The sequence below is a fragment of the Hymenobacter sp. BRD67 genome (assembly GCF_013256425.1).
Lineage (GTDB): Bacteria > Bacteroidota > Bacteroidia > Cytophagales > Hymenobacteraceae > Hymenobacter.
This window is the reverse complement of record NZ_CP053904.1, coordinates 975,198-1,032,868: the sequence shown is the minus strand read 5'-3', so window position 1 is coordinate 1,032,868 and position 57,671 is coordinate 975,198. Positions and strand designations below refer to the sequence as shown.

General features: G+C 58.8%; 49 protein-coding genes and 6 pseudogenes (2 of these 55 cut by a window edge). 30 read left to right on the top strand and 25 right to left on the bottom strand.

Annotated elements, in window-relative coordinates:
- The 5 genes from GKZ67_RS04675 to GKZ67_RS04655 all read right to left on the bottom strand — a co-directional run.
- Positions 1-689, bottom strand: partial view of an asparaginase gene (locus GKZ67_RS04675; protein WP_173241351.1) — the 5' portion only. 394 nt of this gene lie to the left of the window's left edge; only the first 689 of its 1,083 coding nucleotides appear in the window; its start codon is at positions 687-689; its stop codon lies off the left edge, out of view.
- An 88-nt stretch (positions 690-777) separates the two neighbouring features.
- Positions 778-1,557, bottom strand: coding sequence for a TatD family hydrolase (locus GKZ67_RS04670; protein ID WP_173241350.1), 780 nt, complete (start codon positions 1,555-1,557; stop codon positions 778-780).
- 17 nt (positions 1,558-1,574) lie between these two features.
- A complete protein-coding gene (locus GKZ67_RS04665; protein WP_173241349.1) occupies positions 1,575-2,015 on the bottom strand; it encodes a GNAT family N-acetyltransferase in 441 nt (146 codons plus the stop codon).
- Positions 2,016-2,039: 24 nt separating this feature from the next.
- On the bottom strand, positions 2,040-3,134 hold the full coding sequence (locus GKZ67_RS04660) for a glycosyltransferase (RefSeq protein ID WP_173241348.1): 1,095 nt from the start codon (positions 3,132-3,134) through the stop codon (positions 2,040-2,042).
- Between the two features lie 88 nt (positions 3,135-3,222).
- Complete coding sequence (locus tag GKZ67_RS04655; RefSeq protein ID WP_254245062.1) at positions 3,223-3,921, bottom strand: polysaccharide deacetylase family protein; 699 nt, start codon at positions 3,919-3,921, stop codon at positions 3,223-3,225.
- A gap of 133 nt (positions 3,922-4,054) precedes the next feature.
- Here GKZ67_RS04655 and trxA point away from each other — a divergent pair, with 133 nt between their 5' ends.
- The 3 genes from trxA (at position 4,055) to GKZ67_RS04640 (ending at position 7,730) form a co-directional block, all read left to right on the top strand.
- Positions 4,055-4,360: a thioredoxin gene (trxA, locus tag GKZ67_RS04650; protein ID WP_151088032.1), complete on the top strand. Its 306-nt coding sequence runs from the start codon at positions 4,055-4,057 to the stop codon at positions 4,358-4,360.
- A gap of 77 nt (positions 4,361-4,437) precedes the next feature.
- Positions 4,438-6,786 carry a TonB-dependent receptor gene (locus GKZ67_RS04645; protein WP_173241347.1) on the top strand — a complete coding sequence of 783 codons (2,349 nt, stop codon included), beginning with the start codon at positions 4,438-4,440 and terminating at the stop codon, positions 6,784-6,786.
- 98 nt (positions 6,787-6,884) lie between these two features.
- Positions 6,885-7,730 carry a DUF4249 domain-containing protein gene (locus tag GKZ67_RS04640; RefSeq protein ID WP_173241346.1) on the top strand — a complete coding sequence of 282 codons (846 nt, stop codon included), beginning with the start codon at positions 6,885-6,887 and terminating at the stop codon, positions 7,728-7,730.
- 191 nt (positions 7,731-7,921) lie between these two features.
- On the opposite strand, the gene GKZ67_RS04635 is transcribed toward GKZ67_RS04640, so the two are convergent.
- The 4 genes from GKZ67_RS04635 to GKZ67_RS04620 form a co-directional block, all read right to left on the bottom strand.
- The gene (locus tag GKZ67_RS04635) at positions 7,922-8,740 is read right to left on the bottom strand and encodes a purine-nucleoside phosphorylase (protein WP_173241345.1); all 819 of its coding nucleotides are present in this window, start codon (positions 8,738-8,740) and stop codon (positions 7,922-7,924) included.
- Between the two features lie 66 nt (positions 8,741-8,806).
- Complete coding sequence (locus tag GKZ67_RS04630; protein ID WP_173241344.1) at positions 8,807-10,693, bottom strand: M1 family metallopeptidase; 1,887 nt, start codon at positions 10,691-10,693, stop codon at positions 8,807-8,809.
- 140 nt (positions 10,694-10,833) lie between these two features.
- The gene (sppA, locus tag GKZ67_RS04625; RefSeq protein WP_173241343.1) at positions 10,834-12,612 is read right to left on the bottom strand and encodes a signal peptide peptidase SppA; all 1,779 of its coding nucleotides are present in this window, start codon (positions 12,610-12,612) and stop codon (positions 10,834-10,836) included.
- Positions 12,613-12,816: 204 nt separating this feature from the next.
- Positions 12,817-14,109, bottom strand: a complete 1,293-nt coding sequence (locus GKZ67_RS04620; protein WP_173241342.1) for a replication-associated recombination protein A — start codon at positions 14,107-14,109, stop codon at positions 12,817-12,819.
- 108 nt (positions 14,110-14,217) lie between these two features.
- On the opposite strand from GKZ67_RS04620, the gene GKZ67_RS23030 reads away from it, so the two are divergent.
- The 7 genes from GKZ67_RS23030 (at position 14,218) to GKZ67_RS04595 (ending at position 18,899) form a co-directional block, all read left to right on the top strand.
- Entirely contained in the window at positions 14,218-14,643 is a 426-nt protein-coding gene (locus GKZ67_RS23030; protein WP_254245061.1) for a DMT family transporter, read from the top strand.
- Positions 14,598-15,143 carry a DMT family transporter gene (locus GKZ67_RS23025; RefSeq protein ID WP_254245060.1) on the top strand — a complete coding sequence of 182 codons (546 nt, stop codon included), beginning with the start codon at positions 14,598-14,600 and terminating at the stop codon, positions 15,141-15,143. Before GKZ67_RS23030 ends, GKZ67_RS23025 begins: the two co-directional genes overlap by 46 nt.
- 76 nt (positions 15,144-15,219) lie before the next feature.
- Entirely contained in the window at positions 15,220-15,627 is a 408-nt protein-coding gene (locus GKZ67_RS24385) for an SDR family oxidoreductase (RefSeq protein WP_317172239.1), read from the top strand.
- Positions 15,588-15,935: an SDR family NAD(P)-dependent oxidoreductase gene (locus GKZ67_RS24380; RefSeq protein WP_317172238.1), complete on the top strand. Its 348-nt coding sequence runs from the start codon at positions 15,588-15,590 to the stop codon at positions 15,933-15,935. The genes GKZ67_RS24385 and GKZ67_RS24380 overlap by 40 nt, the downstream gene beginning before the upstream one ends.
- Positions 15,936-15,993: 58 nt before the next feature.
- The gene (locus GKZ67_RS04605) at positions 15,994-16,626 is read left to right on the top strand and encodes a TetR family transcriptional regulator C-terminal domain-containing protein (RefSeq protein WP_173241341.1); all 633 of its coding nucleotides are present in this window, start codon (positions 15,994-15,996) and stop codon (positions 16,624-16,626) included.
- Positions 16,627-16,630: 4 nt separating this feature from the next.
- Complete coding sequence (locus tag GKZ67_RS04600) at positions 16,631-17,941, top strand: ABC1 kinase family protein (protein WP_173241340.1); 1,311 nt, start codon at positions 16,631-16,633, stop codon at positions 17,939-17,941.
- A gap of 91 nt (positions 17,942-18,032) precedes the next feature.
- Complete coding sequence (locus GKZ67_RS04595; protein WP_173241339.1) at positions 18,033-18,899, top strand: dienelactone hydrolase family protein; 867 nt, start codon at positions 18,033-18,035, stop codon at positions 18,897-18,899.
- Positions 18,900-19,298: 399 nt separating this feature from the next.
- On the opposite strand, the gene GKZ67_RS04590 is transcribed toward GKZ67_RS04595, so the two are convergent.
- The 5 genes and pseudogenes from GKZ67_RS04590 to GKZ67_RS04570 form a co-directional block, all read right to left on the bottom strand.
- Positions 19,299-20,105, bottom strand: coding sequence for a hypothetical protein (locus GKZ67_RS04590; protein ID WP_173241338.1), 807 nt, complete (start codon positions 20,103-20,105; stop codon positions 19,299-19,301).
- A gap of 285 nt (positions 20,106-20,390) precedes the next feature.
- Complete coding sequence (locus GKZ67_RS23020; RefSeq protein WP_254245059.1) at positions 20,391-20,573, bottom strand: hypothetical protein; 183 nt, start codon at positions 20,571-20,573, stop codon at positions 20,391-20,393.
- 126 nt (positions 20,574-20,699) lie between these two features.
- Positions 20,700-21,559 (bottom strand): annotated as a pseudogene (locus GKZ67_RS04580) (alpha/beta hydrolase); the annotation flags it as partial.
- Between the two features lie 222 nt (positions 21,560-21,781).
- Complete coding sequence (locus GKZ67_RS04575; protein WP_173241336.1) at positions 21,782-22,213, bottom strand: hypothetical protein; 432 nt, start codon at positions 22,211-22,213, stop codon at positions 21,782-21,784.
- Positions 22,198-22,482, bottom strand: a complete 285-nt coding sequence (locus tag GKZ67_RS04570) for a hypothetical protein (protein WP_173241335.1) — start codon at positions 22,480-22,482, stop codon at positions 22,198-22,200. The genes GKZ67_RS04575 and GKZ67_RS04570 overlap by 16 nt, the downstream gene beginning before the upstream one ends.
- A gap of 751 nt (positions 22,483-23,233) precedes the next feature.
- On the opposite strand from GKZ67_RS04570, the gene GKZ67_RS22435 reads away from it, so the two are divergent.
- The 8 genes and pseudogenes from GKZ67_RS22435 to GKZ67_RS04550 all read left to right on the top strand — a co-directional run bounded on the left by GKZ67_RS22435 (position 23,234) and on the right by GKZ67_RS04550 (position 29,424).
- Positions 23,234-23,515, top strand: a complete 282-nt coding sequence (locus GKZ67_RS22435) for a carboxypeptidase-like regulatory domain-containing protein (protein ID WP_217278681.1) — start codon at positions 23,234-23,236, stop codon at positions 23,513-23,515.
- Complete coding sequence (locus tag GKZ67_RS22430) at positions 23,440-23,877, top strand: TonB-dependent receptor plug domain-containing protein (protein ID WP_217278733.1); 438 nt, start codon at positions 23,440-23,442, stop codon at positions 23,875-23,877. Before GKZ67_RS22435 ends, GKZ67_RS22430 begins: the two co-directional genes overlap by 76 nt.
- Positions 23,865-25,397: a TonB-dependent receptor plug domain-containing protein gene (locus GKZ67_RS22425; protein ID WP_217278734.1), complete on the top strand. Its 1,533-nt coding sequence runs from the start codon at positions 23,865-23,867 to the stop codon at positions 25,395-25,397. The genes GKZ67_RS22430 and GKZ67_RS22425 overlap by 13 nt, the downstream gene beginning before the upstream one ends.
- Positions 25,388-26,320, top strand: a pseudogene (locus tag GKZ67_RS22420) (SusC/RagA family protein); the annotation flags it as partial. The gene GKZ67_RS22425 and the pseudogene GKZ67_RS22420, both read left to right, overlap by 10 nt.
- Positions 26,321-26,334: 14 nt before the next feature.
- Complete coding sequence (locus GKZ67_RS24370) at positions 26,335-26,988, top strand: hypothetical protein (protein WP_317172237.1); 654 nt, start codon at positions 26,335-26,337, stop codon at positions 26,986-26,988.
- A complete protein-coding gene (locus tag GKZ67_RS24365; protein WP_317172236.1) occupies positions 26,961-27,938 on the top strand; it encodes a RagB/SusD family nutrient uptake outer membrane protein in 978 nt (325 codons plus the stop codon). Before GKZ67_RS24370 ends, GKZ67_RS24365 begins: the two co-directional genes overlap by 28 nt.
- Before the next feature lie 76 nt (positions 27,939-28,014).
- Positions 28,015-28,809, top strand: coding sequence for a SusE domain-containing protein (locus GKZ67_RS04555; protein WP_173241334.1), 795 nt, complete (start codon positions 28,015-28,017; stop codon positions 28,807-28,809).
- Between the two features lie 159 nt (positions 28,810-28,968).
- The gene (locus tag GKZ67_RS04550; protein WP_173241333.1) at positions 28,969-29,424 is read left to right on the top strand and encodes a hypothetical protein; all 456 of its coding nucleotides are present in this window, start codon (positions 28,969-28,971) and stop codon (positions 29,422-29,424) included.
- Between the two features lie 153 nt (positions 29,425-29,577).
- Here the strand turns inward: GKZ67_RS04550 and GKZ67_RS04545 are convergent, their stop codons facing one another.
- From GKZ67_RS04545 to GKZ67_RS04535, 3 genes and pseudogenes are all read right to left on the bottom strand, one after another.
- Positions 29,578-30,855: a zinc dependent phospholipase C family protein gene (locus GKZ67_RS04545; protein ID WP_173241332.1), complete on the bottom strand. Its 1,278-nt coding sequence runs from the start codon at positions 30,853-30,855 to the stop codon at positions 29,578-29,580.
- A gap of 55 nt (positions 30,856-30,910) precedes the next feature.
- Positions 30,911-32,040: pseudogene (locus GKZ67_RS04540) on the bottom strand (CaiB/BaiF CoA transferase family protein).
- Positions 32,041-32,108: 68 nt separating this feature from the next.
- Positions 32,109-32,849 carry a class I SAM-dependent methyltransferase gene (locus tag GKZ67_RS04535; protein ID WP_173241331.1) on the bottom strand — a complete coding sequence of 247 codons (741 nt, stop codon included), beginning with the start codon at positions 32,847-32,849 and terminating at the stop codon, positions 32,109-32,111.
- A gap of 173 nt (positions 32,850-33,022) precedes the next feature.
- On the opposite strand from GKZ67_RS04535, the gene GKZ67_RS04530 reads away from it, so the two are divergent.
- Positions 33,023-34,627 (top strand): DEAD/DEAH box helicase, encoded by a 1,605-nt coding sequence (locus tag GKZ67_RS04530; RefSeq protein WP_173246446.1) that lies wholly within the window; start codon positions 33,023-33,025, stop codon positions 34,625-34,627.
- Positions 34,628-34,712: 85 nt separating this feature from the next.
- Here GKZ67_RS04530 and GKZ67_RS04525 read toward each other — a convergent pair whose 3' ends face one another.
- Positions 34,713-35,531, bottom strand: a complete 819-nt coding sequence (locus GKZ67_RS04525; RefSeq protein WP_173241330.1) for an SDR family oxidoreductase — start codon at positions 35,529-35,531, stop codon at positions 34,713-34,715.
- Between the two features lie 170 nt (positions 35,532-35,701).
- On the opposite strand from GKZ67_RS04525, the gene GKZ67_RS04520 reads away from it, so the two are divergent.
- The 3 genes from GKZ67_RS04520 to GKZ67_RS04510 all read left to right on the top strand — a co-directional run bounded on the left by GKZ67_RS04520 (position 35,702) and on the right by GKZ67_RS04510 (position 40,694).
- A complete protein-coding gene (locus tag GKZ67_RS04520) occupies positions 35,702-38,812 on the top strand; it encodes a M16 family metallopeptidase (protein WP_254245056.1) in 3,111 nt (1,036 codons plus the stop codon).
- A 193-nt stretch (positions 38,813-39,005) separates the two neighbouring features.
- Positions 39,006-40,271 carry an NADP-dependent isocitrate dehydrogenase gene (gene icd, locus GKZ67_RS04515; protein WP_173241329.1) on the top strand — a complete coding sequence of 422 codons (1,266 nt, stop codon included), beginning with the start codon at positions 39,006-39,008 and terminating at the stop codon, positions 40,269-40,271.
- Positions 40,272-40,346: 75 nt separating this feature from the next.
- Positions 40,347-40,694, top strand: a complete 348-nt coding sequence (locus GKZ67_RS04510; RefSeq protein WP_173241328.1) for a hypothetical protein — start codon at positions 40,347-40,349, stop codon at positions 40,692-40,694.
- Positions 40,695-41,006: 312 nt separating this feature from the next.
- On the opposite strand, the pseudogene GKZ67_RS04505 reads toward GKZ67_RS04510, so the two are convergent.
- The 3 genes and pseudogenes from GKZ67_RS04505 to GKZ67_RS04495 all read right to left on the bottom strand — a co-directional run bounded on the left by GKZ67_RS04505 (position 41,007) and on the right by GKZ67_RS04495 (position 46,733).
- Positions 41,007-42,442 (bottom strand): annotated as a pseudogene (locus tag GKZ67_RS04505) (TolC family protein).
- Positions 42,435-45,622: pseudogene (locus GKZ67_RS04500) on the bottom strand (efflux RND transporter permease subunit). Before GKZ67_RS04500 ends, GKZ67_RS04505 begins: the two co-directional pseudogenes overlap by 8 nt.
- A 28-nt stretch (positions 45,623-45,650) precedes the next feature.
- Positions 45,651-46,733, bottom strand: a complete 1,083-nt coding sequence (locus GKZ67_RS04495; RefSeq protein WP_173241327.1) for an efflux RND transporter periplasmic adaptor subunit — start codon at positions 46,731-46,733, stop codon at positions 45,651-45,653.
- A 464-nt stretch (positions 46,734-47,197) separates the two neighbouring features.
- Between GKZ67_RS04495 and GKZ67_RS04490 the strand changes: the two genes are divergently transcribed.
- The gene (locus tag GKZ67_RS04490) at positions 47,198-47,734 is read left to right on the top strand and encodes a YfiT family bacillithiol transferase (protein WP_173241326.1); all 537 of its coding nucleotides are present in this window, start codon (positions 47,198-47,200) and stop codon (positions 47,732-47,734) included.
- A gap of 147 nt (positions 47,735-47,881) precedes the next feature.
- Positions 47,882-49,249 carry a vWA domain-containing protein gene (locus GKZ67_RS04485; RefSeq protein ID WP_254245055.1) on the top strand — a complete coding sequence of 456 codons (1,368 nt, stop codon included), beginning with the start codon at positions 47,882-47,884 and terminating at the stop codon, positions 49,247-49,249.
- Positions 49,250-49,261: 12 nt separating this feature from the next.
- On the opposite strand, the gene GKZ67_RS04480 is transcribed toward GKZ67_RS04485, so the two are convergent.
- Positions 49,262-49,639 (bottom strand): hypothetical protein, encoded by a 378-nt coding sequence (locus tag GKZ67_RS04480; protein WP_173241325.1) that lies wholly within the window; start codon positions 49,637-49,639, stop codon positions 49,262-49,264.
- 284 nt (positions 49,640-49,923) lie between these two features.
- Between GKZ67_RS04480 and GKZ67_RS04475 the strand changes: the two genes are divergently transcribed.
- The 4 genes and pseudogenes from GKZ67_RS04475 to GKZ67_RS04460 all read left to right on the top strand — a co-directional run bounded on the left by GKZ67_RS04475 (position 49,924) and on the right by GKZ67_RS04460 (position 52,697).
- Positions 49,924-50,496 carry an RNA polymerase sigma factor gene (locus tag GKZ67_RS04475; protein WP_173241324.1) on the top strand — a complete coding sequence of 191 codons (573 nt, stop codon included), beginning with the start codon at positions 49,924-49,926 and terminating at the stop codon, positions 50,494-50,496.
- Between the two features lie 30 nt (positions 50,497-50,526).
- Positions 50,527-50,979 (top strand): hypothetical protein, encoded by a 453-nt coding sequence (locus tag GKZ67_RS04470; RefSeq protein WP_173241323.1) that lies wholly within the window; start codon positions 50,527-50,529, stop codon positions 50,977-50,979.
- 38 nt (positions 50,980-51,017) lie between these two features.
- A complete protein-coding gene (locus tag GKZ67_RS04465) occupies positions 51,018-51,482 on the top strand; it encodes a hypothetical protein (RefSeq protein WP_173241322.1) in 465 nt (154 codons plus the stop codon).
- Positions 51,483-51,516: 34 nt separating this feature from the next.
- Positions 51,517-52,697 (top strand): annotated as a pseudogene (locus GKZ67_RS04460) (aspartate aminotransferase family protein).
- A gap of 106 nt (positions 52,698-52,803) precedes the next feature.
- On the opposite strand, the gene GKZ67_RS04455 reads toward GKZ67_RS04460, so the two are convergent.
- Entirely contained in the window at positions 52,804-53,250 is a 447-nt protein-coding gene (locus tag GKZ67_RS04455) for a TerB family tellurite resistance protein (RefSeq protein WP_173241321.1), read from the bottom strand.
- Between the two features lie 223 nt (positions 53,251-53,473).
- On the opposite strand from GKZ67_RS04455, the gene pfkA reads away from it, so the two are divergent.
- Positions 53,474-54,445, top strand: coding sequence for a 6-phosphofructokinase (gene pfkA / locus GKZ67_RS04450; protein WP_151087999.1), 972 nt, complete (start codon positions 53,474-53,476; stop codon positions 54,443-54,445).
- A 41-nt stretch (positions 54,446-54,486) separates the two neighbouring features.
- Here the strand turns inward: pfkA and miaA are convergent, their stop codons facing one another.
- Positions 54,487-55,431 carry a tRNA (adenosine(37)-N6)-dimethylallyltransferase MiaA gene (gene miaA, locus GKZ67_RS04445; protein WP_173241320.1) on the bottom strand — a complete coding sequence of 315 codons (945 nt, stop codon included), beginning with the start codon at positions 55,429-55,431 and terminating at the stop codon, positions 54,487-54,489.
- A 51-nt stretch (positions 55,432-55,482) separates the two neighbouring features.
- Positions 55,483-56,664: a glycosyltransferase gene (locus GKZ67_RS04440; protein ID WP_173241319.1), complete on the bottom strand. Its 1,182-nt coding sequence runs from the start codon at positions 56,662-56,664 to the stop codon at positions 55,483-55,485.
- A gap of 103 nt (positions 56,665-56,767) precedes the next feature.
- Here GKZ67_RS04440 and GKZ67_RS04435 point away from each other — a divergent pair, with 103 nt between their 5' ends.
- Positions 56,768-57,671, top strand: partial view of a PAS domain S-box protein gene (locus GKZ67_RS04435; protein ID WP_173241318.1) — the start only. It continues 2,687 nt past the right edge of the window; 904 of the gene's 3,591 nt are visible here — the first part of the coding sequence; the start codon lies at positions 56,768-56,770; the stop codon falls past the right edge of the window.

Sequence of the window (57,671 nt, the reverse complement as noted above, 5' to 3'; positions counted from 1 at the left end):
CGGTCGTGAATCCTGAGGTGGGCAGCAGGCAGCAGGCGAATGCTTTTGTCGTTAAAGTCCAGATTGATACCGGCCCGGGCCAGCGGCGGGTAGTTCTCGCTTTTGAAAGCGGCAAACTGCTGGCTTTCTACTTTTTTAGCCCGCGTGCCCCGGATAAGGATATCGTTAAAAAAAACGCCTACCTCGGGCATGCGCACGGTGCGCGCGCGCGGGTGCCGGGCGGCGGCTATCTCCAGGGCCGTGAGCAGATTGCGGGTAGCATCGGAGCGAGTGCGGCCAACGGGCACCTGCGCCCCGGTAAATACTACGGGCTTCCCCAAATGTTCGAGCAGAAAGCTAAGCGCTGCCGCCGAATAGGCCATGGTGTCGGTGCCATGCAGTATCACAAACCCATCAAAATCAGCATAGTGTTGGCCGATAAGCCGGACCAGCCGCAACCAGTCGGCCGGGGTAACATTGCTGCTGTCAATAAGCTGAGGCAAGGCCAGCAGCTCGAGGCGGTAAGGCAGCTGCCGCAGCTCGGGCATCTTGCGGTCGAGCTTGTCGAAGTGCATGGGCACCAGCTCCTGGTGGCGGTTTACGGCCATGCCTACCGTCCCGCCCGTGTACAGGATAAGCAGCCGGGGCGCGGTGCGGTCGGTAGCATCGGTAGCGGTGGGCAGGGTAAGCAGGGGCAGGTCGGAGAGCATAGGGAAAGCCAACAAAATGAGTAAGGCGCAGCAACAAAAATGAAGACGGGCAGCAAGCCAGGTTTTAAGCAGCTTCTCTACTAGTCACTTACCCCTGATTCGCCAGCCGGAATAGCTCCTGCGCGTTGCGGGTGGTTGCCTCCGCCACTGCCTCGGGCGACTGGCCCAGCAGCGCGGCCACCCGGTGCAGCACCAGCGGCAGGTAGGCTGGCTCGTTGCGCTTGCCCCGATACGGTACGGGTGCCAGATAAGGGCAGTCGGTTTCGAGCACCAGATGCGCTACCTCAACGTGCGGCAGCACTTTATCGAGGCCACCATTCTTAAAGGTGGCTACTCCGCCAATACCCATTTTAAAGCCCAGTCCAATAACGCGCTCGGCCTCCTCCAGGCTACCCGAAAAGCAGTGAAAAACGCCGCGCAGAGAGCCGTCCTGGGCTTCGGCCACGAGCGCAAACGCCTCCTCAAAGGCGTCGCGGGTGTGCAGCACAATGGGCAGGTCGTACTGTTTGGCCAGCGCTAGCTGCACGCGCAGGGCCTCCTGTTGCTGAGGCAGGTAGGTTTTATCCCAATACAAGTCGATACCGCACTCGCCTACCGCCACGAAGGGGCGCTTGCTGAGCCAGTCTTCGACCAGGTGCAGCTCCTTCTCAAACGTTGGCCCCACCGAGCACGGGTGCAGGCCCATCATAGCGTGGCAGGTTTGGGGCGCGGCGGCTTCCAGCTCCAGCATGGCGTCGATGGTAGAGTGGTCTACATTCGGCAGCAGGATGGTGCCGACGCCGGCGGCCACGGCCCGGTGCAGTACCTCGGCCTGGTCGGGCCGAAACTGCTCGGAATAGAGGTGAGCGTGGGTTTCTATTAAATTCATAGCAAAAACTATATGTTTCACAGCAAGCAACTCAGTTTCACATAGGCCAGGTCGCCTTTGTAAAACACGTCTCCTGCCGGAGCCAGCCCAAAGCGCCGGTAAAAAGGCAGGGTACTCATCCGGGCGTCGCACCCGAGCGTGCGGGCTCCCTGCGCTCGCGCCACGGCCGTAATGTGGCGCAGCAGCGCCGTGCCAAGTCCTCTACCCTGCCAGGCCGGGTCGGTGGCAAACTTGCGAAAGCGGGCCTCCGCTCCGGCGACGAACAGCGAAATTACCGCCCGCAACTCACCGCCCACCAACGCCCCGAAGTGCTGGCCGGCCGCATCGTCGGGCAATTGCACGTAGGTCAGGGGTTTATCGGGCCACAGCACCGCCTGGCGCAGGGCGTAGGTCTGGGTCGGCTCAAGGGAGATGATACTATAGCTACTGGCTTCTAAGTGCTTGGATTGGGTTGTCATTTTTATATAATTCGTTACTAAATATTAGCGGTAAGTCCTACCCTTCCATTCGATACCGCGCCGGCCCAGGAGCCGCACCAGCGACAGGTGGGTAGTTAAGGCCAGCGAATATGCTTCGAAGGCCGGCACCAGCCACCAGGCGGGCCGGGCAATGCCGGCGCGCTGGCTGGCCGCCACCGTGAGGGCATAGCTACTCAGTATTTTCAGGGCCAGCGCTGCCAGCGCCAGCCCTGGCCGGCCGGCCAGCGCCAGCCCCAGCGCCACCAGCCAGTAGCCGCTAAAAAACACCAGGCCGGCCTGCACGTGCCAGGGCAGCGCGGCTACTCCGCGCAGCCAGCGCAGGCGCTGCTGCACCAAGCTCCCCCACGAAGCAGCCGGCAGGGAGGTGGCGCGCACAGCCGGCTCAAACAGCTGCCGGAAGCCGAAGCCGTGCGCATTCACGGCCTTGAATAAGGCAAAATCTTCGGTTACGGAGAAGGGTAAGGCCTCGTAACCGCCGGTGGCCTGGTAAGCAGGCCGGATGACTAGCATATTGTTGCCCATGGCCGTGAGGGGCTGACCAGCCTCAGTGCCCACCTGAATGAGGGCCAGCGACAGCAGCCAGTCGAGGCGCTGCAGGCGGGCCAACAGGCCAGGGCCAGCTATCACCGTGAGGCCCGTTACGGTGCCCACGCCCGGCGCGGCATGTGCCAGCATGGCCGCCACCCATGTGGGCGGCACGGCAATATCGGCATCGGTAATGAGCAGGTAATCAGCAGTAGCGGCGCGGGCCAGGTGCGCCAGCACGTTGGCCTTACCACGCGCCCGGCCCAGGTTGTCAGTTATTGCAAGTACCCGGTAATTGCCTTCATACCCGGCCAGGGAAGCTTCGGCTACGGCGCGGGTTCGGTCGGTGCTGGCATCGTCGCCCACCAAAATCTCCAGCAGGCTGGCCGGGTACTCCAGCGAGCGCAGGCTGCCCAGGCAGCGCGGCAGGTTGCCTTCCTCATTGCGGGCCGCCACCAGAATGCTGACGCGCGGCCACGGCGTAGGCCGGGCCACCGGCGTGGCCGCCCCGCGGCGCGTGGCCAGCCGCCAGGTAGCCCAGGCCATGAGCACCAGCCAGAGCAGGCAATACAAAAGCAAAGAAGGCAGCAAGAGATACACGAGAAGGTGCCCGCAAAAGTACCTGCCAGGCGCGGCTGCCAGTCAGCACCCCGGCAGTCCGCTAGTAGAGTGCCGCAAACTCGTAGCCCTGCTCGCGGTACTGCGCCAGCAGCCGGGGCAGCAGAAAGCGCAGCGAGCGGCTGGCCTTGCGCGAGTCGTGCAGCACGATGATGTCGCCGGGCCGGGTGTGGGCCAGGGCCAGGCGCAGGGCCCGCTCGGGCGCAAGGCCGGGGTCGTAGTCGCGGGTGAGCAGCGACCACATCACCACGCGGTAATGCGGCCGCAGCAGCTGCAGCAGCGGCCAGGTGAGGCGGCCGTAGGGCGGCCGAAACAAGGGAAGCCGGGAAGCTGACAGTGAGGGCGCAGCAGCACCGGGAATCAACTCCTCCTTACTTCTTACTAATTCCAGATTTCGCTCGCATTCGGCAATGCCGGCAATATATTCAGTATTTTCACTATTCCAGGCGCTGCGGTGATGCTGGGTGTGGTTGCCGAGCTGGTGGCCGGCGGCCAGCGCAGCGCGGGCAATGTCGGGGTGGCGGGCCAGGTTGTCGCCTACGCAGAAAAACGTGGCGGGGGCCTGGTAAGCCGCCAGCTGCTCCAGCACCCAGGGCGTTTCTTCCGGAATGGGGCCGTCGTCGAACGTGAGGTAGAGCTGCGGCCGGCCGCTGGCCCCGACGGGCGCCCCGTGCCACTCGCTGCCCGGAAATACGGGGCGCAGCCAGGCGGGCGGGCGGGTTAGCGGATTAGAAAGCAGCAAGACGAAACCGAAATGAGCAGACGCAGGTACTTACGCAGACGGCGGACCGGCTTGCGGCTGCAAACTTACTGCCTTTGGGCTTTTTGGTGCCCGCCGACTGGCTCACCTCTGCAACCTATACACCTCTCCTTATATGCCCCGCAAATCCTTCTCCGAGCTCATCAACAGCCCCGGCATGCCGGTATTAGTCGATTTTTATGCCGACTGGTGCGGGCCCTGCAAAACGATGGCGCCCATTTTGCAGCAGGTAGCGGCACAGCACGAGGGCAAACTGCGCATCATTAAAATCGACGTCGATAAAAACCAGGCCGTAGCCCAGCAGTTTCGGGTGCAGAGCATTCCGACGCTCATTTTGTTTCATAAGGGGCAGCCGGTGTGGCGGCAGGCGGGCGTGGTGCCGGCCAGTCAGCTTACGCAGGCCGTAGGAGCTTATTTATAAGCGACTGCCCGCCGCAAACTAAATGCCAGGGGTAAGCGTTGGCCAAACGCCACCCCCTTGGGTTGTAATTTGCGTGTATGTTCCGAGTGCTCCGATTTTATATAGTAAGTAGTCTTTGTAGCTTATTTTTCAGCTTACCGCAGCACGTAGCAGCCCAAACCCGGCACATTCTGAGCGGCGTGGTGCGCGGCGACGATGGCACGGCCCTGCCGGGCGCCTCGGTGGCGGTGCCGGCCCTGGGCCTGGGTACTACCACCGAGACAGATGGTAAATTCAGCCTGCCCTTGCCCGAAGGACCGCAGCAGGTGACTGTGTCCTTTGTGGGCTACGCTACCCAATCGCTGACGGTAGCTCTGCACCGCAATCAGCAGCACAGCTTTACGCTCGTAGCTTCTACCAATGAGCTGGGGGAGGTAGTAGTGCAGGGCCAGCAAACGCTGCGCGAAAAGCTGCAATCAACCCAGATGGGCGTCGAGCACCTCAGCATTCGGGAAGCCAAGCTGTTGCCGGCGCTGTTCGGGGAGGTTGATATTCTGAAAACTCTGCAACTAAAGCCCGGGGTGCAAAGCGGCGGCGAGGGCAGCAGCGGGCTTTTTGTGCGGGGCGGCGGCTCTGACCAGAACCTGGTGCTGCTCGATAATGTGCTGGTGTACAATCCTAATCACTTGTTCGGACTTTTCTCGGTCTTTAATCCAGATGCCGTGCAGAGTGTCGATTTGTACAAATCGGGCTTTCCGGCGCAGTTTGGCGGGCGGCTGTCGTCGGTCGTCGATGTGAAGCTGCGCGAAGGCGACCGCCAGAAATTCGTAACTACGGGCGGCATTGGCCTCATCTCGTCGCGCCTGAGCTTCGAAGGGCCCATTCAGCAGGGAAAAGGTTCATTTATCGTGTCGGGCCGGCGCACGTACTTCGACATTTTCACCCGGGCGCTCAACCGGGCCAATGCGCACAAAGAGGACTACAGCCCCATTCCGGACTATTATTTCTACGATTTCAACGCCAAGGGCAACTACAAGCTCGGCGAGAAAGACGAGGTATTTTTTACGGGCTACCTGGGGCGCGACGTGTTCGGCTTTACGTCGCCGAACGGCTTTACGGCCGCTTTTACTTGGGGCAACACGCTCGGGGCGCTGCGCTGGCAGCACGTTTTCTCGCCCCGGCTGACGATGAATAATTCGGTCGGCGTGACCTCGTATAAGTACAACCTGGGCAATAGCGTCGACCAGTTCAGCTTCAACCTGGGCTCGACTATCCTGGATTATAGCGGGCACAGCGACTTCGACTACGTGCCCAACGACCGGCATACTATCAAGTTCGGGGCGGTGCTCACACACCACGACTTTGGCGTGGGCCGCCTGCAGCGCAGCTCGCAGGATAACAGCGTCAATATCAACGCCGACGTCAACTATACGGGCGCGGAAGGCGGAATATATGTTTCCGACAATATTAAAGCCAGCGACAAGCTTCAGCTCGAAGGTGGCCTACGGCTCACGGGCTTTCAGAGCGGCACCGACCATTACGGCGGCCTCGAGCCCCGCGCCTCCGCCCGCTACTCGCTCTCCGACAAGATTTCGCTCAAGGGCAGCTACGCGCTCATGTATCAGTACGTGCACCTGGTATCGAACTCGGGCGCCTCGCTGCCCACCGATATCTGGTATCCGTCGCGCTTATCGGTGAAGCCCGAGCGCTCGCAGCAGGTAAGCACCGGACTGAGCTTTTTGCTGGGCGGCGGCCAGTTTTTGCTCACGGATGAGATTTACTACAAATGGTCGCAAAACCAGATTGATTTCAAAGACGGCGCACAGATTTTTGCCAACAACGACCTGAATTCGCAGTTTCTGTTCGGCCACGGCTGGGCCTACGGCAACGAGCTGTACCTGGAAAAGAAAACCGGTAAAACCACCGGCTGGGTCGGCTACACGCTGGCCTGGACCAAGCGCAATTTTCCGCCGCAGCTCGGCACCACCGGCATCAACAACGGCCAGGATTTTTACCCCAACTACGACCGGCGGCACAACCTGACGGTAGTGGTGATGCACGAGTTGAGTACGCGCATCTCCCTCACCGCCAGCTTTGTGTACACGAGTGGTGCTCCTACCACGCTGCCGCTGGGCCGCTTTGCCTTGCAGGACATTTACCAGGGCGGCATCCAGGCGGTGCCGGTGTACCCCGACCGCAACTCGTACCGCATGATTCCTTATCATCGCCTCGACCTGGGCATGGTGTATAAGCTGGCGCCCTCGCGCATGGGAGGCGAGCGCGACCTGACGTTTAGCATCTACAACGCTTACAACCGGCGTAATGCCTACTTCATCTACTTCGAGCAAATCCGGGACAAGACGACTGATATGGTAACCGGCTACAAGGCGCAGCAGGTATCCTTGTTTCCGTTAATTCCATCGGTAACGTACAATTTTAAATTCTAACTGCGGATTTGTTGGATTGCCCGTTTTTGAAGTCAATTCTTTAGCCGAAGATTATGTTTAGCCGAATAATAAAGAAGCACGCTGGGTTTTTGGGTCTGGTGGGCGGTATCACCCTACTGGCGGGCTGTGGCAAGCTGCAAAACGACGCGAACGTACCCCTGCCCTACTACGCCAACCAGCTGGTGGCCGAGTGCTACCTCGAAAACGGCAAAGTGCCCGCCCTTACCGTAACCGAATCGGTGCCTTATCTGGATGATGGCCAGGCAATAGCGGCTGGCTCGCAGGTGCTTGCGCTGCCCAATGGCCAAACCGTGCAGCTGCCTACCGACGTAACCGTAACGCTGACGCTGCCGGGCGGACAGCCTATGCCGCTACGCTTCAGCCCCGGCGTCGATGCGGCTACGGGTAAGTATCATACCCACATTGGCAGCACGCCGCTGGTGGCGCAGGCCGGGCAGCAGTTTGGGCTCGATGTGCAGGACAAGCGGGGGCGGCATATCACGGGCACTGCCATTGTCCCTACTTTCATTCCTATCGACTCGGTAAAATACAAATTTAATGACCTGACCGGCGACAACAAGAAAGCCTATTTCGTGACCAAGTGGACTGACCCTGGCGCCACTACCGACTTTTATCGGCTACAGCTGCACAAGGGTAAACCCGCCAACAATACCGAAACCGATAACGACATCAGCGATAAGCTCTTCAATGGCCAGTCGTACGCGCAGGTAACCACCTACCGCTTCAAGCCCAACGATACGGTAACGGCCACGCTCTACCACGTCGATTCGCTGTATTATGACTTCCGGCAATCGACGCGCAACGCCCGCAATGCCAACGGCAACCCGTTTGCGCAGCCCTCTGCCATTCACAGCACGGTGCAGGGCGGCCTGGGTGTGTTTTCGGTATTGGTAAGCGACACGCGCACGGTGTATTTGAAATAAGCTGCTCAAGAACCTCCTGGAAGAGTTTAGCAGGCATGATGAGCTTATCGAAATAGGACAGCCCTTATGCTTTCGGTTGACCTTTATAATATATTATTTATGCTATATTTCAAACCCCGCCCCAGTTTGACTGGGGCGGACAGCTGGCCAAAAGCCGGCAGCCCGCCCGGTAACCGGATGTAGAAACTGCTTTAAGCTGCCATCAGTACCGCTTTCATCAGGGCCGTGAGCCGGGGCTCGGCTACGGCAGCAGCAGCCAGGATATCGCTGATAACAACCGGCTTGAGCTGGCCAGGATAGCATAAGTCGGTAATAACCGACACGGCCAGTACCGGCAGGCCCAGGTGGCGGGCGGCAATAACCTCGGGCACAGTGCTCATACCCACCGCGTCGGCCCCGATGGTGCGCAGGTAGCGGTACTCGGCAGGCGTTTCGAGCATGGGGCCGGGCACAGCCGCGTACACGCCGCGCTGGGTAGTGCTGCCCTGGCCCAGCGCCACGGCCGCCGCGCGGGCACGGGTCAGCAGGTCGGCATCGTAGGGCGCGTACATGTCCGGGAAGCGCGGGCCGAGGTCGTTGAGGTTGGGGCCAATGAGTGGGTTGGTAGGCAGCAGATTGATGTGGTCTTCAATCAGCATCAAATCGGAGATGGCAAACTCCGGATTTAGCCCGCCGGCCGCGTTGCTTACAAAGAGTTGGCTTATGCCCAGCAGCTTGAGCACCCGCACGGGCAGCACTATCTGCGGCATCGTGTAGCCTTCGTAGTAATGAAAGCGGCCTTGCAGCACCGCTACCGGCTGGCCAGCCAGCGTACCCAGTAGCAGGCGGCCGGCGTGGCTTTCCACGGTCGAAACCGGAAAGTTGGGGATGTCGGCGTAGCTGATTTCATGCTGCACGTCAACCTCCTGGGCCAGCGCGCCCAGGCCGGTGCCAAGAATGATGCCGGTGGTGGGCCGAAAATTAGTAGTGTGCGCCTGAATGTACGCGACGGCTTCTTGGATGGCTTGCATGGTGACGTAATCAGGTAGAATAATAGGCAACTATCTGTAAAAGAGCATCAGGCTCATCTACAAACCTTACTGCACGGCTATCCGGTCGTTGCTCGTGTCGGCATCGAGGTAGAGGCCGTGGTCGAAGGCTACGGTCTGCACGGCTTTGCCGGCCGGAACCGTGATAGTAGTCTGCTGCTGATTGGCGCGCCAGATTTCAGGCGAGCGGTGCAGGGTCTCGGTGCTGCCATCGGCGTAGCTTACCTTCAGGTCGACGGGCACCGTGAAGCCGCCCACATTCTGAATGGTGATGACCGTGCCCTGGGTTGTCTTTTCAGCTTTGGTAAGTGCCAGGTCGATGTAGCCGTTGGTGAAAAACCAGTTGTTGAAAAACCAGCTTAAATCCTGGCCCGCAGCACTGCTCATCGAGTTGAAATAATCCCACGGAATGGGGTGCTTGCCGTGCCAGCGGTTCATGTACTCATGCAGGCATTTCTTAAACAGCTCACCGCCGAGCAAATCTTTCAGCGCCAGGTAGCTGAGCGAGGCTTTCACGTAGGAGTTGTTGCCGTAGCCGGCCTTCAGCTCGCTGCTGGGCGTAATGGTGGGCAGGTCTTCGGCGGTGCTGGGGTCGTGAATCCAGCGGTTTACGCGAAATTTTCTATATAAGTCGTCGGCTTCGGCCCCGCGCTCGGTGCGCCCGATGAGCAGCTCAAACGTGGTGGCCCAGCCTTCATCCATGAAGGCGTAGCGGCTCTCGTTGATGCCCATGTAAAACGGGAAGTAAGTGTGCGCGATTTCGTGGTCCTGCACAAACTGCCCGAATTTCTCATCCTTCTGCGGGCTATCGTTTACCATCATCGGGTATTCCATGTCGGCGAAGCCCTGGAAAGCCGTCATTTTCGGAAACGGGTAAGGCACGCCGGGCCAGTTGCGCGAAAACCAGCCCAGCGCGTTCTGCCCATACTTTACTGAAGAATGGAAGTCGGCCGTAGAGTCGGCAAAAGCGGCCTGCATGCTGGCCCGGCGCTTGGTAGCCGGGTCGACAATCACGCTGGCGGCATCCCACACGTAGTGGTCGCTGAGGCCCAGCGTTACATCGGAAATATCGTTGGCCTTCCACACCCAGGTATTGAAGGGCTGCTGCGCGGTGATGTCCTTCTTGGCAAGGTCGGCAGCGGTGGCTACGTGAATCACTGCCTCGCTGGTCATCGATTTTTCCAGCCGCTTGGCGTAGGTGGGCTGCAACACCTGCTTTGGGTTCTGGAGCGTGCCGGTGGCCCACACGAGGTAGTTGGCCGGCACCCGCACTCGTAGAGTGTAGTTATTGAAGTCGTTGTAAAACTCCTTGCTGTCCACGAAGGGCAGCCGGTCCCAGCCGTTGTAGTCGTCATACACCGCCACGCGCGGGTAGAAATAGGCCAGGAAGTACGTCGTTTTGTCAATCATACCCTCGCGCCCGCTTTCCAGCGAAATGGGAAAGTGCCAGGCAAACGAGAGGCGCACCGAGTCGTGGGGCATGAGCGGGCGGGGCAGCGCAATCGTCTGGGCCGTGGCCTGGCCCCGCCCGTTGTAAGGCCGCGCCTGCCCGCCCACGGCAAACGAGTCGATGGATACACCTTCGGTCAGGTAAGCCGGCGAGGCATCGCCGTCGCGCGACACGCCAGGCTGGTGAATGTTCTGAATCAGCCGGATAACCAGACTTTTGAGCGTATCCGGGCTGTTATTAAAATAGGTTATTCGCTCGCGGCCTTTAATGTCGCGGGCGGGCGGCGCGGCCTGCACCGTAATATCGTAGCGGGCCGTATTCTGCCAGTACCGGGGGCCGGGCCGCCCGTCGGCGGCGCGGGTGCCTTTGGCAAAGGCCCGCTTGATGTCGCGGGGCTGGTAGAGGGTGGTCTGGGCGATGGCCGTCTGGCCGAGGCCAGCCAGCAGCAGGGTGCCAAAGGCAGCTTGGCAGAAAAGGTGTTTCATGGGCATAGATTACAAAAGAACGTCATGCTGAGCTTGCTGAAGCATCTCTACCGCTTCGTTAGGTTAGTGACCCTAGCGGCGTGGTAGAGATGCTTCGACAAGCTCAGCATGACATTCTTTTTTTATAAACAATGAGCTAACTACTTTATTTCCAGCTCGTAGGGCAGGCGAGCCTGCACGCCCCGCATCTGCATGAGCTGCTGGTACTGGCGCACGGCCGGGTAGAGCGGGCCCAGCTTGGCTTGCAGCAGGCGGGCTTCGGCGGCAGCCTGGTCGTCGTCATTGTCGCTCATAAAGCGGCTGAAGAACTTCTCCACGCCCGATTTCTGGCGCGGCAGGCGCTGCACCTGGTAGTCGTCGGCCTTGAGATGGGCGCGGGCGGCGGCAATGCGCAGGGCATCCTCATACGAGCCCAGCACATCGACGAGGCCGATTTTCTTGCCTTCGGTGCCGCTCCACACCCGGCCCGAGGCAATGCGGCGCAGGCGCTCGACGGGCATGTGGCGGCCCAGCGCAGCTTTGCTGGTGAAGTCGGCATAGATGGTATTGACTTCCAGCTGCAACTGCTGCTTCTCGTAGGGTGAGAGGGCGCGGGTGATGGTGGGCAGGTCGGAGAATTTGCCGGTGGTCACGCGGTCCACGGTAATGCCGAGCTTGTCGGCCAGCAGGGGCTGAATGTTGGGCAGCACCCCAAACACGCCGATACTGCCCGTAATGGTATTAGGGTGGGCCACAATGGTATCGCAGGCCATGCTGATGTAGTAGCCGCCTGAGGCCGCCACATCGCTCATGCTGGCAATAATGGGCTTTACCTTTTTGGTCAGCAGCACTTCGCGGTAAATAATATCAGAAGCCAGCGACGAGCCGCCGGGCGAGTTCACGCGCAGCACCACGGCCTTCACCTTATCGTCGAGCCGCGCCTTGCGGATAGCTTCGGCAAACTTGTCGCTGCCGATGTTGTCGTCGGTGCCCTTACCGGTCACAATATCGCCTTCGGCATATATTACCGCAATGCGGTTGCCGCTGGTTTTACCTTCTTTTTCATCGGTCCGGCTGGCATCCTGGTAGTCGCTCAGGCTCACGAGGCCGGGCTTTTTATCGGCTTTGAGGCCCAGCTTACTGCGCAGATAATCCTGCACCTGGTCGAAGTAGCCAAGCCGGGTTACCAGGTGCAGCCGCAGAGCATCCTGGGCATTGTGTACCAGCATCGAGTCGGAGATAACGTGCAGGCGGGCCACCGGAATCTTGCGGCTTTCGGCCACCTGTCCAATCATGTGGTCGTTGAGCGAGTTGAGGTACGATACCGTTTGGTAGCGGGCCGAGTCAGAGAAATTTTCGCGGAAAAACGGCTCTACGGCACTCTTAAACGAGCCTACCCGGAAAATATAGGGCTCGATGCCGGCCTTGTCGAACAGCCGCTTATAAAACATCACCTCCGAGCTCAGGCCATTGAACTCGAGCGTGCCCTGCGGGTGCAGGTAAATCTCGTCGGCCACCGACGACAGGTAGTAGCTTTTCTCGGACGAAATCTCGTGGTAGGCCACAATGAACTTGCCCGATTTCTTGAAGTCGAGCAGCGCGTCGCGCACTTCTTCGAGCGAGGCCATACCGCCCTGCACCAGCTCCAGGTCGAGCAGAATGCCCTTGATATCGTCGTCGGCTTTGGCGCGGCGGATAGCGCCTTTCAGTCCTACCAAGCCGATGGTGGAGCCATTACCGCCAAAAAGGTCGGCCGCCTGCCGGCGCTCCGAAATGGGCTTGTCGAGCTTCAGCTCCAGCACCGAGTTGCTGGCCACCGACTTCTCGGCGCTGCTGCGCCCGATGGCCGCTACTATGCCGGCCAGCAGCACAAAGCCCAGCACCGAAAACAGCACCAGCCCCACTAAGGTAGCCAGCACAAACTTGAAGAATTGTCTCATATAAAATCGTGGGTTTTGTAGCTTGCGCGGCGCTTGCAGAAGTAGACAGTGCGCATAAGCTTTTGAAAACGCGCAGCAAGATACACGCCGCAATAGGGCATCACCACCTCCAGGAACTGTATCGCGCCTGCTAACCCTGCATTACGGAGGCAGCAGCTTACTACCACGTTGGCTCAATCTGCAAACGCTACCAGGCTGGGCGGGTCAATAGTCATATTTCTCCTGCCACCAGCTGCGCAGGCGCTCCCTTATTTTTTGCTCGGCGGGGTTATCGCCAGGGTCGTAGTAGCGGGTACCGCTGAGCGCGTCGGGCATAAACTCCTGGTAGGTAAAATTTCCCTCCCCGTTGTGCGAGTACTGGTACGCTTTTCCGTAGCCCAGCTCCTTCAGCAGCTTGGTAGGCGCGTTGCGCAGGGGCACTGGCACGGGGTGCACGCCTGCGGCCCGCACCTGGGCCTGCGCCGCCCGAATAGCCGTGTAGGCCGCGTTGCTCTTGGGCGAAGTAGCGAGGTAAATAACCGTTTGCGAAAGAATTAAGTCCGACTCCGGCATCCCGATAACCGTGCAGGCCTGAAAGCAGCTCTGCGCCAGCAGCAGGGCATTGGGGTTGGCATTGCCAATATCTTCAGACGAGAGTATGAGCAGGCGGCGGGCAATAAACTTGACGTCTTCGCCCCCTTCGAGCATCACGGCTAAGTAGTAGAGCGCGGCGTTGGGGTCGGAGCCGCGAATGCTTTTAATGAAGGCTGAGATAACGTCGTAGTGCATTTCGCCGCCCTTGTCGTAGCGGGCCAACGGGCGCTGGGCAGTCTGCTGCACGGCCGCATCGGTGAGCTGCACGCGGCCACTGGCCGCAGGCGGGGTGCTTTGCACTACCAGCTCGAGCAGGCCGAGCAGCTTGCGCGCATCGCCGCCGCTGAGGGCCAGCAGCGCGTGGTCTTCGACCACATCAACCGGAATTTTACTGAGCAGCTCGTCCTCGGCCAGCGCCCGGCGCACTATCTCGCGCAGCGTTTCGGCACTCAGCGCCTCCAGCGTATATACCTGGCAGCGCGAAAGCAGCGCCGGAATTACCTCAAATGACGGGTTTTCGGTAGTGGCCCCGATGAGCGTGACCATGCCATTTTCCACCGCACCCAGCAGCGCATCCTGCTGGGCTTTGCTGAAGCGGTGAATCTCATCAATAAACAGAATAGTGCCCGCCTGCTTTTTAGCGCGGTCGATAACCTCGCGTACGTCTTTCACTCCCGCATTAATGGCCGAAAGCATCGTAAAAGGGCGCTTCAGCTCCTCGGCCAGCAGCAGGGCCAGGGTGGTTTTGCCCACGCCGGGCGGCCCCCACAAGATGAGCGAGGGCAGCCGCCCGGCAGCCAGGTAGCGGCGTAGCACGCCATTCTCGCCGAGCAAATGGGTTTGGCCGGCGTAGTCCTGCAGGCGGTGCGGGCGGCGGCGCTCGGCCAAAGGGGCAAGGTTAGGAGTATCAAAAAGGGAAGCCATCAGCAAACAGTACGGCAGTAGGGCGAACTTTGTAGCTCGTGCCCCTGCCTTGCACTACACTAGTGGAACGGCGCAGGGACGCGAACTACAAAGTTCGCCCTCCTCCTTATGGTTTCTAAGTTTCGCCTGCACACGGCGCTGTTTCTTGTGTCACTCATCTATGCCGGCACCTATAGCCTTGCCAAGGATATTATGCCGCGCTACATGCTGCCGCTGGGCATCGTGACGCTGCGTATTGCCGGGGCCGCACTGTTTTTTGCTTTGGTAAAGCGCCTGGTGGCTCCGCACGACAAGATTATTGGCCGGGCCGATAATCTGCGAGCTATTGCCTGCGGCCTGCTAGGCATTGCCTTCAACCAGCTCTCTTTTTTCGCCGGCCTCAACCTGACTACGCCTATCAACGCCTCGCTGCTGCAAACTATCTCGCCCATTGTAGTGGTGCTGGCTTCGGCAGTACTGCTTAAAGATAAAGTGACACCCCCAAGCTGGTGGGCGTGGCCCTGGGGGCGGTTGGCGCGGCGGCACTTATTCTGAGCCGGCCTTCTAATGGGGCCATGCCGCAGGCGGCCCTGCTGGGCAACTTGTTTCTGCTGGTAAACGCCGCCATTTTCGGTCTTTACCTGGTGCTGGTGGCCCCGCTCATGCGCACCTACCATGCATTCACCGTGCTGGCGCGCATCTTTCTGGTGGGGGCAGTTATTGCGGTGCCCGTAGGATTACCCCAGGCTATTAAAGCCGATTACGGCAGCTTTCCGCTCTATATCTGGGCTGAAATAGGCTATATGGTATTTTTCCTGACTATACTAGCTTACTTATTGAATAACTGGGCCTTGAAGTATGCTACGCCGTCACTGCTGGGTGTGTACATTTACTTACAGCCGGTGCTGGCCGTTCTCATTGCCGTGGCAACCGGCAAGGACACGCTTACCTGGGACAAAGCCTGGCAAGCGGCGCTCATTTTTGTGGGTGTGTGGCTGGTGAGCAAGAAGCCGAAGCCAGTGCCCGTTCAGGCCGAGGTGTCTGCTGCTGGGTAAGCACTGCGAACCTTGGCCGAGCCGGCCGGTTGCTTGCCTGCTGCCTGACTGACAGGCAGCACCTAAGCTGCCATTTATGAATTTTACCGGTAAGAATATTCTCGTCATCGGCGCATCGACTGGCATCGGGCTGGCCACGGCCCGGCAGCTGCACGCCAGCGGTGCCACCCTCTTTACCGCCTCGCGTCAGCTATCGGCCGAGCTGGCGGCGCTAGGCACCTCGCACCTTACCTACGATGCCACGCAGCCCGTGGGCAGCACCTTCGATGGCTTGCCCGAGGTACTGCACGGCCTGGTCTACTGCCCCGGCTCCATCAAGCTGCGCCCGTTTGAGCGCGTGCCCGTTGCCGATTTTCGCAGCGACTTTGAGCTGAATGTACTTGGCGCGGTGCAGGCCCTGCAAGCCACCATCAAGCGGCTGAAAAAAGCCGAAGGTGGGCATCGGTGGTGCTGTTCAGCACGGTGGCCGCGGCCGTGGGCATGAGCTTTCATACCAGCATTACTACCGCGAAGGCTGCCGTAGAGGGCCTGACCCGCGCCCTGGCCGCCGAGTACGCTGCCAGCGGCCTGCGCGTAAACTGCCTCGCTCCCAGCCTCACCGATACGCCCCTGGCGGCCGCCTTGCTCAACACGCCCGAGAAGACTGAAGCTGGCGCCCGGCGCCACCCCCTGCAGCGCGTGGGCCACCCCGACGACCTGGCCAGCCTGGCGGCCTTTCTGCTTTCCGACCAGGCTACGTTCATTACCGGCCAGGTGCTGGCCGTGGATGGCGGTATGGGCAAGCTCAAGTAAGCTGAGTGGGTCTTCCTTCGGCATCGAACCAGGCCTGCGCTGTAGCGGTTATACCGGCATGGAACCCACCACCCTCAAAGCTGCCTACCTCGACTTTGTGCGTCGCCACGGCCACGCGCCCAGAACTGTTTTTGCCTTTGCCGAAACGCAGGGCTTGAGCGAGGCCGAGTTTTATCGCCACTACGCTTCGTTTTCGGTGCTGGACCGCGAAATCTGGGCCGATTTTGGCCGTGATGCGCGGGCCCAGGCCGCGCAGGAGCCGGCCTGGCAGGGCTACGGCAGCCGCGAGAAGATATTAGCCTTTTACTATACGTTGCTTGAGCTCCTTAAGCAGAACCGCAGCTATGCGCTGCTGGCGCTGGGCCGCTCGCAGCGCTGGCGCCCTGCGCTGATTCCCAAAGTGCTAAGCGTATTTGAGCAGGAATTTCTGGTGTTTGTGAATGAGCTGCTGCGCGAGGGCCGCACGACGGGCGAAGTTGCCAGCCGGCCGGTGTTGCAGGATGGCTACGGGCGTATTTTTCTGCGCCAGCTCCAGTTTCTGCTGCTCTATTTCGTGCGCGATGAGTCGGCCAACTTCGAGCGCACCGACGCTGCCGTGGAGAAGGCCGTGACCCTGAGCTTTGACCTGGTAGGGCGCAATACACTCGACTCGGCGCTCGATTTCGGGCGGTTTTTACTGCAAAAAAGCTAGCACTATGGCCGACCAGCCCCAGGACTCACTGCCCACTTCTAAAGTTGCCCGGGCAGCCCGCTTTGCCAAAACTGGTTTTAAAGTCGGGGCTAACTACGTGCAGCACTACGCCAAAAAAGCCGTCGGAGCCGACTCGCCGACTGCCGACCTGCACCAGGCCAATGCCGCTGAGCTCTACGGCACCCTGAGCGAGATGAAAGGCTCGGTGCTGAAAGTGGCCCAGATGCTGGCTATGGAAAAAAACCTGCTGCCGCCAGCCTATGCCGAGCAGTTCCGGCAGGCGCAGTACCAAACGCCGCCACTCTCGGGGCCACTGGTAGTCAAGGCGTTTCGCGATGCGTTTGGGCGCTCGCCCGCCGAAGTTTTCGACGAGTTCGACCCCAATGCCCGGCAGGCGGCCAGCATCGGGCAGGTGCATTTTGCTCGAAAGAATGGCCATGCCCTGGCCGTAAAAGTGCAGTATCCGGGAGTGGGCGCGAGCATCCGCTCCGATATTGCGATGGTAAAGCCCGTGGCGCTGCGCATTATGGGCCTCAAAGAGGAAACCCTGCGCCCTTACCTGGCCGAAGTCGAAGCCCGGCTCCTGGAAGAGACTGACTATAGGCTGGAGCTGAGCCGGGGGCAGGCCATTGCCGCCAAGTGCGGGCACCTGCCGCACCTACAATTTCCGGCCTACTATTCGACGCTTTCGTCGGCCCGCATTCTTACCATGGACTGGCTGCCCGGCCAGCATCTGAAAGAGTTTCTAGCCGATAATCCTACTTCGGCCGTGCGCAACCAACTAGGGCAGGCGCTTTGGGACTTCTACCAGTACCAGCTCCGGGAGTTGCGCCAGCTTCATGCCGACCCGCATCCGGGCAACTTTCTTTTTAGCACTACCAACGGGGGCACGGTGGGCGTGCTCGATTTTGGCTGCGTGAAAGACGTGCCGCCTCTCGAGCAGCAGCAGTTTCTGGCCCTGCTCGACCCGGCCACGCTGGCCGATGAGGCGCGCCTGTCAGCGCTGCTTACGGAAGCCGGCGTGCTGCGCCCGGCCGACTCGCCGGCGCTGCGCGCCCTGTACCTGCGCACCCTCACGCAGTCGCTGGAGCTGGTGGGCCTCCCTTTCCGGCAGGCCACGTTCGACTTCGGCGACCCTGCTTATCTTCAGAGCCTTTATGCGCTCGGCGACGACCTCATGCAGGACAAGGAGCTGCGCCAGCAGCGCGAGCCCCGCGGCTCGGCGCACTTTGTGTACCTGAACCGAACTTACGTCGGGCTGTTTTCGCTGCTTACCGAGCTGGGGGCCGTTGTGTGCACCGGCTACGCAGGATAAGCTGGCGGAGCCGGCCGGCTTCTACCAGCAAAACCTCTGGCTGCTCCTTCGGTTAAGGCTACCAGATTCGTTTCAACCCTTCTTTTCACCCATGAAAAAACTATTTTTACTCATTGCGGCAACGCTCACCTTTGGTAGCACGGCGGCCCAGGCCCAGACTGCTACCGTGCTAAGCTGCTGCGCCCGCCCTGCTGCCGCCAGCGCTACCGAAGCCTTTGCCATGCTGGCTACTGATAAGGATTTTTCGGGCGGCCACGAGGCGCCTCTCCCCTACTCGTATGAGGGAGAAGGAAAAATGATTGAGTTTAAAACCACCGATGGCGGTACCAGCCACGCCTTTGAGATAAAGAGCGCCAAGCCATCCAATAAATTTCTGTTTGTCATCCACGAGTGGTGGGGACTCAACGATTACATCAAGAAGGAGGCCGCTACCTATGCCCAGGAGCTGCCCGGCGTAAACGTTATTGCCCTCGACCTCTACGACGGCCAGGTGGCTACCACGCCCGAAGAAGCCGGCAAATACATGCAAGCAGTAAAAACAGAGCGGGCCACGGCCATCATCAAGGGCGCCCAGCTGTATGCCGGCCCCAAGGCGCAGTTTGCGTCGGTGGGCTGGTGCTTCGGCGGTGGCTGGAGCCTGCAAACGGCCCTGCTCGGCGGCAAGCAAACCGTCGGCTGCGTGATGTATTATGGCATGCCTGAAAAAGACGTGGCCAGGCTTAAAACCCTGAATTCGGATGTATTAGGTTTGTTTGCCGACCAGGATAAGTGGATTAATCCCGAAGTTGTAAAGCAGTTTGAGAAAGACATGGCAACGGCTGGCAAAAAAGTAACCGTTAAGGAATACCCCGCCGACCACGCCTTCGCCAATCCTTCTAACCCGAAGTACAACAAAGAGCTGGCGGCCGACGCCCATCAGAAAGCATTGGCTTACCTGAAAGCCCGCCTGAAAGCATAAGCAATCGCTTCCTGCTTTACCTGACAAAAAAGGACCTGCTTCAGCTGAAGCAGGTCCTTTTTGTTTCTGTTGCTACGCTCCAACCGATAAGCTGTTAGCAAACCCTTTTTAAGATGAGCAGCCAGCAGCGAAGCTGAACGTCAGCATGTCGTTCAGGATTGGTTTTTCCGATTTGCTGAACAGCTTCTTCTTAAAACAACTAGTGAAGCTCTAGCAAAACATAGTAAATCTACAATATTTACGCAACTCGAATAGCCGCGCGGCCAATGCCCGTGGGCGGCCATCGGAAGTAGAGCAGTTCCAGTAAGTAGGCACCCTGTAGAGACGCTTCTTTGCGTCTCGGCGTTGTTTAAACCGCGCAGTTATAGTCGTTCAGCGCCGAGACGCAAAGATGCGTCTCTACAGTAGGCCGCAACCGCTTTCCGCCAGTTGTGCGTGGCCGCCCGTGGCCTGCCGCTGAGCTTTGACCAGCTCTTCGCGCAGCTGCTGGATAACGTCGAGGAGGTCGGCCCAGCTTTCGGCCACAAAATAGGGTCTTGGGCCCACCGCTGTGATGCATGCTTCGGCCGATGCTGGCTGCCCCAGGTAGCGCACTGCATTTGCCAGCGGCTCATACACCGATGGGTTGGCTGCCGCGGCCGCGTGCAGATGGCGGGCCGAAGTAAGCAACGAAACCCCATAAAAATGGGGCCGCCCGCCCGCCGGGGCCAGCAGGCCTTGGTCGAACGTGAGGCGGGTGAAGCGCCGCAGCAGCGCGACGGCCGCCGAGCTGCTGCCAAGCTCCCAGGCGCGGCCCAGCTCGTGCAGCGCCTCAGCGTAGCCAGGCTCCAGCAGCAGCGGCACCCGGCCAAAGAGGTCGGCAAAGAGGTCGGGGCCACCCGGCGGCTGGTCAAACTCGCTGAACGTGCGCAGCCGGGATACTACCGGCAGCTCGCGCCGGGCCAGGGAGGCATAATAGGCAGATTCGGTTACGGGCCTTTCGGCGAGCAGCAGTGTCCAGCCGGTGCGCTGCCGCACCACCTGGCTGATAGGCAGCAGGTTAGGCAATGCATCGCGGCGCAGGCCTAGCTCGGCGAGCGCCCGGCCGAATGCCGGCGGCGCCCAGCGGTGCAGCAGCGCCTGCTGGCGGTCAAACAGCATCTTCCAGACCATGCCGGCAGCGGGCGCGGCAGGGTGGTGAGGGCGGGCGAGCAGGTGCAGTGACATTGCGGTAACGAAAAGGAAATACCAAAAAAAGCCCGACTCCAGAAATCTGGAATCGGGCTGTAAAGCGTTAGCTGAACCGAAGGAGTAAAAGCATTTAGTTGCTAAGTACCCGTGGCAGCCGGCCATGACGCGCGATTCCGAGGCCCGGTTTGGGTCGGCAATTCAGCATCATAATGACCAGTTGTTTGCGATTCATACGGCAGCAAATATACGGGCAGTACTCAAATCTGCAAGGATTTTGTCGATTTCTTAAAACACCGCAACCCGGCAGGCTGAAAAAAGATGCTAGTTGCCCAGCAGCCAGTGGTAAGCTGGGCCAAACTCGCGCCGCCAAAACCATTCGGCGTGCTTGCCATCGACGGGCGCTTTCAGCATAAGGTTAGCTGCTGGCACGCCCCTGGCCAGCAAGGCATTACGGGCTTCTATCATGAGCGGTACCATAGTTTCGCTTTCGGCCGGGCCGGCCACAAAGTAAAAGCGGCTGCTGAGCGGAGCCGGCTGGTGCCGGCGCTCATAGCGCAGCAGCGAATCTTTAGCAAACCAGATGGCCGGCGAGAAAACGCCTATTCGCCCGAATACCTTTGGGTACTTGATGCCTGCGTACAGGGCAATGAGCCCCCCATACTCGAACCCGCAATGGCCGTGTGGGCGGCATCAGGCAGCGTACGGTAGTGGGCATCGATGTAGGGCTTGAGGGTGAGGGCCAGAAAGTTCGTGTACTGGTCGCCTTCCCCGCCTTTTTTATACTCGGCATTCGCCCAGGGCGAATACTCGTCGAGCCGCCGCGCCCCACCATTGTCTACGGCTACTACAATGCAGCCGGCAGCGTGGCGGTCCTGGGTAGCCAGCTGGTTCAGGGTTTCATCAACGCCCCACTCGCCCGAGAAGGAAGTAGCGTCATCAAACACATTCTGGCCGTCTTGCAGGTACAGCACCGGGTAGCGCTGCTGGCGCGAGCCCGCGTAGCCGGGCGGCAGATAGAGCCATACCCGGCGGCCCCGCCCATTTAGCTGGGGCAGCCGAAAAGAATCGGCCAGAATACGCACATTAGCCGCGGCCGTGTGCACCTTGGGCACGGCTGCAGCAACCCCGCCGGGGCGTTGGTCTTGCCAGGTCGCTACCTGGAAAGTAAGCGTAGCCGGGCCGTTGCCAAAAGTAGCCCGCCGGTTCGTCACCGGCTGAAAAGCAGCGTCAGACTCTCCCGTTGCCCAGGAGCCACGGGTAAATTTAAACTCCTGGGGGCCGCGTACCGTGGCAGGCAGCACCAGCTCGTAAGTACCGGTGGGCTGGCGCGTTAGCGCATAGCCGGCTGCGCCGGGCTCCCAGTTATTGAATGAGCCCGCTACATAAAGTGCTTGCCCAGCCGGCGTAGCCGCCGGCACTGACGTAAGCCGGAGCGTGGTTTGCGCTACTGCCCCTGTCCTAGCAGGCTGGTCAGCAGTCCCAGGCCACATATCTTATTTTTACTATATAAAACCCGCATTCTGTTCATCAGCGCACCAAATTTTTCAGTAGTCCCGGTTTTCCGAAGTGAGCGTGCTGAAGCGTAGCGCCTTTTACACCTTGGCAGGAAGTAGGCTGAAAAACGCCAAAGTGGACAGCTTTTCCAGCCTACTCCCTATAGAAGCTGCCTTCAGGCTGGCACAGCGGCCGCGCGTGCGGCGCCGTGGCAGCGGCTACCGAATAATATCGCCGCTGCCGGCCCCGCGCTCCGAGGCATCTATCTTGCGCAAGGTATATATAGCACGAACCGAATCTACCCCAGGCAACCCGTTGACGGCAAAGTCGATGCGGGAGCCCTTTTTCTGGGGGCCGCTCACAAAATGCCGGTAGCCTTCGGCCGACTCGCGCACTACGTACAGCTCGCCGGGGCTGGGAACTTTCAGGCGGGCATACGTGCTGCGGCCATCAGGCGCCGGGCGGCGCTTTTCGCTGTTGGCCAGCAGGCTCACGCCCGCCAGGCGATATTTCTGGGCGTCGGCCGTGGTTCCGGGTGGGTCGTAGTTACCGAGGCCATCAATAAATACTTCGCGGCGGGCTACCAGCTCTTCGAGCGGCACTGTCTTAAGCAAGGGCAGGTTTTTTTCGTCCATCAGCAACTGCTGCACTGCATTGGTGGGGCCGTTTGCTGATAAAAAACCAGCACCGGGTCTTTTATCTTTACCTTATTAATAATGAGCGGCTCTTTCCCATCTTCGGCCGAGTTGTCAATGCGCTTGGCACTTTCAATAGGAGCCGGCGGGGCCGCTACCTTCGATGCCGGCCGGCCCTTGACTGCCGGCTTGCCGGGGGTGGGCCGCCGCGTCTGAGCCGCCGCTGTACCAGCAATACCTAGCGAGAAGAAAATCAGGGCAAAAGCGCAGTGAGATGATTTCATAAACGAATGTGAAAGTAGCCAAAAGTACGTCCGCGACTGCGTAGCAGGCAAGCATCTGCGCGCCAGCTTTCACTTTACCCACTAAATGTTGGGCTGGCGCCTTCAGCGGCTGTTTTGAAACCTAAAACCTGGGCCGGTAGCCCAATTGGCAATAAGCAACGAGTTTTTGTGCCCCGGCAGCAGGCAGCAAGGCGTTTCCCGGCATTTTTTGGCCCCTATATATTGCGCCGTAAACGTGTAGCGCCAGCGGCGGGCAGGGCGGGGCTGACCGGCACTTGCGACCACACTAGCCACCCGGCTGGCAGCATAGCAGGCAAAAATCACTACCACAAAGACAGTTGATTATCATTTAATTACCTTTCATCAGTTATTCGCCTGCTCGCGGTGGCTGCCCGTGCTGGTTTGCAGCCAGGGTGTTTTTTAAATGCAATTAGGCTTTAGGAAAGCAACGGCTCCAAAAGCTGGCTTTGATTTGCCGGATTCCTCAGCCCAAGCCGGTAGCTTTTAGTTGGTTTGTGGCAGAGTCGCCTCTTATCTTGCCGTGGTATCGGTTAATTTTTCACTAATAGTACCTTTTCAATCCGCAATCGATTGCGGGCATTTCACACGTTACCCTTCTTCCCTTTTTGTCGTGGGCAACCGCCCGGGCATCGGCTGTACTTCTTGGTTTTCTGCAACTTGCTCCTGGCCAACGACTGCACCGCGCGCTCAATCTCCAAATTTCACTTTTCCCCACCCGTTTCTACTTTATATGAAACACCCTTACCTGGTGAAACTACGGTTTCTCCTTCTTTTAGTACTTGGCCTGACTGCTTCGCTCGGAGCGTGGGCTCAATCGGGCACCGGCACGGTGAGTGGCCGCGTCACGGATGCCAAAAACGAGGGCCTGCCGGGCGTAACGGTACTGGTTGAAGGTACTTCTATCGGGGCTCTACCAACTCCGACGGTACCTATACCATTTCGGGGATACCAACCGGTGCCCGCACGCTCATTATCTCCTTTGTTGGCTATTCTACGGCGCGCGTACCCGTAACGGTAGCCGCCGGCCAGACGGTAAACGTTGCGGCCCAGTCGCTTAGCGAAAATGCTACCGCGCTGGGTGAGGCAGTAGTAGTAGGCTACGGTACCCAGCGCAAGCAGGATGTAACGGGCTCACTTACGACCGTGACGTCTAAAGACTTCGTGCAGGGCCAGATAACTTCGCCCGAGCAGCTAGTTCAGGGTAAGGTTGCCGGCGTGCAGATTACTACCGATGGCGGTGCTCCCGGCGCTACTACCCAGATTCGTATCCGGGGCGGCTCTTCGCTGAATGCCAGCAACGACCCGCTTATCGTTATTGATGGGGTACCGGTTGATAACCCCCTACCTCCGGACCCGGAGCGCTGGCTGGTGTAGCAAACCCGCTTAGCCTCATCAACCCCAACGACATTGAAAGCTTCACGGTTCTGAAAGATGCTTCGGCGACTGCTATCTACGGCTCGCGCGCTTCGAACGGCGTTATTCTGATTACGACTAAAAAAGGATTGGCCGGCGAGGCATTGACCGTCAATGTCAGTTCCCAGACTTCGGTATCCAAGCGCTACAACTCGCTGCCGGTATTGTCGGCCGACGAGTTTCGTACGGCAGTTAAGAACATAGCGCCCGCCAATGCTCATCTGCTGGGCACGGCTAATACCAACTGGCAGAACGAGATTTTCCGGACCGCTATGACGTATGATAACAACGTCAGCCTGAGCGGCTCTATCGGCAAAAGCATGCCCTTCCGTGCCTCCTTTGGCAACCTCAACCAGGAAGGTATTCTGCTCACTAATAAGCTGATGCGTAATAGCGGCTCGCTCAGCCTGACGCCGGTGCTGCTCGACGACCATTTGCGTATCACGCTGAATGTGAAGGGCTCGGTAACCGACAATAACTTCGCTAACACCGGTGCGATTGGCTCGGCTGCAGTATTTGACCCTACGCAGCCCGTTTACACCGGCAGTTCGGCTTACGGCGGCTACTACCAGTATGTACAGGACCCCACTAATCCGAACAGCGCTCCTCAGCAGCTGGCCCCGAAAAATCCGGTAGCGTCGCTGCTAATGACCCGCGACCGCAGCACGGTACTGCGCAGCATAGGCAATGTGCAGCTGGACTATAAGCTGCACTTCCTCCCTGACCTGCACGCCAACCTGAACCTGGGCTACGATATCACCCACAGCACCGGAGCTAAAAACCAGAGCACGGCTCTGGCTGATGACTACTTCAACGTACCCTACGACCCGACTAACACCGTCAATCGTGGAGGCTCTTATACCCTTTACCAGCAGGACCGCCACAACAAGCTGCTCGAATTTTACCTGAACTACTCCAAGCAGATTGGCGACCACCACATTGAAATACTGGGTGGCTATTCCTACCAAGACTTCCTCACTACTTCGCCGGCTTTTGCCAGCTACCTAGGTCAGGACGGCAACTACAACGCAGCGGGTTTGCCGCAGCTGATTGTACAGTCGCCTGCTGCTCCTAATCCCTACCGCTCGGAATATTTAATTCTTTCGTATTACGGCCGTATTAATTATAACTACAAGGACCGCTACCTGCTGACTGGTACCCTGCGTAATGACCAATCGTCGCGCTTCCCCGGCCAGAAGCCCTTGTTCCCGGCCGGCTCGTTTGCTTGGCGCATCAAGGGCGAAGACTTCCTGAAGGATAATACGACCATTTCAGAACTGAAGCTGCGCCTTGGCTATGGTCGTACCGGCCAGCAGGATGTATTCGGCATCGCCGGTGACTATCCTACTATTCAGCGCTATGTGCACAACAACCAGCAGGCCCAGTACCTGTTCAATGGCATTCCTTACGACCCGTACTCTCCCAGGGTTTCAACCAAAACCTCAAGTGGGAGACCACTGATACCTATAATGCCGGCCTAGATATGGGCTTCCTCGACGGCCGCCTGACGGCCTCGGTTGATGCTTACTACCGTAGAACGAATGGCCTGATTAGCGGCATATTCCTGCCCGCTGGCACCAACTTCACCAACTACTATACCTTCAACATCGGCTCGCTCGAAAATAAGGGGGTTGAAGTAAACGTCAACATTAACCCGGTTCGCACGACTGACTTCCGTTGGGATATCAACCTGAACGGTACTTACAACCAAAGCAAGATTCTGTCGCTGGGGCCACAGCTGCCCGGCTTCACGGGTATTGAAACCAACGGCATAGCCGGCGGCACCGGCACCAACATCGGTATTTATGCCGTTGGCCACGCCGCTTCGGCCTTCTACGTAGCCAAGCAGGTGTATGACACCAACGGTAAGCCGCTGGCTGATGTGTACGCCGACCTGAACGGTGACGGTAAAATCGACACCAACGACCGCTACATCTACAAGCAGGCGGCCCCGCCCGTGCTGCTGGGCTTTAGCTCCAACATGACGTACAAGCGCGTGAACCTGGCCTTCACCCTGCGTGCCAACATCGGTAATTACGTATACAACAACATCCAGTCGCAGAACGGTAGCTACTACAACATTACCGGCTCGACCAACTACCTGTACAACTTCACTACCGACACGAATTTCACGCAGTTTCCCAACGCCAACGGCGTGAACCATTACTCATCGGATTACTACATCCAGAACGCCTCCTTCCTACGTATGCAGAATGCCACACTCGGCTATAATGTAGGTAAAGTCTTCAACGGCAAAGGGAACCTCAGCTTGAACTTTGCTGTTCAGAACGTGTTTCTGATTACGAAGTACACCGGCCTGGACCCGGAGATTCCGAGCGGGGTTGACAACAACACGTACCCCCGCCCGCGCACCTTCACTTTTGGTTTGAACCTGGGCATCTAAGCCTTCTATCTGTCATGAAAAATACTTTTATTCGCAGCGCCAAGGTTCTATCCATTGCCGCCTCGGCCCTCGTGCTGGCTCCCTCCTGCACCAAGGACCTCAATCAGCTGCCTACCTACGACCTGACTTCCAACCAGGTGTATAAGGACGCGGCCAGCTACAAAAGCCAGATGGCTAAGGTTTACGCGGGCTTTGCCCTCACGGGCTCGCAAGGACCGGCTGGCAACCCCGACATCAAGGGCATCGACGAAGGCACTTCCGACTACATCCGCCAGTACTGGAGTGCCCAGGAGCTTACTACCGACGAAGGAGTTATTGCCTGGGGTGACCCCGGCGTGCAGGATTGGCACAACATGAACTGGAGCTCCAGCGGGGTGCTCATCCGGGGCCTTTACAGCCGCCTGCTGTATCAGGTAACCATCTGCAATAGCTACTTGCAACAGTCGACCGATGCTATGCTCGCCTCGCGCGGCATTTCTACCACCGATGCTACCAGCATCGCGGCTTATCGCGCCGAAGTACGCTTCCTGCGGGCGCTATCGTACTACCACGCCATGGACCTGTACGGCAATATTCCGTTCACCACGGAGAATGACGTAATTGGTACCACTACCCTCCCCCCCGCATTACGCGCGCCGACTTGTTTAAGTACATCGAGTCGGAGCTGAAGGCAATTGACGGCTCGCTGATATCGGCACGCAAAAACGAATACGGCCGTGCCGACCAGGGTGCCGCCTGGGCCCTATTAGCCAAGATGTATCTTAACGCCCAGGTGTATACCGGCACCCCGCGCTACGCGGATGCCGCTACTTATGCCAAAAAGGTTATCGATGCCGGTTACACCCTGATGCCTAAGTACGGCAACCTCTTTCTGGCCGACAACGACAAAAACAACCCGGAAGTCATTTTCCCCATCGTTTTTGACGGTAAGTTTACCCAGAGCTACGGCGGCACCACTTTCCTGACCCACGCAGCCGTATCGGGCACGGCCGATGCCAACTGGAACCCGGCCTATTACGGCCTCGGTGGCGGCTGGGGCGGCACGCGTGCCACGTCGGCCCTGTTTCAGCAGTTTCCGGATACTGCCGCCGACTCGCGCGGCCGGTTCCACACCCGCGGCCAGACGCTGGATATCCCGGCGCTCACCAACTTCCAATATGGCTATGTGCCCATCAAGTTCCGCAATGTGACTTCAACCGGCGCGCCCGGCTCCGACAACACATTTGTAGATACTGATTATCCGATGTTCCGCCTGGCCGACATGTACCTCACGTATGCGGAAGCAGCGGTACGGGGCGGCGGCGACCTGGGCCTTGCCCTGACTTACGTAAATGCAGTGCGCACCAGGGCATACAGTGGCTCTACCAGCGGCAACATAGCCTCCGGCGACCTCACGCTCGACTTCCTGCTGGCCGAGCGCTCGCGGGAGTTGTACTGGGAAGCAACCCGCCGCACCGACCTCATTCGCTTCGGCCGCTTTACCAGTGCCTCTTACCTGTGGCCGTGGAAAGGTGGCGTAGCCGCCGGCCGGGGTGTTGCAGACACGTACAATCTGTTCCCGATACCTTCTTCGGATTTGAGCATTAACACCAATCTCCAGCAAAACCCTGGTTATTAAGTTATTATAATTTTGAAGGAGGGGCGTTAGCTTCTGGCACCCCTCCTTTTTTACATCTCTTATATTCCCACCACCCATGAAAAAATCCCTTACCCAAGCGCTGGGGTTTTGCGCAGCGCTACTAGTAACCCTGGCAGCTTGCAAAAAGGATGAGGTTAGAGCCGTTTTGCAGCCAGGGGCTAGCCCGACACTCACTTCTTCCGGCAACTCCTTTGTGCTGACGCAGAATAACAGCGCCAACCGGGCTGTTATCTATACCTGGACGCCCGTTACCTTTGGGTATCCGGCAGTTGTTGACTACAGCCTGCAGTTTGACGTCAAAGGTGGCGACTTCAGCAAGCCTTACGTAATTGACGCTGGCGCCAAGCTGGCCGATACGCTGAGCGTATCCGATTTGAATGCGGCTTTCCAGAGCAAAGGCCTGGTAAGCACCAGCGGTACGCCTACCCCGGCTCAAATGGATGTGCGGGTAATCGCCTCCGTGGGACCGGCTGCTCCATCGGTTAACTCAGTAGCTACTACGTTTACCGCTACGCCTTATTCCTTTTGCGCCCAGCCAGCTAAAAGCCAGTCCTGGTCTATTATCGGCCCCGGCGGCGTAGACTGGAACACCGACGTGCCGATGACGTACAACTGCCTGTCGAAAACCTTTACCTACTCCGGCCAGATGAACGCCGGTGACTTTAAGTTCCGCTACGGAGCCGACTGGACGGCCAACCTCGGCGGTGCCTCCAGCACGGGTGGCCCGCTTACCCAGGATGGCCCGAACCTGACTATTACGAAGGCTGGTAGCTATACCATTGTGCTGACCCCTGGTCCGCTTGACCCCGCCACTAAAAAGTCAACCGGCGGCAGCTTTACTATTAAGTAAGCTCTTTAATCACCTGCTGATAGTTGAAAAAGCCGCTGCTTGTCAGCGGCTTTTTTCATGCCCTATGGTTTGCGGCACCAAAATAGCTGAAACTGTAGCAGGTTCGGCGGCGTTCTTACCTTTCCGCGCTGCTTACCCCACTTATATTATTCTTTTACTATGTTTAAATCACTAGTTTTGCTGACTGCTATGGGGGCTGCCCTCAGCAGTGCCCGGCCCGCGGCGGCGCAGGTAGCGTCGGCTGCAGCAAGGCCTGCTTCGACCCCAACCGGGGCCGCGCCCACCAGCGTAGAGGCAAGGGCCGAAGCCCTCACCACTAATATGACCCAGGCCCTGGCCCTCACACCCGCTCAGGTGGAGAAAGTACGAGCCATCAACCTGACGGCCGTACGCAGTGTGGAGACGGCCCGCGTGCGCTACCGCCAGGACCCTGCTAAGCTCAAAGGCTACATCGACGACATTGGCCTGGCCCGGCTCGACCGCCTGAAGGATGTCCTTACCTCGGTGCAGTTTGCGCGCTACCAGCAAAAACGCGAGGAAAAAATGGGTATTCCTACTATTCGCGGCAACCAGGGCAATCCTCCACCCGGCCTGCCTAGCCGCGGCGACGAATAGCGGACGGGCTGCCGGCTTTTGGCCGGCTGTCCGCTTTTTGCAGAAACGGCTGGCGCGAACGACGAGCGGACAGCCGGCCAAGAGCCGGCAGCCCGCACCAACCGAGCTGTTCTCGGACTTGGGAAACCGCGCCAATATGCCGCCTCTGGCAGGCTACAGCTTCAGCGACTGCAGTTTGGTCAGGGCGGCTTCGGTTTGCTGGCGCTTGTCTTTTTCCTGCTCCTCTTTATCGAGCGGCTGCTGCGCGGAGTCGCTAAAGAAGGTTAGAATATTTTTCTGCATTGGAGCCGATACCTCTTTAAAATTATTTTTGGCGAGTTCCCGTACCCATTCGCCGTAGGTGCGGTCGGCTAAGCTATACTCACCCAATTTGGTTGGGTGACCGGTATCGAAGTCGGTGTTGGGCAAAGCGGGCACCTGCGTAGCAACGGCGGTTTGCTCCCCCAAAAACTTGCAGTATGTAATGACTGTCTGGCGGAAGCTGGCTCGAAATACGGCCTGCGCCTCCGGGGAAGGGGCGACAAATTTCAGGCTTTTCAGCTTGCCAACTTTGGGAATAATCCGAATGATGCCGGCTACTATCCTGGCGCCGAAATGCGGACGCTCGTAGGTAGTGCCATATTCCTGCTCATACTTCGCCTTGCTTTGCTTATATACGTAGTCGCGGCGCCGAATCCGGCCGTTGACCTGGCGTAGCGCGTGGCGATTAGCCCGCCAGGCCGCACGGCTGGCCAGCGGAATGAGGTTGCGCACCGCAAAGCGGTAGGAGCCCAGGGCCAGGTCGACGTTGAAGATTACCTGCTTCAATTCCAGGCCATAGGTACGGGCAAAGGCCCGTTCGAGCGCCTCTTTACTTACCTTGAAGCCAATAAAATCGTGATAAGCAGCCGAACGGTACTTGCCGGCGGCCAGCTGCGTTACGTCGAAGGCAAACTCCGCGCGGCCGTGGGCAGTAGGGTTCTGCTCGTAGGTAACGACCGGGCCGTACTTTTCCTTTAGCTCCGGAAACAGCATGGGCACCGCTTTATTGATACCCATCTCATGCCCATATATATCGGCGGCATAATGGGCCAGCGCGCCCAGGGCAAAAGCGTATTCGTTGCGGTCGTGGGCCTCGAGGAGCAGGTTTTTGACGAAATCGCCCGAGCGCACGTAGTGGGCCAGGTTGGTAAAGAGCGCCGAGCCGAAGGGATAATAGCCCATATCCTGGATAATAGAGCCACCGTAGGCGTAGGCTTTGGCCTCGCGCAGCTCATCGGGCGTAGCGCCGGGAAAGCGGCGCTCCAGGGCTGGCTTCAGGCACGGGGCCCAGCAGGAGTCGATATTAGCCTGGTGGCTGAGAACGGAGTATGCGCGCGCCGGCAGCAAAGCCAGCAGCAGCAGGCCCAACAGCAGCACCCCTATCACACGCGGTACAAATACAGATTTCATGCAACAGTAAAACTGCCTCAACGGCAAAGGCTAGCCGGGTGTTGCACCGCCGAGCTTACGCTGAACCAGCCCCCAGCACTGGCGGCACGCTAAGCGCCGCTACCACTGGCCAGGCCGAGCTGCGAAAAGCCACCGTACGCACCCCCGCATAGGGAAAATGCGCCGGCCCCGGCGCTAATAGCATCGCCTGGGCTGCCTCTTGGCTCAGGGTTTCGCCTACCGAGCGCACGGCCCCGGCTGGCACGCCCAGCCGGGCCAGCTCATGCAGCAGCGCCGTGCCATTTAGCTCGGCAATGCGCACTAGCAGCAGCTCTTCGAGTGCCGTGCGGTGGCGTACCCGCGCCGGGTTGGTGCTAAAGCGCGGCTCATTGGCCCAATGGGGGCGCATCAGCACCAGGCACAGCTGCCGAAACTGCGCATCGGTGCCCACAGCCAGCACCAGGCGCTGGCCATCGGCGGCGCGGTATACGGTGCCGTAGGGCACAATGCCGGGGTGGCCCGAGCCCAGCGGCACCGGGTCGTGGCCGGTTACCAGCCAGGTAGCGCCCTGGTTGGCCAGCGAGGCCAGCGCACTATCCAGCAGGCTTACCTCCATGAGCGCCCCCGGCCGGTTTTCTCGCGCTGGTAAAGCGCTGTCAGAATACCCTCTTTGAGCTGGTGGGCGGCCAGCAGGTCGATGAGTGCCACCGGCATTTTCTGGGGCGGGTCGGCTGGGCTGGCCGCGTTCAGGTGCATGAAGCCGGTTTCGGCCTGGAGCACGGCGTCGTAGCCCACGCGCGGGCTGGCCGGCCCATAGCCCGTGAGGTGGGCGTAGATGAGCCGCGGATTGGCGGCCGCCAGCGCGGCGTACGTGAGTCCGAATTTTTCGGCGTCGCCGGGCTTGTAGCTGGCAATAAGCACATCGGCCGCCGCCGCCAGCCGGTGCAGCTCGGCCTGCGCGGCGGGCTGCGTGAGGTCGAGCACTATGGATGTTTTGCCCCAGTTAGATGCCGCAAAATAAGCCGATACCGAGCTATCTGGGTCGTCGCCGGGCGTGCGCCAGCTCCGGGTCACGTCGCCGGCAGGCGGCTCTACTTTTAGCACATCGGCCCCCAGCTCGGCAAAAAACTGGCCTACCTGCGGGCCGGCCAGCACAGCAGCCAGCTCCAGCACGCGCAAGCCGGCAAAGGGTAAGTTGGCGGACATCTTTTAGTTGGTTAATTCCGCTGGCTACATCGCTGAGCAGCCTACCGGCATTACATATTAACAAAAATCTATATTACCCCTGCCCGCGCAAACACCTGAAAAACTACCTCACGCTCGCCTTCGCCCCATAGCTGGGTTAGCTCATCGGCCACCAGCAGCACGGCATCGGCCCCGGCATGCTGCCGGGCGTAGTTGGCCACCGCCGACCACGTGCGCAGGTAGTCGAGGTACCAGGCCGCCGACCACTGCCGCCGCACCGGAAAATGCGCCTTACGCACCCGCGCAAACGGAAAAGGCAGCCGCGCATACTCGTCCAGCACGTGCCAGCGGTTGGCATCCCAGTACGGCCCAATGGTTTCGTCGTGAAAGCGCCGGATGAGGGCGTCCAGCGCCGGCTCGCCGGTCTGGCCCAGGCCGTATCCCCACTCGGCCAGCACGGTACCCGGCCCGGCCACGCGGCGCACCTCGCGGTGGTAGGCCTCCTGGTCGAACCAATGCACGGCCTGTGCCACGGTAATGAGGTCGAAGTGGTCGTCGGGAAAAGGCGTATGCTCAGCCGTGGCTACCTGGTAGTGTATATTCGGCCGCTCGGTGGCCTCGGCCAGCTGGCTGGCACTGAGGTCGGTAGCCTCGACATCGCGAAAGTACCGGGCCAGCACCACGGCCACCTGGCCGTTGCCGGTGGCGCAGTCCCAGGCGCACAGGCGGTTGGGTACCTGCGGCAAAAGCCAGTCGTATAGTTCGGCCGGATAGTCAATGCGGTAGCGGGCGTACTGCGCGGCTTGAGTGGAAAATCGGTCGAGGGACATGCCCGCGAAGGTAGCCGCCAGCCGGGCACTTATCTGGCTTACCTTTGTTCTAAATCAAGCGGTTTGCTGACCAGGAAGCAGAAGGTCAGCCCCTTTTATTCACTTCATTCGCTGAACCTTTGACTTTTCACGATTTCAACCTCCACGACGACCTGCTGGCCGGCGTGGACGCCATGAACTACCTCAACGCCACGCCCATTCAGGAGCAGGCGATTCCGAAAATCCTGGCCGGTAAAGACCTGATTGCCTGCGCCCAGACTGGCACCGGCAAAACCGCCGCCTACCTGGTGCCGCTGCTCGACAAGATTTCGCACGCCGGCCACGGTACTACCTCGACCCTAGTGCTGGTGCCCACCCGCGAGCTGGCTACCCAGATTGACGAGCAGGTAACCGGCTTTGGCTACTTCGTAGAAGCCTCATCCATTGCCATTTATGGCGGCGGCAAGTCGGAGAACTGGGAGCAGCAGAAGCGTGCCCTAACTTCGGGAGCTGATATTATCGTGGCTACGCCCGGCCGCCTCATCGCTCATATGCAGCTGGGCTACGTCAAGTTTGATGACCTGAAATACCTGGTGCTCGACGAGGCCGATAAGATGTTGGACATGGGCTTTGCCGATGACATCCTAAATATTGTGCGCCAGCTGCCCAAGCAGCGCCAGACGCTGCTGTTTTCGGCCACCATGCCGAGCAAAATCCGTGACTTCTCGCAGCAGATTCTGCACGAGCCCGACGAGGTGCGCCTGGCCGTGAGCAAGCCCGCCGCCGGCATCAACCAGCAGTTTTACATGACCTTCGACCACCAGAAGCTGCCCGTGCTGGAACACCTCATCAAGGCCCAGGATGTGCAGAGCATGGTGCTCTTTACCAGCAAGAAAGCGGCGGTTGCCGGCATCGTGCGCTCGCTCAATAAGCTGGGCTACCCGGCCCAGGGCATCAGCTCGGACCGCACCCAGGAAGAGCGGGAAGACACCATGCGCGCCTTTAAGAATAAGCAATTTCCTATATTAGTTGCCACCGATGTGGTGAGCCGGGGCATCGATATCGACTCGCTGAGCCACGTCGTGAACTTCGACGTGCCGCGCGCGGCCGAGGACTATGTGCACCGCATTGGCCGCACGGCCCGCGCGGCCACTACCGGCACGGCCATTACGTTTATCGCCGACCAGGACCAGGACCGCATCATCAAAATTGAGAAGCTCATTGAGCGCGAGATTGAGAAGCAAGCCATTACGGAAGCCCTCGGCTACGGCCCGGCGCCCGAGTTTGACCCCAAGCGCTTTAGCGGCCTGCGGGGCAAAACCGGCCCGCGCGAAGGCGGCCGGGGTGGCGAGCGAGGGCCGCGCCGCGAGGGTGAGCGGGGGCCGCGGCCTGAAGGTGGTGGCCCGCGTGGTGGCGGCCGCGACCGGGGTCCCCGCCGCGAGGGCAATGACAAAAATGACCCGCAGCGGGCCGAGCGCCTGGCCAGTGCCACTGCTCGCCTGGCGGCTATCGACGCGGGCGAGCGCCCGGTGGGAGCCTATGTAGCTCCTGCTCGTGAAAGCCGGCCGCCCCGTGAGCCCCGCCCTGAAGGAGAAGCCCACCGCCCTCCGCGGCCGCCCCGCACCCCGCGCCCCGAGGGCGAAGCACCCCGCCCACCCCGCGCCGAAGGGGAAGGAGCCGAAGGCCAGCGCCGCCGTAAGCGTGGTGGCCGCAACCGCGGCAAAGGCCCCCGCAGCACGGGCGAAGCCTCTGGCGCTACGACCGAAACGCCAACGGCGCCTTCATCGGCTGCCGAATAGCCACGTTGGCGCCATAAGCAAAGCCTTCGCTCATGCTTGCTTTATCAGCCGCATGGGCGAAGGCTTTGCTTATGGCGCCGTCTTTTTACACCCCGAAATTTTGCTGAATCATTCTCATAAAATCGGCTTCGGCCATCTGGGCCTTTGCCCCCAATAACCCCTGGGCATCGGCCCCGGCAATGTAGCGAAGCTGCGATTTACCGTCGGTGGCAGCCTCGTAGATAACGGCGGCAATCTGCTCGGGCTGCGAGGCGGCTCCGCCGCGGCTGCCAAAGGCGTCGAGCACGGCACGCATCTGCCCGGCGTAGGGGTTGGCTTGGTCAGCGGGGTCGGCAGTCATCTGCAGGGAGCGGCCGGCAAAGTCGGTAGCCACGCCGCCCGGCGCTACTACTTTCACCTGAATTCCGAAGGGAGCGAGCTCGTACCAGAGCGACTCCGAAAAGCCATCGAGCCCGAACTTGGTAGCGTGATAAAGTGAATTCATGGGAAAAGCAGTACGCCCGCCCACCGAAGTAATAGTAATGATAGTGCCTGCCTGCTGCGCCCGCATGGCCGGCAGCACCGCCTGCGTCACGGCAAATACGCCAAACATATTGGTGGCAAACTGCTGCTGAATTTGGGCTTCAGTCGCGGTTTCGAAAGGCCCCACGAGGCCATAGCCAGCATTGTTGACAAGCACATCGAGGCGGCCAAAATCGTGCTGGGCCTGCGCTACTGCCTGCTTCACGGAAGCCGCATTAGTTACGTCGAGCGCATATACCCGCACGCCGGCCAGGCCCTCAAACTTAGCATCGGCGGGGTTGCGCATAGTAGCTGCTACCTGCCAGCCATGCGCAGCGAAAAGCCGAACGGCGGACGCGCCGATGCCGGTTGAAGTGCCGGTAATAAAAACTGTCTGAGCCATAAGAAAGGAAGACTTGGGAAAGTGCTCCTCTGCCAGACGCAGCAGCAGCTGGTTTACTTTACCCGGCTAGTACTTCGGCTGCAAATACGTGTCTTTTAAGCTGATAATGACCAAGACAATACTCGAATAGTAACACTGCGCAAGTGAAATTTTTGTTTTTTATTCCCCGCATGAACTTCTACCTTTGTGCCCCTATTAAAATCGCCCGCGCTCTGACTGGTAAGTTTGTGAAAAGACCGTTGCTGCTTCTGCTGCCTGCCCTGGCAGCGCTGGGCCTGACCACCCAGTGTCAATCGAGCAAGCCTGCCGTGATGGCTGCGGCTGTTGCTCCGGCTTCGGTGCCGACGGCCCCCAAGGAGTACCGCTACGAAACCGCGCCCAACGACCCGCTTGGGGTGCGCGTGTACAAGCTCGATAATGGCCTCACGGTCTACCTTTCCGATTATAAGAACGCGCCGCGCATCCAGACTTATGTAGCCGTGCGGGCCGGCTCCAAAAACGACCCGGCTACGGCTACCGGCCTGGCGCATTACCTCGAGCACATGGTGTTTAAGGGTACTTCGCGGCTCGGCACCAAAGACTGGAGCAAGGAAAAGCCGGAGCTGGATAAGATTGAGGCACTGTACGAAACGTACCGCGGCGAGCGCAACGACCCAGTGGCCCGCAAGCGCACCTACCACCAGATTGACTCTATTTCGGGGGTGGCGGCGCGCTACGCGGTGCCCAACGAGTACGACAAGCTGATGGGCAGCATCGGCTCGAAGGGCTCCAATGCGCACACGTCGAACGAAGAGACTGTTTATCAAGAAGATATCCCGAGCAACCAGCTCGAAAAGTGGGCGGCCGTGCAAAGCGAGCGCTTTCAGGAAATGGTGCCGCGCCTGTTTCATACCGAGCTGGAGGCGGTGTACGAGGAGAAGAACCGGGGTTTGGACTCCGACTTCAACAAGGAGTTTGAGGCGCTGAACGCCAGCCTCTACCCTACTCATCCGTACGGCACCCAAACCACCATCGGCACGATTGAGCACCTGCAAAATCCGTCGATAACCGAGATTAAGAAATACTTCGGCCAGTATTACGTGCCGAACAATATCGCGCTTTGTCTGAGCGGCGATTTGGACTACGACCAGACAATCCGGCTGATTGACAAGTATTTTGGCGGGCTGAAGAGCAAGCCAGTACCGACATTCGTCTCGCCGGTAGAGCAGCCGATAACTGCGCCCATCGTGAAGGAGGTAATCGGGCCGCAGTCGGAAAACGTGATGCTGGGCTACCGCCTGCCCGGCAAAGCCACCCGCGACGCCCTGCGCCTGCGGATGCTGGACAAAATCCTTACTAACGGCCAGGCCGGCCTCGTTGACCTCGACCTGAACCAGCAGCAGAAGGTGCTGAACTCGGCCACTTTTGCCGACCTCAACGACGACTACTCGACGCATGTGCTCTACGGCACGCCGCGCCAGGGCCAGAAGCTGGAAGAGGTGCGTACGCTACTACTGGCTGAGATTGAGAAGGTAAAGCGCGGCGACTTCCCCGACTGGCTCATTCCGGCCATCATCAACAACGATAAGCTGACGCGCACCAAGAGCTACGAAAGCAACGAGGCCCGCGCCTCAGCGCTCTATGAGTCGTTTATCGAGCGCGTGAGCTGGGCCGACTACCTCAAGCAAAACGAGGATTTCGCCACCATCACCAAGGCCGAAATCATCAAGTTTGCCAACGATAACTACGGTCAGAACTACGTAACCGTATTTAAGCGCATCGGCCAGGACCCCAACAAGGTGAAAGTGGTAAAGCCGGCCATCACGCCCGTGCCCGCCAACCGCGACGCGGCTTCGGCCTACTATACAGAGATATCGAAGCTGCCCAGCACCGAGCTGAAGCCGGTGTTTGTGGATTACAAGAAGGATATCCAGACGGCTGAAATTAAGCCCGGCCTGCCGCTGTACTACACCAAGAATAGCGAAAACGGATTATTCAGCCTGTTCTACGCCATAGACCTGGGCAATAATAATAACCCGCTGCTCGACGTAGCCACCGACTATATCCAGTACCTGGGCACCGGCCAGTACTCGGCGGCGCAATTGCAGCAGGAGTTTTACAAGCTGGGCTGCTCGTTTGCCGTCAGCAGCAGCCAGGACCGGGTGCTCATCAGCCTCAGCGGGCTCGATAGCAACCTAGAGCCGGCCATGCAGCTGTTTGAGCAGTTGCTCAACAACCCGCGCCCCGACGCGGCGGCCCTCAAAAACCAGGTGGCCGGCATTTTGAAGCAACGCCAGGATGCCAAGCTCAACAAGGCAGTGATTCTGAATCAGGCCATGCTGAATTATGCCAAGTATGGGCCGCGCAACCCGTTTACCAATAATGTGCCCGAGGCGCAACTGAAAGCGCTGAAGCCAGAGCAGCTGACTGCTTTGCTCAAAAGCCTGCCTACGTATCAGCATCGTGTGCTTTATTATGGACCGCGTGAAATAACAAAAGTTACTATAGATGCATCGAATAAGGTTGGTGGAAGCTCTTCACAACCAAGGCCAACTCCTCCATCTCCATCAGGCGGTTGGGGTATTCTCGAATTGGTAGCAATGAATCATCATACTCCTGCTACCCTCAAACCTCTTCCTGCGCCCAAAGACTTCGCCGAGCAGCCTTTGAAAGACAAAAAAGTCTACTGGGTTGACTACAACATGGTGCAGGCCGAAATCCTGTTCCTGACCAAAGGCGACATCTACGACCGCACGCTTGTGCCCACGGTGGCGCTCTACAACGAGTATTTCGGCGGGGGTATGGGCAGCATCGTGTTCCAGGACTTGCGCGAGAGCAAGGCGCTGGCGTATTCGGCCATGTCGCGCTACGCGAACGCCGACAAGACGGGCCGCTCGAACTATATCCTCAGCTACATCGGCACCCAGAGCGACAAGCTGCCCGAGGCAATGGCGGGCATGGAAGGCCTGCTCACTGATATGCCCCTGGCCGACGCCAACCTGGCCATTGCCAAGCAGAGCATCCGCAACAGCATTGCCACCGACCGCATTACCCACGAGGGTGTGCTGCTCAGTTACGAACGAGCCCGCCGCCTTGGCCTCGACTACGATGTGCGCCGCGATGTGTACGACCAAACCCAGAACATGACGTTTGCCGAATTGCAGAAATTTCAGCAGGCCAAGGTCAAGGGGCAAAATCAGGTTATACTGGTTATCGGCTCCAAAGACCGGCTGAATTTCAAGGAGCTGGCCAAGTACGGCACCGTCGAACAGCTTACCCTGAAAGAGATTTTTGGGTATTGATTTCAAAGAATACCGCCTGTCATTGGGCGCAACGCGAAGCAATCGCACCGAAACGATACCCGAACGACATCGTTCTGGTGCGATTGCTTCGCAGGCTTGCAATGATAAGCGGAGCTAGCCGCTGGCAACACTAGCACCGAACAAGACTTCCCACCTGAACCTGACAACAGAATATTAGACAACCTTTTTCCTCATGGCAGAGCAAAAAATCACCATTAAGAATGGCAAGCTGACTGTACCCGACCAACCGACCATCCCCTACATTGAGGGCGACGGCACGGGTCCGGACATCTGGCGGGCCTCGCAGCGCGTATTCGATGCCGCGGTAGAAAAAGCCTACGGCGGCAAGAAGAAGCTGGTGTGGAAGGAAGTGCTGGCCGGTGAGAAAGCCTTTAAGCAACTCAATAACTGGCTGCCGGCTGAAACGCTCGAAGCCTTCCGCGACTACCTGGTAGGCATCAAAGGCCCGCTCACAACGCCGGTAGGCGGCGGCATTCGCTCGCTGAACGTGGCCCTGCGGCAGGAGCTGGATTTGTACGCCTGCGTGCGCCCCGTGCGCTACTACGACGGGGTGCCCTCGCCCGTGAAGCACCCCGAGCTGACCAACATGGTTATCTTCCGCGAAAACACGGAAGACATCTATGCCGGCATCGAGTACATGAACGGCACGCCGCAGGCCCAGAAGATGCTGGAATTCCTGCAGGATGAGATGGGCGTGAAGAAGATTCGCTTCCCCGAGTCGTCGTCGTTTGGCATCAAGCCGGTGAGCAAGGAAGGCACCGAGCGCCTCGTGCGCGCCGCCATCAAGTATGCCCTCGAGCACAAGCTGCCGTCGGTAACGCTGGTGCACAAGGGCAACATCATGAAATTCACCGAGGGCGCGTTCAAAACCTGGGGCTACGAGCTGGCCGAGAAGGAGTTTGGGGCCAAGGTATTTACCTGGGCGCAGTACGATAAAATCGTGGCTAAGCAAGGCGTGGCCGTGGCCGACGCCCTGCAAAAGCAAGCCCAGGACCAGGGCAAGCTCATCATCAAGGACAGCATCGCCGACGCCTTCCTCCAGCAGATTTTGCTGCGCCCCGCCGAGTATTCGGTAGTAGCTACCCTGAACCTGAACGGCGACTACATCTCCGACGCGCTGGCCGCCATCGTGGGCGGTATCGGCATCGCGCCGGGTGCCAACATCAACTACGTTACCGGCCACGCCATCTTCGAGGCTACCCACGGCACCGCGCCCAAGTACGCCAACCAGGACAAGGTGAACCCCGGCTCGGTTATCCTCTCGGGCGTGATGATGCTGGAACACCTGGGCTGGAAAGAAGCCGCCGCTCTTATCAACAAGGGCCTCGAAGCCGCCATCGAAAGCAAGCGTGTCACCTACGACTTCGAGCGTCAGATGGAAGGCGCTACGCTGCTCAAAACGAGCGAGTTTGGCGACGAGATTATCAAGAATATGTAGTAGCTTGGCAATCGCCAATTTTTAATAACCCCCGCGTTGGCTGCAAGGCTGGCGCGGGGTTTTGACTTTCGTAATATGAATTCATTGCGTAAAAGCTTGGTGCAGATAATCATCGTTTCATTGCTTTCTTGCCTTTTGATTATTAGTCTGCTTGTTCTAGAAGTAAACAGGCAGATTATACTAGGGCAGGAATGGGATAATGATGGGCCTGCAAGCTTTGCTTTCTTCGGGCGCTTTGTTCTTCCATTTATGCTAGTGGCATTGATAGCTATTGCATATACTCTATTGCTCTGGATGTTGAGGTGGAATATTTGGCCTAGTGCCTTCGCAAGAACAGGAGTTTTCCTGATTGTAATCTTTCCGATGGTAGTTTTTTGGTTAGTTCACCAGCAATGGGTAATAAACCAGGTGACATTTAAATAATTATCTCACACTGGCGCGAGTTTAGGCGAAGCCGTAACTCGTGACAGGTTTTCGGGGAGGCTGTGCCTCCCATAGAACGATGTAGTAGAACGAAGCTAGCGGCGCGGTCCCGCCTTGCCGCTGGCGCGGCAGTGGAGGTACAACCTCCACTGTGTAATCTGCACGAGTTACGGCTGCGCCTAAACTCGCGCCAGTATTTATGAACTCATAATATATTATATATTCTTAATATACAATACACAAAAGGCCCGTTAGAACACCATGCCTGAGCATCTTGTCCTAACGGGCTTTGGAGCTGCTGCTTTTTACGGGCTAATTCCAGCCGCCGCCCAGGGCGCGGTAGATATTAACGGTGGCATTGAGCTGCTGCATCTTGGTTTCGGTCAGGTCGAATTTAGATTCCAAGGCATCGCGCTGGGTGAACAGCACTTCGGTGTAATCGGCGCGTACCGACTTGAAGAGACTGTTTGAAATCCGGATGGATTGGTTAAGCGTCTGCACTTCTTTCAGCTTCGCGTCGTAGCTTTTTTCGAGGTTGCCGATATTTGAGAGCTGATTGGCTACCTCAATGTACGCGTTGAGCACCGTGCGCTCGTAGTTGTACACGGCTTGAAGCTGGAGGGCATTGGCACTGGCGTACAGCGCCTTAATCCCGTTGCGGTTAATCAGGGGAGCCGATAAGTCGCCGGCCAGCGAATAGAGCAGGGAGCCGGGCGTGGTGAACAGCAGGCCCGGCTTGAAAGCCTCAAAGCCCACGCCCGCATCGATACCCAGCGAAGGATAAAAGTTGGCGCGGGCTATCTGCACGTCCAGCTTGGCGGCCACCAGGTTTTGCTCGGCCTGCCGGATGTCCGGGCGGTTGCTCAATAGCTGGGCGGGCACGCCAGCCTGAATGGTTTTGGGCACCAAATCATTAAATGACTGGTCGTTGCGCACCACCGGCTGCGGAAACCGACCAACCAGGTAATTAATCCGGTTTTCGGTTTCAGTGATGCGCTGCTGAATGGTGAACTGCCGGGCGGTGGTATTCTGAATCTGGGCTTCAAAGCGTTTTACCGCCAGCTCAGTAACCCGGGCTGCCTGCATTTCCTGCCGTACTACCTGCAGCGCATTACGCTGTATCTCGATGTTCTGCTGTAGAATAAGTAACTGATTATCGAGCGCCAGCAGCTCGTAATACGAAGTGGCAATTTCGGCAATCAGATTGGTTACCATGAAATTTTTGCCTTCCACGGAAGCCAGGTAGCGCGTAGCCGCCGATTTGCGGGCATTGCGCAGCTTGTGCCAGATGTCAACTTCCCAGCTGGCAAAGGCTCCTAGCTGAAAATCGCCCAGCGGGTCGGGAGTCCGGCGGTCGGGCTGGATGTTGATTTGGTCTTCCGTAGCTCCCTGAATGGTGTAGCGGCTAACCCGGTCGAGGGCCGAGCGGGCACCCAGCGAAACGGAAGGCAGGTACTCCCCCTTGCGGGCCTGTATCTCATTGCGGGCAATCTGAATTTCCTGCAGTGTGATATTCAGCTCCTGGTTGTGTTGCAGGGCAGTGTCAATCAGCGCTTTCAGGCCGGGGTCGGTAAAAAACTCCTGCCACCGCACTTTAGCGGTGCTAGTCGTATCCTGGGGCTGTTGCTGTAGGTGGCCGGCAGGCTGCGGCTCGCATTGCGCTCAGCAAACTGCGGCACTTTACAAGCCGCTGCTGCCAGCGCCAGGCCAGCAGCAGCCAGGCTTTTAACTAAATTTCTGTTACGCATAAGGCTCCATTTCTTCAATTTTAATCCGGGGCTCTACGCCTTCAAGTACCGGCGACTCATTCTCATCCCGAATCAGCTTGTTGTCGCCGGCCAGTGTGCCGAAGAAGTAATACAGGCCAGGGATGATAATTACCCCGAACACGGTACCAAACAGCATACCACCCAAGGCCGAGCTACCGATGGTGCGGTTGCCGATAGCACCCGCGCCGGTAGCCACCACCAGCGGAATCAGACCAGCGATGAAGGCAAACGACGTCATCAGGATAGGACGGAAACGCACTTTGGCGCCTTCGATAGCCGCATCGCGCACCGACATGCCCTCTTCGTGCTTCAGGGCCGCGAACTCGACGATAAGTACGGCGTTCTTACCCAGCAGGCCCACCAGCATTACCAGGCCTACCTGGGCATAGATGTCGTTGGCCAGGCCAAACATCTTGATGAACAGGAACGAGCCGAACACCCCGGCCACCAGCGAGAAGATTACCGCCAGCGGCAGCAGGAAGCTTTCGTACTGGGCGGCGAGCACCAGGTACACGAATACCAGCACGACAATGAAAATAACGGTCGACTCGTTGCCGCGCGAAACCTCGTCTTTCGACAGGCCGCCCCAGTCGATGTCGTAGCCGTGAGGTAGCTCTTTGGCTACTTCCTGCACCGCCTTAATAGCCTCGCCCGAGCTGTAGCCCTCGGCCGCGCCACCCCGGATGGAGGCCGTGGTGTACATATTGTACCGGTTGATTTCGTTGGCGCCCTGCGACTTCACGATGTGCATGAAGGCTGAGAACGGCACCATTTGGCCTTTGTCGTTTTTAGCCCACATGTTCAGCACGTCTTCGGGCAGGCGGCGGTATTCGGGCGATGCCTGTACGTATACCTTAAAGAAGCGCTGGTACTTGATGAAACCCAGCTCGTAGGTAGAGCCTACCATGATGGAGAGCGTGTTCATGGCGTTGCCGATGCTCACGCCTTTCTGCATAGCCAAGTCGTTGTCAATCTTGAGCTCGTACTGCGGATAATCAGCCGAGAAGAAGGTAAACAGACCGGCCAGCTCCTTGCGCTTTTTCAGCTTGGCCATAAATTCCTCGTTCACCTTTTCCAGCGCTTTATAGTCGCCCGAGTTGGTTTTATCGAGCAATTGCAGCTGGAAACCACCGGCTGCCCCGTAGCCCGGCACTGCCGGCGGCTCAAAGAATTCGATGGTCGCACCCGGAATTTCGTGCGCCTTTTTTTCTAGGTTGCCGATGATGTCGGCAATGGACTCCTTACGCTCTGACCACGGCTTCAAGTCAATCAGACAGGTACCGGCGTTGGAGCCCCGGCCTTCGGTAAGCACCTCGTAGCCTGCCAGGGTTGAAATATTGGCGATACCAGGCACGTCTTTGGCCAGACTGGCAAGGCGCTGCGATACGGCGTTGGTTTGCTCCAGCGTGGTGCCGGGCGGCGTTTGCACAATGGCGTAAATCAGGCCCTGGTCTTCGCTCGGAATAAAGCCGGCAGGCAGCCTGGCCGAGATGGCCCAGATGCCCAGCGCAAAGGCAATGAGCATGGCGAAGGTGATGAGCCGGCTGGCCACAATCTTCGACAGCAGGCCGGTGTAGGCGTTGGTGAGACGGTCGAAACCCCGGTTAAACCAGTCGAAGAAGCGCTGCAGCGGCGTTTTCTTCTTTTCCTGGCCGTGGTTGTTCTTCAGAATCATGGCGCAGAGCACCGGCGTCAGCGTGAGGGCGACGAGGCCCGAAATCACGATGGCCGTAGCCATGGTAATCGAGAACTGGCGGTAGAAGATACCCACCGGGCCGCTCATGAACGATACCGGGATAAACACGGCCGTCATCATGATGGTGATGGCGATAATGGCACCGCTGATTTCACCTACCACCTTGCGCACGGCATTATACGGCGAGAGGTGCTCTTCTTCCATCTTGGCGTGCACGGCCTCAATCACCACAATGGCGTTATCGACCACGATACCAATCGACAGCACCAGCGCAAAGAGCGTAATCATGTTGATAGTCAACCCGAACGCCTGCATGGCCATGAACGAGCCAATGAGCGATACCGGCACGGCGATGGCCGGAATCAGGGTTGAGCGCCAGTCGCCGAGGAAGAGGAATACCACCAGCGCCACCAGAATAAAAGCGTCGCGCAGGGTGTGGATTACGTTCTCAATCGAGGCGTCGAGGAAGTTCGATACGTCGTAGGTGATTTTGTAGTCCATGCCCGGCGGGAAGGTTTTCCTGAGCTCTTCCAGCTTGACTTTCACCTCTTTAATCACGTCGCTGGCATTACTGCCGTAGGTCTGCTTCAGCACGATAGCCGCCGAAGGGTACTGGTTCAGGTTGGAGTAGATGTCGTAAAACTCCGAGCCCAGCTCCACCCTGGCTACGTCTTTCAGGTGCAGGTTCTCGCCGTTGGCGTTGGCCCGCAAAACCACGTTCTTATACTGCTCCACGTCGTTGAAGCGGCCCTGGTAGCTGAGCACGTATTCGAGCGACTGCGCCTGCCCGCCATCCGAGCGGCCGATACGGCCCGGCGAGCCGATAACACTCTGCTCGCCCAGCGCCTTCATCACGTCGTCGACCGAGATATTGTAGGCCCGCATGCGGTCGGGCTTCAGCCACACGCGCATGGCGTACTGCCGGCTACCCAGGATGCTGGCCCGGCCAATGCCGCCGAGGCGCTGCAGCTCGGGTATCATGTTCACGCCAGCGAAGTTGAACAGGTACTTCATGTCCGTGTTCTTGTCTTTCGAATACAAGTTCACGTACATGAGCATGTTGGGCACCACGCGGTTTACCACTACGCCTTCGCGCTGTACCAGCTCGGGCAGGCGGTTGAGCACCTGCGCAATGCGGGTATTCACGTTTACCACGGCCTGGTCGGGGTCAGTACCCAGGTTGAACACAATCTGGATGTTGGCCTCGCCGGCGCTCACGGCATCGGAGGTCATGTACTTCATCCCCGGCACGCCGTTTACGGCCTGTTCCAGCGGAATCAGCACCGACTCGGTAAGCACCTTGGCGCTGGCACCCGGATAGGCCGCGCTCACCATTACCAGGGGGGCGAAATTTCCGGAAACTGCGACGTTGGCAGCTTCATGATAGCCAGCCCGCCCATGAGCAGGATGACAATCGAGATAACAATGGCGAATACGGGCCTACGAATGAATTTACTAAACATATAGTATGGCTATTATAATGGGCGAATTTTACTCGCTATACACCTTCAGGTGAGAGATAACTGCCTGAGGAGCTTTGTAGTTGTAGCTTATCTTATCCCCATCTTTCACCTTACGTAGGCCTTCCAGCAAAATCTTGTCGCCGCTGCTGACGCCCCCCTTGAGAATGTAGAGGTCGGGCATCTCCGAGGCAATGGTTACTTCGCGCTGGTGCACTACGTTTTTGCTGTCAATGACATAAACGTATTTCTTCTCCAGAATCTCGAAGGTGGCTTTCTGCGGGATAAGCAGGGCGTTTTTCAACGGCACCGTCATCATGATGCTGCCGGTTTCGCCGTTGCGCAGCAGGCCATCGGGGTTAGGGAAAGTGGCCCGGAAGGCGATATTGCCGGTTTCATTATTAAAATCTGCCTCAATCGTCTGCACCTTACCAGGGTATTTATATATCTCGTTATTGGCCATAAGCAGCTTCACGTTTACCACGTTGTCGGCCTTGGCCTGCTCTTTATAAGCCAGGTACTCGGCTTCGGGCACGTTGAAATACACCCACATCTTGCTGTTGTCGGAGAGCGTAGTCAGCAAATCACCTTCGTTGACGACACTACCCAGCCGCGCCTGAAAGTGGTCCATAATGCCGCTGAACGGTGCTTTAATAGACGTAAACTGTAGGTGGGTCTGGGCCAGCGCCACGTCTGCCTTGGCCTTGTTGAGCTTGGCCTTGGAAAGAGCTAACTCATTCTTGGACACGATGTTGCTATCGGCCAAACTCTTGGTGTTGCGGTACTCGATATCCACATAATTGGCTTCGGCCTGCGACTTTTGCAGGTCGGCCTGGTACACCAGCGGCATAATCTGGAACATAGGCTGCCCCTTGGCAACTGTCTGCCCTTCGTCGACAAAGATTTTCTGAAGATAGCCTTTCTCTAGGGCCCGCAGCTCGATGTGCTGGTAGGCATGAATCTGCGCCACGTACTCTTTGATTATGGTCGTGTCCTTTTGTAAAGGGCTGGTGGCCAGCAGCTTGATTTGCTCTTCCTTCTCTTCTGTTTTGGGCGAGCAGCTTGTGCAGCAGTACACGGCACATAAACTCATGAGCATGAGTATTCTTTTCATAAGAACATGTAAATGCCACATTAGGCAGTTAATAACACCAGGAATGTTGTGCTGAAGAAACGCGCTGAGCCGCTACCTGTCCCGACAAGGTACTGGGAACCGACATCACCAAATCAGCCCGTTTTTAGGTTGGGTAGCCCGTTGCGAATCGGGCTGCTGCTGTTTCCATCCTACCACCTGTAGCTACTGGAAATAGCCTTAAAATACATTTTTCTACATATTTATCAATCAGTTTTATTCAATTACCAGTGGCAATTGAACACCAGCGAGAATGCTGGTCCTAATTCAAATCTGTTAGAGCAACATGGTGGGACGATGCCAACGCCTTACAGCTTATGGTGGCACGTTAGATAATACAAAGCAAGCGCAGCTACATTAAATTGGCATGAAAGGAAAACATTTTGGGGAGGCCGCTGCCCGTAGCCTACCTGCTACTTTTGAGGTCTAATGTCCTCCTCCTCTTCATGACCACCCCTCTCACCGACGAGCACCTGCGGTTTCCTATCGGCCGGCCGCAGCTGCCTACGGCACCGCTTACGGCCGCTGGGCGCGCCCCCTACCTTCAGCAGCTGGCCGAGCTGCCGGCGCAGCTGCACGCTGCAGCCCGGCGCGCCGGGGCCGAGCGCCTGGAGCAACCCTACCGCCCCGGTGGCTGGACGGGCCGCCAGGTTATTCACCACCTGGCCGACACGCACCCTAACTTATACAGCCGTTTCCGCCTGGCGCTCACGGAAGACAACCCGACTGTGCGGCCCTTTGATGAGCAGGCCTGGGCCGAGCTGCCCGACGTAGCTGCTACGCCGCTGGCCGTGTCGCTGGCGCTGCTCGAAAGCCTGCACAGCCGCTGGGTTACCCTGCTGCAACACCTGAGCGAGGCGCAATGGCAGCGCACTTTTTACCACCCGCGCTACCAAACCACCAGCACGCTGGAGCAAGCGCTGGTGCAGTACGCCTGGCACGGCCGTCACCACCTGGCTCATCTTCAGCTGCTAGGCGCTTAGGCAGGCTCTGTGTCGGTTTGCAATTGGGATTACCGCGGCCCGTAGTTCCGCTAAGGTTCAGGTAAAGTTGCGGATAGTAATGTAAATTACGCCGATGCTTTTCCCACTCCGACCGCTTGCCTTTTGCAGAATCGGCTGCCTGCTGGCTTGCCTGCTTTTAATTATCAGCCTGCCCGGCCGGGCTCAGAACGCTCCGCCCGAGCACCCGAAAGTTACGCGGATTCTGTTTTTGCTCGATGCCTCGGGCTCGATGATGGCCCCTGGGAAGGCACGCCGCGCTGGGAAGTAGCCAAGCGCCTGCTGGCCAAGATGGCCGATTCGCTCAATGCCTATCCCAACCTGGAGCTTGGCCTGCGTGTGTACGGCCACCAACACGCCAATGCCGAGCAAAACTGCGAAGACTCGCGCCTCGAAGTGCCCTTCGCGCCTAAGAATGCCGCGGCCATCAAAACGCGGCTCAAGACGCTGAAGGCACAGGGCAACACGCCCATTACCTACTCGCTGGAGCAATCGGCCAAGGACTTTCCCCTGGATAAAACCTCGCGCAACGTGCTGCTGCTCATCACCGATGGCGTGGAGTCGTGCAAGGGCGACCCCTGCGCGGCCTCGCTGGCTTTGCAGCGCAAGCGGGTTTTCTTGAAGCCCTTCGTAATTGGTATCGGGGCCGAAAAGGATTTTGGCCGGTCGCTCGAATGCCTGGGCAAATACTACAACGCGGCCGAGGTTAAGACTTTCCAGACCGTTCTCAACGATGTAATTGCCCAGACCCTCGCTAAAACCACCGTGGCCATCAACCTCACGGATGAGGCCGGCCGGCCGGTGGAGTCAAACGTCAACATGACATTTGTCAACAACGTAACCGGGCAGCCCGAGTACAACTACGTGCATTACCGCGATGCCCAGGGCAAGGCCGATGTGCTCGACATCGACGCCCTACAGACCTACGATTTGGTTATCAATACTGTGCCGGCCGTGCGCCAGCCCAACCTGGTTATCCGGGGCGGCAAGGCGAATGTGCTGACTTTCAAAATCCCGCAGGGCACCTTGGTATTGCAGCCGGCTACTATTACGCCCAACCCCTACGGCGGCGCGGTGCAGGCCGTGGTGCGGGCGCAGGGCAGCGCGACAACCAGCCTGGCCCTGCCCTTCGGCAGCCGCCAGAAGCTGCTGGCCGGTAATTATGAGGTCGAGATACTCACATTGCCGCGCCTGGTGCAGCGCTTGAGCGTGCGCCAAGGCCAGACCACTACCGTAACCTACGCCGTGCCGGGCACGCTCAACATTACCTCCGACCTCAAGGGATTTGGCAGCCTCTACAAGCTCAACGACGACGAGTCGCAAACCTGGATTTATAACCTGCCCGAAAGCAGCAGCAAGCTCAACCTGGCCATGCAGCCGGGCGTGTACCGGCTGGTTTTTCGCACGGCTACCAGCAATGCCAGCAAGTTTACCGATGTGCGCAACTTCACTATTCGCTCAGCTCAGACCACTTCACTGAGCATTTTTGGGCGGTAGTAGCCTGGCTTATTACCACAGCCAGATTTCCTGGACTTTTCGCTTTAGCAAGTTTTCGCCAGCTTTTAGCTTGCCCCGGCTGATGAACGTGATGTGCGGGTAGCGCAGGGCAGTAAAATAGGTTTTCAGGTCAAATGAAATTTCAGAAACTCGCGGCTGGCCTTCGCGGTCTTTGCCTCGCTCGCTCGGCCCATATTTTTCAATGACTAGCGCAAAATCGGCCGCACCGGGCCGGATGCCACGGGCTGACACAATGTGGGCGCCGGGTTTCAACTGAATCCGAAACATAAGGTTCGTATTATTAGCTACGCAGAAAGTCGCGCCGAGCTTCTTGTAGTGTAGCGCATAGCCGCCCAGCCGCGTACCATGCATATCTCCGCCACCTGTCATGAGCCCGTGAACGAAAAGCAATAGCTCGGTTTTGTGATAGTGCTGGCCTAACCGCGCCACTACAGTAGCCAAAGAGTCTTTGTGAGGCTGCAAGCCGTGATAGGTACTGTCACCCAGCAAGACTGTTTGAGCTTGGCTACTATATGCGACCAGCAGCAGCCCGGCCAAGCACAGAGTAGCTAATACTTTCATTTCTGAGTAGGGAAATAGTTGGCTAAAGGTAGTGCCATTAAACCCTGCCGCCCGCCCGTCGTCCAACCTGCACTTTCGCCCCCGCTCCGCGTTTGGAAGACCACGAAATCCTCGCCAAGTTCCAGCATCCGGCCAGCCGCAACCTGGCCTTTAATCAGCTCGTGCGCAAGTACCAGCAGAAGGTGTATTGGCATGTGCGGAAGATGGTTATCGACCACGACGATGCCGATGACCTCACGCAGGACGTATTTGTGAAGGTGTGGAAAAATCTGGAAAACTTTCGGCAGGATGCCCAGCTTTTCACCTGGATTTACCGCATTGCCACCAACGAGTGCCTGAGCTTTTTGCAGAGCAAGCGACGTAAGTTTTTTTTGCCGCTCAACGATGTGGGGGCCGAGCTGGCGGCTAAAGTCGAGGCTGACCCCGCCATTGCGGGCGACGAGATTGAGCTGCGGCTGCAAAAAGCCATCCTGCGCCTGCCCGACAAGCAGCGGCTGGTATTCAACCTGCGTTATTATGAGGAGATGCCCTACGAGCAGATGGCCGAGGTAACCGGCACCAGCGTAGGTGCTCTGAAAGCCAGCTACCACCACGCCGCCCGCAAAATTGAGGAATACGTTACTTCTACCGACAATCTGGCTTCATCTCCCGACGAAGTCGATTAAACCTTACCCTCGTTCTTCCATCCAACATTCATGAAAACGCCCTTCCGCCTTGACCAGCATCCGCGCCGCTGGCCGCAGCCGCTGAGCTCCCCGCCGCCCGGCTACTTCGAGCAGCTCCCCATGCGGGTAATGGCGCAGGTGGCCGCCCCCGCTCCTCGCCCGCTACCGCTGGCCTGGCTACGGCACGCACCGGCCTACGTGCGCACTGGCCTCGCCTCTACCGTGCTGCTGGGTACCTTTGCCGCCTCGATGTGGCTGGGGGCCCCGCTGAGTGCGCCCAGCAGCACCGCCACGCTCGACACTGTATCGCAACAGCAGCTGCTCGACTACCTCAGCAGTGGGGAGGTACACGTTGATATGCTCGACCTGGCTGAGCTGCCTACCCATCACCTGGGCATCACCAGGCAATACCTAAAGCCTTCGTCCAGCGAGCTGACCGAAGCCCTGGATGCCCAACCTACCGACGAGGCAGGAGTTTTATAATGTATTTACTATATATGAAAAATACACGTTCTTTCATCTTGGCCGGTCTCACTCTGCTTGCGCTGGCTACTAGCCAGCCGGCACGGGCGCAGGGGCGGGGCCGGTTTCAACAGGGTGGCGCGCGTATTAGTCAGCTCGATAACGCTAAGATTGCCTTCATTACCTCGCGCCTTACCCTCACCCAGGACCAGGCCCAGCGCTTCTGGCCCATGTATAATGAGTTTGTAGCCCGGCGCCGCGAGCTGGGCCGCTCGGCCCGCCTGCTGCGCCGCGACGCCGATAACCCGGCCCTCTCCGACGCGCAGCTGCGCGATAACTTCAACCAGGACTTTGCCATTAAGCAGCAGCAGCTCAACCTCGAAAAAGACTATTTCGACAAGGCTCAGAAAGTACTTACGCTGCGGCAGGTGGCCCAACTCTACCAGGCCGAGCGCGATTTTACCAAGGAAGTGCTGAAGCGCGTAGCTGGCCAGGCTGAGCCGCCTATTGGCACCGGCCAATAGCGCGGGCGACCCCGGCGGTACCTTTGCGGGCGTTATGCTTACGTCCCGCCAGCTTTTCCTGCGCCACCAGGCACAGACGTCCGAGTTCCCGCTTTTACTGGAGATTGAGCGGGCCGAAGGCGTGTATATGTACACCCCCGAAGGCCGCGCTATCCTGGATTTAATCTCGGGTATCGGGGTTAGCAACGTGGGGCACCGCCATCCCAAAGTGCTGCAAGCCATTCAGAAGCAGCTGGATAAATATCTCCACCTGATGGTCTATGGGGAGCTGGTGCAGGCCCCCCCGGCCCGGCTGGCCGCGGCGCTTGCCGCTACCCTGCCGGCCCCACTCGACACCGTTTACTTCACCAATTCGGGGGCCGAAGCAATCGAGGGCGCGCTAAAGCTGGCCAAGCGCCACACGGGCCGCACCGGCCTGGTTTCGAGCTTCAATGCCTACCACGGCTCTACCCACGGGGCACTGTCCATCACTGGCTCGGAGAGCTTTAAGAACAGCTATCGCCCCTTGCTGCCCGATGTAACGCATCTGCGCTACAACGAGCGGGCCGACCTGGCCTTTATAACTGAGCACACGGCCGCCGTTATTCTCGAAACTGTGCAGGGGAGGCCGGGGTACGACTACCGTTGCCCGGCTACCTGCCCGCCGTGCGCCAGCGCTGCACGGAGGTAGGCGCGCTGCTTATCCTGGACGAGATTCAGTGCGGCTTTGGGCGCACGGGCACCCAGTGGGCCTTCGAGCAGTTTGGGGTGGTGCCCGATATCCTGGTGTGTGCCAAGGGCATGGGCGGGGGCATGCCGATTGGCGCATTTATCTCCTCGCCCGAAATCATGGTGGGCTTTCAGACCAATCCCATTCTGGGGCACTGCACTACGTTTGGCGGGCACCCGGTAAGCTGCGCGGCATCGCTGGCTACGCTCCAGGTTATTCAGGAAGAAAACCTGCTGGCGGGCGTAGCCGGCAAAGCCGAGCGCCTGCGCCGGCAGCTGGTGCACCCGGCTATTCGGGAAGTGCGTCATTGCGGCCTGCTCATGGCCGTGGAGTTTGATTCTTTCGCGGTGCTCAAGCCTATTATCGACCGCGCCCTGGCCGAGCAAGGTATTCTCACAGACTGGTTTCTCTTCTGCGATAATTCGTTGCGCATTGCGCCGCCCCTCACCATTACCGAAGCCGAGATTGACGCCGCCGTAGCGGGGCTGCTGCGGGCGATAGCGTAATGGGGCAACAGGCTACGGAAGCTTATTAGGTATAGTAAGGAGTTCAATCATACGATTTCTTCACTTTATACTTGCTTTACTTCCTTGCCCACTACCCCATCACCTTTTACCGCTGCGGCAGGGCATTGTAATTCAGAAACGAAAGGCTTTCTTCCTTGATGCGGTCGCGCGGCACAGCATCTTTTACTCCCTGTGAAATCTTGCGCACCAGAATGCCCACAATGGCTTTGCGGAAGCCCAGCTTCTCGGCCATCATGATGCAGAAGTCCATTTCCGTTTCGTCCACGATGCCGTCGGCCAGCATCATATCAACCAGGTCGAATATCTGGTCGAACCGCTCCGAATCGTTTGTAGGCAAATCAGAGAGACAGTTGGTTTGGCCCGCTACCAGCTTGCGTACATCGCTGGCCGACACGCCATTCTTTTTGCCCACGGTGATGATGAAGTTCATTTCGCGGTCGTCGACATTACCATCGGCTTTAGCGAGGGCCGCGAGATTGCAGAGGTGGCCTTTTATTTTCTTAGCCTGCTCGTTTTCGAAAAAACCAAACATAAGGGTGCGGGTTGAAGGTGGGCGATGAGATAGCGAAAAGTAGGCATGAAACGCCTAATAACCAAGTGTCTGCTGGCTACTATTGCCTACCTATACGTAATATCCGGAAAAATGTCGGGCCCAAATTACCTGGCCCCTGCCGGTAAGTGCGCTTGGCGTACGACCTTTGCAGGGTTTGCGCCTACCCAGAGGTAGCGCCGGGCGATTTAGCTGTCTTTTGACCATGAAGAGAATTGGAGTTTTTACCAGCGGGGGCGATGCGCCCGGCATGAATGCCTGCCTGCGCGCGGTGGTACGGGCCGGGGTATATCACGGCATTGAGGTATATGGGATAATGCGTGGCTATAGCGGCATGATTAAGGGCGAGTTTGTGCGCATGGATTCGGCCTCGGTGTCGAATACGGTGCAGCGCGGCGGCACCATCCTGAAATCGGCCCGCTCGCAGAAATTCATGACCAAGGAAGGTCGCCAACAGGCTTTCGACCAGCTGGTTAACCACGGCATAGAAGGCCTGGTGGCCATTGGCGGCAACGGCACGTTTACGGGGGCCACCATTTTTGAGAAGGAGTTCGGCATTCCGACGGTGGGCGCGCCCGGTACCATCGACAACGACCTCTACGGCACCGACTACACCATCGGCTACGACACGGCCGTGAACACGGCGCTGGAGGCCATCGATAAAATCCGCGATACGGCCGACTCGCACGACCGCTGCTTTTTTGTGGAAGTAATGGGCCGCGACTCAGGCTACATTGCCATTCCCTGCGCCATCGGCGGCGGGGCCGAGATTGTGATGGTGCCCGAAACGGCTATGAGCGTGGAGGCCGTAATTGAAACGCTGCAAGCCAGCTACAAGCGCAATAAAACCTCGTTTATCGTTATCGTGGCCGAAGGCGAGGAAGAAGGCAACGTGCACCAGGTAGCCAAGCGCGTGAAGGAAGCCATTCCGCAGCTCGATACCCGCGTCACGATTGTGGGTCATATTCAGCGCGGAGGCTCGCCCACGGCCGCCGACCGCCTGCTGGCCTCGCAGCTCGGTATCGCGGCCGTTGAAGGCCTGCTCAATGGCATGAAAAACGTGATGGCCGGCATTGTGGACCGCAAGCTCATGTATACGCCCTTCGACGATACTATCAACAAGCGCAAGGTTATCAACCAGAGCTTTATGCGCATGGTCGAAATCCTTTCGGTGTGAGGCAATGCGTAATTGGTAGCGAGTAATATCGTTGCAAACGTTTAGAACAGATACCCATTACCCAATTCCACCCACGTATACGCCGCGTCGCGGCGCAGCCAGGTGAGCTGGCGCTTGGCATAGTGGCGCGTGTTGCGCTGAAGCAGACGCACGGCCTCGGCATAGTCGTAGCTGCCGTCGAGGTAGCCGAATAGCTCCTGGTAACCTACGGTTTGCAGCGCCTGGTGGCGGCGAAAGGGCAACAGCGCTTCCACTTCAGCCAGCAAGCCTGCGGCGAGCATGTGCATAACCCGCTGGTCGATGCGCTGATATAGTGCTTCGCGGTCGCGGCTCAAGGCTACTTTCACCACCCGAAACGGCCGGCCGGCGGCCGTAGCCGCCACGGCCGCCGGCCCCTTATGAAAGCTGGAAAACGGCCGGCCGGTACCGCGCGTAACTTCCAGGGCCCGCAGCACCCGCTGTTGGTTTTGCAGGTCGAGGCGGGCGTAGGCAGTGGGGTCGGTACGCGCCAGCTCGGCCACCAACGGCGGCAAGCCCAACGTTTGCAGCTCGTGCTGCAGCTGCTGGCGCACAGCAGCCGGCACGGCCGGCAGCTCATCAAGGCCATCGGTGAGGGCCTGCAGATACAGGCCCGAGCCGCCGGTAGCAATCACTACCGCATGCTGCGCAAACAGCCGCGCCAGCAGGGCCTCGGCGTCGGTAGCGAAGCGACCGGCGCTATACTCCTGCGTAATACTGTGTGAATCAACGAAGTGATGAGGCACGCCCTGCATTTCTTCGGCCGTGGGCTTGGCCGTGCCGATGCTCATCTCCCGAAAAAACTGGCGCGAGTCGGCCGAAATAATTTCCGTTCCCAACTGCTGGGCCAGCGCTACGGTGAGGGCTGTTTTACCCACCGCAGTAGGGCCGGCCACGGCCAGCAGCACGGGGCGCGGGTCGGCAGCAGTAGGCGCAAGGTGGTCCAGCAGGTGCGTCGGCAGGAGCATAGTATCTCTGAGCAGCTTATAAAAATATTTCCTGGTATTGAAAGCAGACTTTTAGCGCAAGCCCAGGGTAGCGTACAGGCTCAGTAGCGTTTTTTCCTCGTGCTGCCAGCTCCATTCTACGCGGGCGCGGCGGCAGTTGGCCGCCAGCTGGTGGTAGCGCGGGCCCGGCTGGCCATCGGGCAGCAGCCGGGCCAGGGCGGCGACCAGCGTGGCGGGCGCAAGGTCGGGCACCAGCTCCGCCACCTCATACTGCGCGTTGAGGGCACGGTATTCGGGAAAGTCGATGCACAGCTGTGGAATGCCGGCCTGCACGTAGTCGAAGAATTTATTGGCCAGTGAGTAATAATAGCTTTTCCCTATATTCTCCAGCAGCATGATGCCCACGGTAGCCTGGGCGGTGAGCGTGCGCAAGGCCGGGGGCAGCACGTAGCCTTTGAACTCAACCTGCCCGGCCAGATTTGCCTCGGTCGCGAGCAGGCCCAGCCGGGCAGCCTGCTCGCGTAGCGCTACCGAGCAGTCGCCTTCCCCGCAAATGACGAGCCGGGCCGGCACCTGCGGCATGGCCGCGAGGAGCTCGGCCAGGCCGCGGCCTACGTTCAGGGCGCCCTGGTAAAGCAAAAAAACAGCGGGCTTCGCCAGCCCGCTGTTTGCCGACATTTCTTCCCCGCCCTGGCTTATCGGCACGTTGCGCACCACGCCAAACGGGCAGCCCGGATGACGCTGCTCAAACAGCCGCGCCAGGGCCGGCCCTACCGTGTAGCGCAGCCGGGCGCGCGGCACCACAAAGTTTTCGACCCATTGCCAGATGCGCTGCACACCCGGCCGGGCCACCACCTCGGGCACCTCCGTAAAAAACTCGTGGGCATCGTACACCAACGGCTGGCCGCCGAGGCGCGCGCGCAGCCAGGTAGGCAGCGCCGCGTCGAGGTCGGCACAGGACCAGGCGGCCGCGTGCTGATTCATAAAATATATAAACAATCTTATATTATACTCTAAATAAAATAGCTTACCCTGCTGAAACCAGCCGCGCAGGCGATGCTGGGCATACGGCTGGGGTTCCAACGGCCGCGAAGCCGGCCGCTGCCAGCCCACAAGCAGGACCTCGTAGCCGGCGCGGGCCAGGCTGGCGCAGATGCGCTGCATGCGCTGGTCGTAGCTTAGGTCGGTGGTGACGGCAAAAACCAGGCGCGGGCGCGGCGCGGGCAGGCCCGGCGGGGAAAAAGTAATGGGCACGAAGCAGACAAAACGGCGCAACCGCCGTAAATTCAACCCAAAACTAACCCTGCGGCGGCTCAAACCGAAACCAAGTGCCCCGGCCTGCGTTTGCCAACTTTATATGCAAGTGAATTCCTCGGAGCCGTTGGTGCCGGCTACCGCGCTCCTGCTCGACCAGCTGCAACTCGCTTACCTGGTGCTCGACCGCGACGGGCGGATAACGGAAGTAAATGAAACACTGGCTCGGCTAACGGGCTACTCGCCAGCCGAGCTGACAGGCCAGTATTACCATCAATTACTCACCCCACCGGCACAACAGGCCGAGCGGCAGCTGCACCTGCAAGAGGTTATGGCGGGGGAAAGCACTTGCCAGGCCTACTACGAGCTGGAAGTGGTCACCAGCAGCGGGGATATCCTCGTTATTCAGTGGCAGTCGAATATGCTGGTTGATGCCCAGGGACAGGTGGCCGGCCTGTGGGCGGCCGGCTATACCCTGCGCAGCCAGCAGCCGCTGGCGCTTGAGCTAAGCAGCCCCGTCATCCCGGAGCCTACTTACCTGCGAGAGTTTTTCGACAGCTCGCACGACCTTATCCTCCACCTGAGCGCTACCAACAACCTCCTCTTTATTAACCGTGCCGGCCAGGAAAAGCTGGACTATACCGAAGAAGAGCTATTAGGCCGCCCGCTCACCGAGGTAGTACACCCCTATTACCGCGCCAAGCTGCTGTATCAGCTGCGCCGCCTCTACGAAGGACAGGCGCTTAATAAGCTCGAAACGGTGCTGCTGACCAAAGCGGGCCGGCTGGTACACCTCATTGGCTCGGTGAGCAGCGAGCACCAGCCGGGCCGGCCACCCACGGCCCGCGCCGTGCTTCACGATATCACCGACCGCATTAAGGCCGAGCGGCTGCAGAAGGTTTATTACAGCATTGCCAACCTGGCCATCTCGGCCCACGACCTGCCCGCCCTCTACGGAGCTATTCACCGCGAGCTGGGCAAAGTAATTGAAACCAATAATATATTCA

Bases quoted from the DNA above. Each gene is read 5' to 3' on its own strand.
- GKZ67_RS04670 (WP_173241350.1), bottom strand. From the start codon at position 1,557: ATGAATTTAATAGAAACCCACGCTCACCTCTATTCCGAGCAGTTTCGG.
- GKZ67_RS04665 (WP_173241349.1), bottom strand. From the start codon at position 2,015: ATGACAACCCAATCCAAGCACTTAGAAGCCAGTAGCTATAGTATCATC.
- trxA (WP_151088032.1), top strand. From the start codon at position 4,055: ATGCCCCGCAAATCCTTCTCCGAGCTCATCAACAGCCCCGGCATGCCG.
- GKZ67_RS04645 (WP_173241347.1), top strand. From the start codon at position 4,438: ATGTTCCGAGTGCTCCGATTTTATATAGTAAGTAGTCTTTGTAGCTTA.
- GKZ67_RS04635 (WP_173241345.1), bottom strand. From the start codon at position 8,740: ATGCAAGCCATCCAAGAAGCCGTCGCGTACATTCAGGCGCACACTACT.
- GKZ67_RS04630 (WP_173241344.1), bottom strand. From the start codon at position 10,693: ATGAAACACCTTTTCTGCCAAGCTGCCTTTGGCACCCTGCTGCTGGCT.
- sppA (WP_173241343.1), bottom strand. From the start codon at position 12,612: ATGAGACAATTCTTCAAGTTTGTGCTGGCTACCTTAGTGGGGCTGGTG.
- GKZ67_RS04620 (WP_173241342.1), bottom strand. From the start codon at position 14,109: ATGGCTTCCCTTTTTGATACTCCTAACCTTGCCCCTTTGGCCGAGCGC.
- GKZ67_RS23030 (WP_254245061.1), top strand. From the start codon at position 14,218: ATGGTTTCTAAGTTTCGCCTGCACACGGCGCTGTTTCTTGTGTCACTC.
- GKZ67_RS24385 (WP_317172239.1), top strand. From the start codon at position 15,220: ATGAATTTTACCGGTAAGAATATTCTCGTCATCGGCGCATCGACTGGC.
- GKZ67_RS04605 (WP_173241341.1), top strand. From the start codon at position 15,994: ATGGAACCCACCACCCTCAAAGCTGCCTACCTCGACTTTGTGCGTCGC.
- GKZ67_RS04600 (WP_173241340.1), top strand. From the start codon at position 16,631: ATGGCCGACCAGCCCCAGGACTCACTGCCCACTTCTAAAGTTGCCCGG.
- GKZ67_RS04595 (WP_173241339.1), top strand. From the start codon at position 18,033: ATGAAAAAACTATTTTTACTCATTGCGGCAACGCTCACCTTTGGTAGC.
- GKZ67_RS04590 (WP_173241338.1), bottom strand. From the start codon at position 20,105: ATGTCACTGCACCTGCTCGCCCGCCCTCACCACCCTGCCGCGCCCGCT.
- GKZ67_RS04570 (WP_173241335.1), bottom strand. From the start codon at position 22,482: ATGAAATCATCTCACTGCGCTTTTGCCCTGATTTTCTTCTCGCTAGGT.
- GKZ67_RS22435 (WP_217278681.1), top strand. From the start codon at position 23,234: ATGAAACACCCTTACCTGGTGAAACTACGGTTTCTCCTTCTTTTAGTA.
- GKZ67_RS24370 (WP_317172237.1), top strand. From the start codon at position 26,335: ATGAAAAATACTTTTATTCGCAGCGCCAAGGTTCTATCCATTGCCGCC.
- GKZ67_RS04555 (WP_173241334.1), top strand. From the start codon at position 28,015: ATGAAAAAATCCCTTACCCAAGCGCTGGGGTTTTGCGCAGCGCTACTA.
- GKZ67_RS04550 (WP_173241333.1), top strand. From the start codon at position 28,969: ATGTTTAAATCACTAGTTTTGCTGACTGCTATGGGGGCTGCCCTCAGC.
- GKZ67_RS04545 (WP_173241332.1), bottom strand. From the start codon at position 30,855: ATGAAATCTGTATTTGTACCGCGTGTGATAGGGGTGCTGCTGTTGGGC.
- GKZ67_RS04535 (WP_173241331.1), bottom strand. From the start codon at position 32,849: ATGTCCCTCGACCGATTTTCCACTCAAGCCGCGCAGTACGCCCGCTAC.
- GKZ67_RS04530 (WP_173246446.1), top strand. From the start codon at position 33,023: ATGAACTACCTCAACGCCACGCCCATTCAGGAGCAGGCGATTCCGAAA.
- GKZ67_RS04525 (WP_173241330.1), bottom strand. From the start codon at position 35,531: ATGGCTCAGACAGTTTTTATTACCGGCACTTCAACCGGCATCGGCGCG.
- GKZ67_RS04520 (WP_254245056.1), top strand. From the start codon at position 35,702: ATGAACTTCTACCTTTGTGCCCCTATTAAAATCGCCCGCGCTCTGACT.
- icd (WP_173241329.1), top strand. From the start codon at position 39,006: ATGGCAGAGCAAAAAATCACCATTAAGAATGGCAAGCTGACTGTACCC.
- GKZ67_RS04510 (WP_173241328.1), top strand. From the start codon at position 40,347: ATGAATTCATTGCGTAAAAGCTTGGTGCAGATAATCATCGTTTCATTG.
- GKZ67_RS04495 (WP_173241327.1), bottom strand. From the start codon at position 46,733: ATGAAAAGAATACTCATGCTCATGAGTTTATGTGCCGTGTACTGCTGC.
- GKZ67_RS04490 (WP_173241326.1), top strand. From the start codon at position 47,198: ATGACCACCCCTCTCACCGACGAGCACCTGCGGTTTCCTATCGGCCGG.
- GKZ67_RS04480 (WP_173241325.1), bottom strand. From the start codon at position 49,639: ATGACAGGTGGCGGAGATATGCATGGTACGCGGCTGGGCGGCTATGCG.
- GKZ67_RS04470 (WP_173241323.1), top strand. From the start codon at position 50,527: ATGAAAACGCCCTTCCGCCTTGACCAGCATCCGCGCCGCTGGCCGCAG.
- GKZ67_RS04455 (WP_173241321.1), bottom strand. From the start codon at position 53,250: ATGTTTGGTTTTTTCGAAAACGAGCAGGCTAAGAAAATAAAAGGCCAC.
- pfkA (WP_151087999.1), top strand. From the start codon at position 53,474: ATGAAGAGAATTGGAGTTTTTACCAGCGGGGGCGATGCGCCCGGCATG.
- miaA (WP_173241320.1), bottom strand. From the start codon at position 55,431: ATGCTCCTGCCGACGCACCTGCTGGACCACCTTGCGCCTACTGCTGCC.